Origin of the sequence: Streptomyces sp. NPDC056600 (genome assembly GCF_042792855.1) — a bacterium.
Taxonomy (GTDB): domain Bacteria; phylum Actinomycetota; class Actinomycetes; order Streptomycetales; family Streptomycetaceae; genus Streptomyces.
In genome coordinates this window covers 1-48,988 of the sequence record NZ_JBHTVQ010000054.1, presented here as the reverse complement: position 1 = coordinate 48,988, position 48,988 = coordinate 1, and the positions used below count along the sequence as shown (strand labels likewise).

General features: G+C 72.4%; 48 protein-coding genes, 1 tRNA gene and 1 pseudogene. 23 read left to right on the top strand and 27 right to left on the bottom strand.

Annotated features, from left to right (window positions below; translation table 11 throughout):
• Positions 1-63: 63 nt before the first annotated feature.
• From ACFRAV_RS24260 to ACFRAV_RS24250, 3 genes are all read right to left on the bottom strand, one after another.
• Positions 64-570 (bottom strand): phosphoribosyltransferase, encoded by a 507-nt coding sequence (locus tag ACFRAV_RS24260; RefSeq protein WP_351114887.1) that lies wholly within the window; start codon positions 568-570, stop codon positions 64-66.
• Positions 571-584: 14 nt separating this feature from the next.
• The gene (dcd, locus tag ACFRAV_RS24255; RefSeq protein ID WP_351114888.1) at positions 585-1,160 is read right to left on the bottom strand and encodes a dCTP deaminase; all 576 of its coding nucleotides are present in this window, start codon (positions 1,158-1,160) and stop codon (positions 585-587) included.
• Between the two features lie 73 nt (positions 1,161-1,233).
• Positions 1,234-1,413 carry a hypothetical protein gene (locus ACFRAV_RS24250; protein WP_351115058.1) on the bottom strand — a complete coding sequence of 60 codons (180 nt, stop codon included), beginning with the start codon at positions 1,411-1,413 and terminating at the stop codon, positions 1,234-1,236.
• A gap of 307 nt (positions 1,414-1,720) precedes the next feature.
• Here ACFRAV_RS24250 and ACFRAV_RS24245 point away from each other — a divergent pair.
• Positions 1,721-1,794 (top strand) — tRNA-Gly (locus tag ACFRAV_RS24245).
• Positions 1,795-2,001: 207 nt separating this feature from the next.
• Here the strand turns inward: ACFRAV_RS24245 and ACFRAV_RS24240 are convergent.
• Genes ACFRAV_RS24240 through ACFRAV_RS24220 form a run of 5 tightly spaced genes read right to left on the bottom strand, consistent with a single transcriptional unit; the run spans position 2,002 to position 6,458 of the window.
• Positions 2,002-2,679, bottom strand: coding sequence for a response regulator (locus ACFRAV_RS24240; RefSeq protein WP_382558362.1), 678 nt, complete (start codon positions 2,677-2,679; stop codon positions 2,002-2,004).
• Positions 2,676-4,058, bottom strand: a complete 1,383-nt coding sequence (locus tag ACFRAV_RS24235; protein WP_382558361.1) for a sensor histidine kinase — start codon at positions 4,056-4,058, stop codon at positions 2,676-2,678. Before ACFRAV_RS24235 ends, ACFRAV_RS24240 begins: the two co-directional genes overlap by 4 nt.
• A 17-nt stretch (positions 4,059-4,075) precedes the next feature.
• The gene (locus tag ACFRAV_RS24230) at positions 4,076-4,849 is read right to left on the bottom strand and encodes a hypothetical protein (protein WP_382558360.1); all 774 of its coding nucleotides are present in this window, start codon (positions 4,847-4,849) and stop codon (positions 4,076-4,078) included.
• A gap of 11 nt (positions 4,850-4,860) precedes the next feature.
• Complete coding sequence (locus ACFRAV_RS24225; protein WP_382558359.1) at positions 4,861-5,724, bottom strand: hypothetical protein; 864 nt, start codon at positions 5,722-5,724, stop codon at positions 4,861-4,863.
• The gene (locus ACFRAV_RS24220; protein ID WP_382558358.1) at positions 5,721-6,458 is read right to left on the bottom strand and encodes an ABC transporter ATP-binding protein; all 738 of its coding nucleotides are present in this window, start codon (positions 6,456-6,458) and stop codon (positions 5,721-5,723) included. The genes ACFRAV_RS24225 and ACFRAV_RS24220 overlap by 4 nt, the downstream gene beginning before the upstream one ends.
• A 312-nt stretch (positions 6,459-6,770) precedes the next feature.
• Between ACFRAV_RS24220 and ACFRAV_RS24215 the strand changes: the two genes are divergently transcribed.
• Both ACFRAV_RS24215 and ACFRAV_RS24210 read left to right on the top strand, forming a co-directional pair.
• Positions 6,771-6,917 carry a hypothetical protein gene (locus ACFRAV_RS24215; protein WP_382558357.1) on the top strand — a complete coding sequence of 49 codons (147 nt, stop codon included), beginning with the start codon at positions 6,771-6,773 and terminating at the stop codon, positions 6,915-6,917.
• A gap of 75 nt (positions 6,918-6,992) precedes the next feature.
• Positions 6,993-7,397, top strand: a pseudogene (locus ACFRAV_RS24210) (NAD(P)-dependent oxidoreductase); the annotation flags it as partial.
• Between the two features lie 285 nt (positions 7,398-7,682).
• On the opposite strand, the gene ACFRAV_RS24205 reads toward ACFRAV_RS24210, so the two are convergent.
• A complete protein-coding gene (locus ACFRAV_RS24205; RefSeq protein WP_382558356.1) occupies positions 7,683-8,663 on the bottom strand; it encodes a GlxA family transcriptional regulator in 981 nt (326 codons plus the stop codon).
• Between the two features lie 126 nt (positions 8,664-8,789).
• On the opposite strand from ACFRAV_RS24205, the gene ACFRAV_RS24200 reads away from it, so the two are divergent.
• The 3 genes from ACFRAV_RS24200 (at position 8,790) to ACFRAV_RS24190 (ending at position 10,619) form a co-directional block, all read left to right on the top strand.
• Entirely contained in the window at positions 8,790-9,755 is a 966-nt protein-coding gene (locus ACFRAV_RS24200; protein ID WP_382558370.1) for an NADP-dependent oxidoreductase, read from the top strand.
• A gap of 30 nt (positions 9,756-9,785) precedes the next feature.
• Positions 9,786-10,106: an NIPSNAP family protein gene (locus tag ACFRAV_RS24195; RefSeq protein WP_382558355.1), complete on the top strand. Its 321-nt coding sequence runs from the start codon at positions 9,786-9,788 to the stop codon at positions 10,104-10,106.
• Positions 10,107-10,172: 66 nt separating this feature from the next.
• The gene (locus ACFRAV_RS24190; RefSeq protein ID WP_382558354.1) at positions 10,173-10,619 is read left to right on the top strand and encodes a heme-binding protein; all 447 of its coding nucleotides are present in this window, start codon (positions 10,173-10,175) and stop codon (positions 10,617-10,619) included.
• A gap of 144 nt (positions 10,620-10,763) precedes the next feature.
• On the opposite strand, the gene ACFRAV_RS24185 is transcribed toward ACFRAV_RS24190, so the two are convergent.
• The 4 genes from ACFRAV_RS24185 to ACFRAV_RS24170 form a co-directional block, all read right to left on the bottom strand.
• Complete coding sequence (locus ACFRAV_RS24185; RefSeq protein ID WP_382558353.1) at positions 10,764-11,531, bottom strand: hypothetical protein; 768 nt, start codon at positions 11,529-11,531, stop codon at positions 10,764-10,766.
• A 409-nt stretch (positions 11,532-11,940) separates the two neighbouring features.
• Complete coding sequence (locus tag ACFRAV_RS24180) at positions 11,941-12,207, bottom strand: Txe/YoeB family addiction module toxin (protein WP_382558352.1); 267 nt, start codon at positions 12,205-12,207, stop codon at positions 11,941-11,943.
• Positions 12,204-12,482, bottom strand: a complete 279-nt coding sequence (locus ACFRAV_RS24175; RefSeq protein ID WP_382558351.1) for a type II toxin-antitoxin system Phd/YefM family antitoxin — start codon at positions 12,480-12,482, stop codon at positions 12,204-12,206. The genes ACFRAV_RS24180 and ACFRAV_RS24175 overlap by 4 nt, the downstream gene beginning before the upstream one ends.
• Before the next feature lie 626 nt (positions 12,483-13,108).
• A complete protein-coding gene (locus ACFRAV_RS24170; RefSeq protein WP_382558350.1) occupies positions 13,109-13,462 on the bottom strand; it encodes a helix-turn-helix domain-containing protein in 354 nt (117 codons plus the stop codon).
• Between the two features lie 731 nt (positions 13,463-14,193).
• Between ACFRAV_RS24170 and ACFRAV_RS24165 the strand changes: the two genes are divergently transcribed.
• Together ACFRAV_RS24165 and ACFRAV_RS24160 are read left to right on the top strand one after the other, a co-directional pair.
• Complete coding sequence (locus ACFRAV_RS24165) at positions 14,194-15,678, top strand: endo-1,4-beta-xylanase (RefSeq protein WP_382558349.1); 1,485 nt, start codon at positions 14,194-14,196, stop codon at positions 15,676-15,678.
• A gap of 302 nt (positions 15,679-15,980) precedes the next feature.
• A complete protein-coding gene (locus tag ACFRAV_RS24160) occupies positions 15,981-16,589 on the top strand; it encodes an SUKH-4 family immunity protein (protein ID WP_382558348.1) in 609 nt (202 codons plus the stop codon).
• Between the two features lie 34 nt (positions 16,590-16,623).
• Here ACFRAV_RS24160 and ACFRAV_RS24155 read toward each other — a convergent pair whose 3' ends face one another.
• Complete coding sequence (locus ACFRAV_RS24155; RefSeq protein WP_382558347.1) at positions 16,624-16,905, bottom strand: transcriptional regulator; 282 nt, start codon at positions 16,903-16,905, stop codon at positions 16,624-16,626.
• A gap of 14 nt (positions 16,906-16,919) precedes the next feature.
• On the bottom strand, positions 16,920-17,432 hold the full coding sequence (locus ACFRAV_RS24150) for a hypothetical protein (RefSeq protein ID WP_382558346.1): 513 nt from the start codon (positions 17,430-17,432) through the stop codon (positions 16,920-16,922).
• Positions 17,433-17,693: 261 nt separating this feature from the next.
• Here ACFRAV_RS24150 and ACFRAV_RS24145 point away from each other — a divergent pair, with 261 nt between their 5' ends.
• The 3 genes from ACFRAV_RS24145 to ACFRAV_RS24135 all read left to right on the top strand — a co-directional run bounded on the left by ACFRAV_RS24145 (position 17,694) and on the right by ACFRAV_RS24135 (position 21,394).
• Positions 17,694-19,112 (top strand): family 2B encapsulin nanocompartment shell protein, encoded by a 1,419-nt coding sequence (locus ACFRAV_RS24145; RefSeq protein WP_382558345.1) that lies wholly within the window; start codon positions 17,694-17,696, stop codon positions 19,110-19,112.
• 89 nt (positions 19,113-19,201) lie between these two features.
• Entirely contained in the window at positions 19,202-20,506 is a 1,305-nt protein-coding gene (locus tag ACFRAV_RS24140; RefSeq protein ID WP_382558344.1) for a family 2 encapsulin nanocompartment cargo protein terpene cyclase, read from the top strand.
• Between the two features lie 15 nt (positions 20,507-20,521).
• Positions 20,522-21,394: a geranyl diphosphate 2-C-methyltransferase gene (locus tag ACFRAV_RS24135; protein WP_382558343.1), complete on the top strand. Its 873-nt coding sequence runs from the start codon at positions 20,522-20,524 to the stop codon at positions 21,392-21,394.
• 91 nt (positions 21,395-21,485) lie between these two features.
• Here the strand turns inward: ACFRAV_RS24135 and ACFRAV_RS24130 are convergent, their stop codons facing one another.
• Positions 21,486-21,836 carry a winged helix-turn-helix transcriptional regulator gene (locus ACFRAV_RS24130; protein WP_382558342.1) on the bottom strand — a complete coding sequence of 117 codons (351 nt, stop codon included), beginning with the start codon at positions 21,834-21,836 and terminating at the stop codon, positions 21,486-21,488.
• Positions 21,837-21,912: 76 nt separating this feature from the next.
• Here ACFRAV_RS24130 and ACFRAV_RS24125 point away from each other — a divergent pair, with 76 nt between their 5' ends.
• Together ACFRAV_RS24125 and ACFRAV_RS24120 are read left to right on the top strand one after the other, a co-directional pair.
• Positions 21,913-22,617 (top strand): SDR family oxidoreductase, encoded by a 705-nt coding sequence (locus ACFRAV_RS24125; protein ID WP_382558341.1) that lies wholly within the window; start codon positions 21,913-21,915, stop codon positions 22,615-22,617.
• 293 nt (positions 22,618-22,910) lie between these two features.
• A complete protein-coding gene (locus ACFRAV_RS24120) occupies positions 22,911-23,114 on the top strand; it encodes a cold-shock protein (protein ID WP_028799214.1) in 204 nt (67 codons plus the stop codon).
• A 173-nt stretch (positions 23,115-23,287) separates the two neighbouring features.
• Here the strand turns inward: ACFRAV_RS24120 and ACFRAV_RS24115 are convergent, their stop codons facing one another.
• On the bottom strand, positions 23,288-23,665 hold the full coding sequence (locus tag ACFRAV_RS24115) for a hypothetical protein (protein ID WP_382558340.1): 378 nt from the start codon (positions 23,663-23,665) through the stop codon (positions 23,288-23,290).
• Between the two features lie 577 nt (positions 23,666-24,242).
• Here ACFRAV_RS24115 and ACFRAV_RS24110 point away from each other — a divergent pair.
• A complete protein-coding gene (locus tag ACFRAV_RS24110; RefSeq protein WP_382558339.1) occupies positions 24,243-24,605 on the top strand; it encodes a MerR family transcriptional regulator in 363 nt (120 codons plus the stop codon).
• Between the two features lie 10 nt (positions 24,606-24,615).
• Here the strand turns inward: ACFRAV_RS24110 and ACFRAV_RS24105 are convergent, their stop codons facing one another.
• Positions 24,616-25,716, bottom strand: a complete 1,101-nt coding sequence (locus ACFRAV_RS24105; RefSeq protein ID WP_382558338.1) for an SPFH domain-containing protein — start codon at positions 25,714-25,716, stop codon at positions 24,616-24,618.
• A gap of 27 nt (positions 25,717-25,743) precedes the next feature.
• Positions 25,744-26,181: an NfeD family protein gene (locus ACFRAV_RS24100; RefSeq protein WP_382558369.1), complete on the bottom strand. Its 438-nt coding sequence runs from the start codon at positions 26,179-26,181 to the stop codon at positions 25,744-25,746.
• 236 nt (positions 26,182-26,417) lie between these two features.
• Here ACFRAV_RS24100 and ACFRAV_RS24095 point away from each other — a divergent pair, with 236 nt between their 5' ends.
• On the top strand, positions 26,418-26,705 hold the full coding sequence (locus ACFRAV_RS24095; RefSeq protein WP_382558337.1) for a hypothetical protein: 288 nt from the start codon (positions 26,418-26,420) through the stop codon (positions 26,703-26,705).
• 37 nt (positions 26,706-26,742) lie between these two features.
• Here ACFRAV_RS24095 and ACFRAV_RS24090 read toward each other — a convergent pair whose 3' ends face one another.
• Both ACFRAV_RS24090 and ACFRAV_RS24085 read right to left on the bottom strand, forming a co-directional pair.
• Positions 26,743-28,206, bottom strand: coding sequence for an FG-GAP repeat protein (locus tag ACFRAV_RS24090; RefSeq protein ID WP_382558336.1), 1,464 nt, complete (start codon positions 28,204-28,206; stop codon positions 26,743-26,745).
• Positions 28,207-28,277: 71 nt separating this feature from the next.
• Positions 28,278-29,246 (bottom strand): helix-turn-helix transcriptional regulator, encoded by a 969-nt coding sequence (locus ACFRAV_RS24085; RefSeq protein ID WP_382558368.1) that lies wholly within the window; start codon positions 29,244-29,246, stop codon positions 28,278-28,280.
• A gap of 166 nt (positions 29,247-29,412) precedes the next feature.
• Between ACFRAV_RS24085 and ACFRAV_RS24080 the strand changes: the two genes are divergently transcribed.
• Positions 29,413-30,138 carry an alpha/beta fold hydrolase gene (locus ACFRAV_RS24080; protein WP_382558335.1) on the top strand — a complete coding sequence of 242 codons (726 nt, stop codon included), beginning with the start codon at positions 29,413-29,415 and terminating at the stop codon, positions 30,136-30,138.
• A 45-nt stretch (positions 30,139-30,183) separates the two neighbouring features.
• On the opposite strand, the gene ACFRAV_RS24075 is transcribed toward ACFRAV_RS24080, so the two are convergent.
• The 4 genes from ACFRAV_RS24075 to ACFRAV_RS24060 all read right to left on the bottom strand — a co-directional run bounded on the left by ACFRAV_RS24075 (position 30,184) and on the right by ACFRAV_RS24060 (position 37,293).
• Positions 30,184-31,536 (bottom strand): DUF5933 domain-containing protein, encoded by a 1,353-nt coding sequence (locus ACFRAV_RS24075; protein WP_382558367.1) that lies wholly within the window; start codon positions 31,534-31,536, stop codon positions 30,184-30,186.
• Between the two features lie 198 nt (positions 31,537-31,734).
• Positions 31,735-33,627, bottom strand: a complete 1,893-nt coding sequence (locus ACFRAV_RS24070; protein ID WP_382558334.1) for a protein kinase — start codon at positions 33,625-33,627, stop codon at positions 31,735-31,737.
• A 131-nt stretch (positions 33,628-33,758) separates the two neighbouring features.
• A complete protein-coding gene (locus ACFRAV_RS24065; protein WP_382558366.1) occupies positions 33,759-35,528 on the bottom strand; it encodes a PP2C family protein-serine/threonine phosphatase in 1,770 nt (589 codons plus the stop codon).
• A 592-nt stretch (positions 35,529-36,120) separates the two neighbouring features.
• Positions 36,121-37,293: a PP2C family protein-serine/threonine phosphatase gene (locus ACFRAV_RS24060; protein WP_382558333.1), complete on the bottom strand. Its 1,173-nt coding sequence runs from the start codon at positions 37,291-37,293 to the stop codon at positions 36,121-36,123.
• A 208-nt stretch (positions 37,294-37,501) separates the two neighbouring features.
• On the opposite strand from ACFRAV_RS24060, the gene ACFRAV_RS24055 reads away from it, so the two are divergent.
• Positions 37,502-37,948 (top strand): MarR family transcriptional regulator, encoded by a 447-nt coding sequence (locus tag ACFRAV_RS24055; RefSeq protein WP_382558365.1) that lies wholly within the window; start codon positions 37,502-37,504, stop codon positions 37,946-37,948.
• Positions 37,949-38,246: 298 nt separating this feature from the next.
• Here the strand turns inward: ACFRAV_RS24055 and ACFRAV_RS24050 are convergent, their stop codons facing one another.
• Both ACFRAV_RS24050 and ACFRAV_RS24045 read right to left on the bottom strand, forming a co-directional pair.
• Positions 38,247-38,696 (bottom strand): ABA4-like family protein, encoded by a 450-nt coding sequence (locus ACFRAV_RS24050; RefSeq protein WP_382558332.1) that lies wholly within the window; start codon positions 38,694-38,696, stop codon positions 38,247-38,249.
• On the bottom strand, positions 38,693-39,688 hold the full coding sequence (locus tag ACFRAV_RS24045; RefSeq protein WP_382558364.1) for a hypothetical protein: 996 nt from the start codon (positions 39,686-39,688) through the stop codon (positions 38,693-38,695). Before ACFRAV_RS24045 ends, ACFRAV_RS24050 begins: the two co-directional genes overlap by 4 nt.
• 230 nt (positions 39,689-39,918) lie before the next feature.
• Between ACFRAV_RS24045 and ACFRAV_RS24040 the strand changes: the two genes are divergently transcribed.
• From ACFRAV_RS24040 to ACFRAV_RS24015, 6 genes are all read left to right on the top strand, one after another.
• On the top strand, positions 39,919-40,596 hold the full coding sequence (locus ACFRAV_RS24040) for a MerR family transcriptional regulator (RefSeq protein ID WP_382558331.1): 678 nt from the start codon (positions 39,919-39,921) through the stop codon (positions 40,594-40,596).
• Positions 40,597-40,636: 40 nt separating this feature from the next.
• Entirely contained in the window at positions 40,637-41,140 is a 504-nt protein-coding gene (locus ACFRAV_RS24035; RefSeq protein ID WP_382558330.1) for a DUF1877 domain-containing protein, read from the top strand.
• Between the two features lie 144 nt (positions 41,141-41,284).
• Positions 41,285-42,706 carry an FG-GAP repeat protein gene (locus ACFRAV_RS24030; protein WP_382558329.1) on the top strand — a complete coding sequence of 474 codons (1,422 nt, stop codon included), beginning with the start codon at positions 41,285-41,287 and terminating at the stop codon, positions 42,704-42,706.
• Between the two features lie 46 nt (positions 42,707-42,752).
• Complete coding sequence (locus ACFRAV_RS24025; protein WP_382558328.1) at positions 42,753-44,234, top strand: FG-GAP-like repeat-containing protein; 1,482 nt, start codon at positions 42,753-42,755, stop codon at positions 44,232-44,234.
• Positions 44,235-44,659: 425 nt separating this feature from the next.
• Complete coding sequence (locus tag ACFRAV_RS24020) at positions 44,660-45,859, top strand: hypothetical protein (RefSeq protein WP_382558363.1); 1,200 nt, start codon at positions 44,660-44,662, stop codon at positions 45,857-45,859.
• Positions 45,860-46,239: 380 nt separating this feature from the next.
• Entirely contained in the window at positions 46,240-48,912 is a 2,673-nt protein-coding gene (locus tag ACFRAV_RS24015; protein ID WP_382558327.1) for an FG-GAP-like repeat-containing protein, read from the top strand.
• The last annotated feature ends 76 nt before the right edge of the window (positions 48,913-48,988 follow it).

Genomic DNA, 48,988 nt, shown 5'->3' with positions numbered 1-48,988 from the left:
GGCCCCTGACCGCCACACGCGGTCGGGGGCCTCTGCCGTGTCCAGGGGGCCGTGCCGGAGGGGTCAGGCGTCCAGGACCTGCCCGTCGCGGCTGACCACCGGCTTGTCGACACTCCACGGGAAGTTGATCCAGTCGTCCGTGCGCTTCCACACGTACTCGCACTTCACCAGGGAGTGCGACTTCTCGTAGATCACCGCGCTGCGCACCTCGGCGACCGTGTCCAGGCAGAAGTCGCGGACCAGCTTGAGCGTCTTGCCGGTGTCGGCGACGTCGTCGGTGATCAGGACCTTCTTGTCGGAGAAGTCGATCAGGTTGGGCACCGGGGCCAGCATGACCGGCATGTCCAGGGTGGTGCCGACGCCGGTGTAGAACTCGACGTTCACCAGATGCAGGTTCTTGCAGTCCAGCGCGTAGGCCAGGCCGCCCGCCACGAAGACGCCGCCGCGGGCGATGGACAGCACCATGTCGGGCCGGTAGCCGTCCTCCGCGATGGTGTGGGCCAGCTCCCGCACCGCCACGCCGAACTTCTCGTAGGTCAGGTTCTCGCGCACGTCCGTCGCGTCAGCCATGGTGCTCTCCTGCCTCAGACCTGGGTGCGGTGGAAGTTCAGGAAGGACCGCGACGGCGTCGGGCCGCGCTGCCCCTGGTACCGCGAGCCGTACCGCTCGCTGCCGTACGGGAACTCGGCGGGCGAGCTCAGCCGGAACATGCACAGCTGGCCGATCTTCATCCCGGGCCACAGCTTGATCGGCAGCGTCGCGAGGTTGGACAGCTCCAGCGTCACGTGGCCGGAGAAGCCTGGGTCGATGAAGCCGGCGGTGGAGTGGGTGACCAGGCCGAGACGGCCCAGCGAGCTCTTGCCCTCCAGCCGGGAGGCGATGTCGTCCGGCAGGCTCACCACCTCGTAGGTGGAGGCGAGCACGAACTCACCCGGGTGGAGGATGAACGGCTCGTCCTCCTCCGGCTCCACCAGCCGGGTCAGCTCCGGCTGCTCGACCGCCGGGTCGATGTGCGGGTACCGGTGGTTCTCGAAGACCCGGAAGAAGCGGTCCAGCCTGACGTCGATACTCGACGGCTGCACCATGGCGGGGTCGAACGGGTCGATCTTCACCCGGCCCTTGTCGATCTCGGCACGGATGTCCTGGTCTGAGAGAAGCACGCTGCAAGACTACGCGGGGGCCTCCGGCCCTGCCGGACGACCCCCGCGCTCACGCCTGCCTCCTGCGCGCCGCCTACTGCTTCTGCAGCAGACCCGCCGACACCGGGACCACGCTGCGCAGCCGCGCACAGCGGGGACACCGCATCAGCCGGCCGGGGCCGAGACGCTCGGCCTTCTGCATCGGGAACGAAGCCGCGGTGAACACATGCCCTTCGGCACAACGGACGACGGTGCTCTCCATCAAGTCGTTCAAGTCCCTTCCCCAAAGAACCGCGCCGGACCGGAAGACCCGACGAGGAAAGCCACATTACGGGATCAAAGGGACGACCCTCCACGCGGCACTCCGACCCTCTCCGGCTCCGCCGGAAGACCGGGCCGGCCCCGCCGGGGCCCTCCACGCGCGGCCCACCGTACGCCCCAACTCCGGTGCCCCGCACACCGCTCCGCACACCTGTGAGCCACACCGCAGACCCAACGCCACGAGGCCCCGCGCGACAGCACGCGGAGCCTCGGATGGGGTACAGTAAGGGCGCCGACACCGGTACAGATCCGGCGTCCAGGCGGGTGTAGTTTAATGGTAGAACATCAGCTTCCCAAGCTGAGAGCGCGAGTTCGATTCTCGTCACCCGCTCCAGAGTGAAACCCCAGGTCATCGACCTGGGGTCTGTTTGTTGTTTAGACCATTTCTAGGGCTCCATGCCCTCCGCGTGCCCGTACGGGCGGGCAACAGCGGTCTACAGGGGTGCTTCCTGGAAGCCGCAGCACAGACTGGACAGCCATGGCCTCCCACATGCGCGGCCACCGCGCAGCATGTCGACGGCCACTGCTTCCTGACTGGAACTTAGCGACGAGATCCGACCAAGCCGCTCTCGTAGGCGACGATGACGGCCTGTACGCGGTCACGCACGCCCAACTTCGCGAGGACGTTGCCGACGTGCGTCTTGACCGTCGTCACCGACAGCACGAGACGTTCCGCGATCTCCACGTTGGACAGCCCGTCCGCGACTCCGCGCAGCACGTCGGTCTCCCGCGGGGTGAGGGCTCGCAGCCTCGGATCGACGGCGTCGTCGCGCGGGTCCGCGTCGGCGCTGTGCGGGAGGTGGTGTGCGAAGAGGTCGAGCATGCGCCGTACGACACGCGGCGCGACCACGGAACTGCCCGACGCCACGGTGCGGATCGCCTCGGCGAGCTCCTCAGGCCGGGCACTCTTGATCAGGAACCCGCTCGCGCCGCCGCGCAGCGCGGCGAACGCGTACTCGTCGACGTCGAACGTGGTGACCACAAGCACGCGGGTCGCGGGATGCTCCGCCGCAATCCTGCGGGTGGCCTCGATGCCGTCCATGCCCGGCATCCGCACGTCCATGACGACGACGTCGGGGGCGAGGGTGGCGACCTGTTCGAGTGCCACCCGGCCGTCCGCGGCCTCGCCGACGACGGTCAGGTCGGGCTCGGAATCGATGGCGAGCCGGAAGCCCATGCGCAGGAGCGCCTGGTCGTCCACGAGCAGGACCGTGATCATCGGGGGCCGTCCTCCGCGACAGTGCCGGGCACCGCGTCGGGGCACGGCAGCTCCACATGCACCTGCCAGCCGCCCGCGGCGCGCGGGCCCACCATCATATGACCGCCCAACAGTGCGGCCCGCTCCCGCATGCCGACGATGCCGCGTTCCGTGCCACTGCCCGTGCCCGGGCCGGTGCCTGCTTCGTTGACGACGTCGACCTCGACCGTTGACGGGGTGCGCCGCACCGCGACCGACACGGCAGGCGCGCCGGGCGCGTGCCGCAGCACGTTCGTGAGCGCCTCGGTGACGATGCGTGTCACGGCCAGCCGCAGTGCCGTGTCGGAGGGCAGGGGCGTGTCGAGCCCGGTGGCCGACACGGGCATCCCTGCGGTGCGGAAGCGGCGCACGACCGAGTCGAGGTCCGCCCCTTGCGGGGTGGCGTCCGCGGGTTCGAGGGCGCCGAGCACGCGTTGCATGTCGGCGAGAGCTTCGCGGCCGGTGCGGGACAGTTCGCCCAGCGCCTCGCGTGAGGCGTCCGGTGCCCGGTCGAACGCGGCCGCCGCACCGTCGGAGAGTGCGATCATCACGGACACGGAGTGCGCGACGACGTCGTGCATCTCACGGGCGAGGCGTTCGCGCTCCGCCGTGCGGGCGAGCGCCGCGGACGTGTCCCGCTCCCGGGCGACCGCCCGGTAACGTTCCTCGATGTCGTGAGCATGCTGACGGCGGTCCCGGGCGGCGAAGCCGACCAGGACCCCAGCCAGCAGGGTGACCAGCAGCAGGACGATCGACACGATCCGGCGTTCCGGCGAGAACGGGGGCTTGGCCAGGTGCCAGTACGGGTCCTCGGCGTAGTACCCGGTCCACAGGAACATCTCGAGGATGCCGATCTCCTGGAGCCACCACAGGGCCGCCGACATCGTCACGGCGACGGCGGTGACGAGCAGCCAGGTGGTCCGCGCGTCCCGGGACGACGCGACCGCGGCCGCCGAGAATCCCAGGTAGAGGCCGAGGACACCTGTGACGCCCGCCGTCATGAGTGAGGCGCCGGCGACGACGGTCAGCACGACCAGGACGACGATCGGCCACCGTCGCCGCACGAGCAGCAGTCCCGCCCCGAGGACGGCGCCGGCGAGCCAGGCAGACGGGACCGCCCAGTGTTCGGCACCGCCGGGCGGGTAGTAGCCCAGTGCGACGATGCCGTCGACGGTGTCTCCGACCAGAGCGGCACCCAGGATGCCGAACACCCCGACGCCCGTGAGGACCAAGGCCACGTCCCCGAGGGGTGGATGCGCGGCCCAGAACCTGCGCACCGGTCCGATCCCCCGCACCTGCACCCCGCCCAGCAACAGGGTGTGCTCCACGGCGGACGGCGGGATCGCCGACGATGTGACCATGATCCCCGCTTCTCCCGTCACGCGATGTCCCCCCGACGAAGTCGCGCCGCTGCCGCCACCAGCAGAACCGTCGCCCAGCCGACCACCAGGAGCCCCGCAGCCCAGGTTTCCAGAGGGGGTCCCGACGACGCGGCGTCGAGCGCGGCAAGCTGGTCGTCACCGGTCAGCAGGCGCATCCCTGTACCGGGCAGGAACGCCCGCACGGTGTCGGTGAACCTGCCGGGGTTCATGGCGAGGAACTGGTCGAGCACGACGACGCCCACCACTGCGGTCACGAACGCCCCCGCGGGACGACGCAACAGGGCCCCGAGCCCCAGGCCCACCAGCGCCAGCGCCGTCTGGTGGAGCACGAACCCGACCAGCATCCGCACGGTCTCGGCGTCGGCGAGGTTCAACGGAATCCCCAGGGCGTCACATCGTGCGGCCGTCACCGCGATCGACGCCACCAGTGCGACAGCGGCAGCGGCGACGGCCGACACCGCCGTGAGCACCGCCTGAGCGGCGAGCACCGGAAGCCTGCGCGGCACGGCCACGAACGTCACGTCGGCCATGCCGGTGCGGAACTCCTCGGATCCCGCCGTCACGCCCAGGGCGAGGAAGCCCACCTGGGCGAGCACGTACCCTGCGACCGCCAACGAAGCACCGGTGGCGCCGCCGCCCGGCCGGGCGAACAGGCTCAGCCCGAAGGCCGTCGCCGCCGCCACCGCCACGCAACTCAGCACCGTCCACCGAAATGTCCGCACGCTGGTCATCTTGTCGCCCTCCGAGGTGAGCACGCGCAGGAAGGTCACAGGCGAACTCTTCACGTCACATCCTCCAGACGCAGACGCAGACGCAGGCGCAGAGCGGCGGCAGCGAGCGGGGCAAGGGCCCAGGCGGCAAGCACGAGCCCGCCGCCGACGGCACCGAGGTCCGGCGCGCCAGGCATCGCGAAGGCGCCGGACGACGTCACCAGAAGCCCACCAGCGCCTGAAGGCAGCAGCGTCGTGATCGTGTTCACCACCGTCTCCTGCGGCGTGACACCCTCGACGAACGTGCTGCCGCCAGGCTCGACGAATGTGCTGCCGCCAGGCTCGACGGCCAGTGTCAGCACCACGGGGAGGATGAGGGTCAGGCCGACGACGGTGACCAGCGCAGGAACCACCCGGCGAACCAGCGCCCCGACGGCGAGCCCGAACAGGGCCAATCCGGTGAGGAGCAGCACCATCCCGGCCAGTTCCCGCGGCGTCGACCCCTCGGTCAGGTTCACCGGCAGGTTTCGGGACGACGCCGCGGGAAGGATCGCCAGGACGGCCGCAACGACCGAGGCCACGGCCACGAGCAGCGCGAACCCGGCGACGGCGGCCGTCTGGGCGGCGAGCACGCGCCGGCGCCACGGCACGGCGACGAAGGTCGTGCGGAAACCTCCCGTGCTGAACTCGCCGGTCCCGGCCAGGACGCCCAACACCAGCGGTCCGAGCTGCGTGAGCATGAGTCCGGCGGTGAGGTCGCCCAGCGGGTCGTAACCCGGGTCACCCGACGAGGCGTCGGCCGACAGATACGTCAGTGCCGCGGACGCCGCCACCGAGGCGAGCGCGGCCCACCAGGTGGAACGCAGGCTCGTCAGCTTCGTCCACTCCGCTGCGACGACACGCGGGAGGGTCGCACCGCGACCGCGCACGCTCATCGGGCCCCTCCCTCGGCAGCGCCGGCCCGGTACTCGACCGAGCCCGCGGTCAGCTGCAGGTACGCGTCCTCGAGCGACACGGTGCCGGGTGCAAGCTCCCCCAAGGCCGCGTCGGCGAGCAGGCGGCCTCTGCCGATGACGACGACACGGTCGGCGCACAGCGCGAGCTCGTGCACGAGATGCGAGGAGAGCAGCACGGTACGGCCCTCGGCAGCGAGGTCCTTGACGAGGTGACGTACCCACAGGACGCCGTCCGGGTCGAGGCCGTTGACCGGCTCGTCCAGGATCAGCGTGCCCGGGTCGCCGAGCAGCGCACCGGCGATACCGAGCCGCTGCCCCATTCCCAGTGAGAACGTCCCGGTGCGGCGTCCGGCCACCGACTCCAGGCCGGTCAGTCCGATGACCTCCTCGACGCGGGACCGCGGGATGCCGTGCGTACGCGCCATCGCCATGAGGTGCCGGAACCCCGTGCGTCCCGGGTGGACCGAGCGGGCGTCGAGCATCGTTCCCACGGAGCGCAGCGGAGCGCTCAGGTCCGCGTAGCGCAGGCCGTCCACCGTCGCGGTGCCGGACATGGGCCGCTCCAGTCCGACGATCATCCGCATCGTGGTCGACTTACCGGCACCGTTCGGGCCGAGGAACCCGGTGACTGCTCCCCGCGGGGCCGTGAACGTCAGCCCGTCCACGGGGGTGTGTGGTCCATACCGCTTCGTGAGAGCCTGCACCTGAATCACGTGACCTCCCAGTCCTGCCGAAGTTCTGCTTCCTCCGGCCGGACACGACGGTAAGAACCCGAGCCGCGCCGCCAGCACCTGCCTGCGGACGAGATCAGCTTCCGGCGCGCCTCGTCCTTCAGGAGGAGGTGCGGGACTCCCGGCCTTGATCGTCCCCTACGTCCGCGTCAGTTCGGCCGACCAGAACACCGTCCGCCAACTCGACGCCCTCTCGAACCGCCACCCGCTCGGTCGTCCTCGTCGCGGCGCCGTGCCTCGCGGTGGCCGTCCTGCTTTTCACCTGGGGGCCGCAGCGTGCCGCCCGGGGCCGTCGTGCTGATATCGGCTGCCCTGGCCGGCACGGTGCTCGCCGCGGTGCATCATGCCGACGTGATCGCCCACCGGGTGGGCGAACCGTTCGGCTCACTGATCCTCGGCATCACCCTGGAGACGGAGATCCTCAAGCTGTACGTACGCTGAGCCGCCCGCCCACCGCCGAAGCGGGCCAGTCCCCGACGGACCGCTTCCACCTCAGAGGGTGACCGTGCGCAACTGGCCCGGCTGGGGATCCGCGTCCTGGTGGTCGGCGGCGCCGGCGCCCTGCGCAGCCCCGGCGCCCCGGACCTGCCGGTCGCCGACAACCCCGTGTACGTGCCCGCCGAGTACCGCGCCGTGGCCGCCGCCGGAGTTGCCCAGCTGCGGACCTGCGGGGCCCACTCCGGTGCCGACTGGGTCTACCTGAGCCCGCCGGCTCTGCTGGAACCCGGCACCCGCCCCGGCCGGTACCGGCGCAGCACAGACACCTTGCTCATCGGCCCAGACGGGAAGTCCCGCATCAGCGCCGAGGACTTGGCCGTAGCCGTGCTGGACGAATTCGAGAGCCCAGGAGCCGAGCGGCACTTCACGGTGGCACAACGGCACCCTGGTCGCGTGCCCTCCGCGTGCCCGTTCAGGCGGTGAACAGGGGTCTCCAGCGGCGACTCCAGACATCAGCGGCAACCCCCGCACGGCAGGCAAAGACACAGGTCACAGCCCTGCAACGTGCCAAGCGCCCATCTCTTCCCAAGCTGGGAGCGCGAGTTCGATTCTCGTCACCCGCTCCGTGCGAAGCCCTCAGGTCGAAGACCCGGGGTTCTTTGTTGTCCAGACCGGTAAGCGGGCCACGCACATGTCGAAGACGTCGGAGACGTACTTGATGCGCCCGGCGGCTGAAGGTGTTGTCACGGCCATGGCCCGGCTGGGCGGTCACCGTGCCTTCATCGGCTCCGGTGCGTTGTGGGCGCGACGGTAGGCCAGTGGCGACAGGCCCAGGTACGTGTGGAAGTGCTTGCGCAGTGCGACGGGGTCACCGAAGCCGCAAGCGGTGGCGATCCGCGCGACGGTGAGGTCGGTGGACTCCAGCAGCAGGCGCGCGTGGGCCAGCCGCCGCTGCGCCAGCCACTTCAGCGGGCTGCTGCCCACCTCGCCGCGGAACCGCCGGGTGAAGGTGCGCACACTCATGTGCGCGTGCCGGGCCATGTCCTCCAGTGTGATCGGCTCGGCGAGCCGGTCCAGCGCCCACTGCCGGGTCGCCGAAGTGGAACGGTCGGTGTCCTGCGGAACCGGGTGCTCGATGAACTGCGCCTGCCCGCCCTCGCGCCACGGCGCCACCACGCAGCGTCGCGCGGCGGCCGAGGCGACCGCCGCCCCGTGGTCCAGACGGACCAGGTGCAGGCACAGGTCGATGCCGGCCGCTCCGCCGGCGGACGTCAGGATGCGTCCGTTGTCGACGAACAGCACGTCCGGATCGACCTCGACGTCGGGGAACAGCCGCGCCAGCGCGTCACACAGCGCCCAGTGCGTGGTGGCCCGCCGGCCGTCCAGCAGACCGGCCGCCGCGAGCAGGAAGGCCGAGGTACACAGGCTGACGATGCGGGTCCGCGGCCCTATCCGGTCCAGCACCGCGGCGAGTTCCTCGGGGAGCGCGCCGGTCGCGAGCAGGTGCTCGCCGGGCTCCTGCGTGGCCAGAACGACGGTGTCCGCAGTCTCCAGCGCCGACTCGTCGTGGTCGACGACGATCCGGTAGTCCTCGTGCGTGCGTACCGGCCGGCCGCCGAGGGAGCAGGTGACGACGGAGTACAGACGAGTCCCGTCCGGTTCACAGGCCTCGTTGAACACCCGCGCCGGGATGCCCAGGTCCAGCGGCAGGACTCCGTCGAGGGCGAGAACGGCAACACGATGCGGCATGGCCGGAATGGTACGACAGGTGACCCTCCGGCCACTCACTCGCCTCCGTGAGCACACGCCACTGTTCTTTTGCCGGGACCGCGGTCCCGGCAAAAGAACAGTGAGACGGACATGAGCGAGGACAACATGAGCGAGCACACCATGCGGGCTGTCACCGTCAAGGAGTTCGGCGGGCCGGAGGCGCTGACCGTCGAGGAGGTCGTGCGCCCCGAGCCGCTGCCGACCGAGGTGCTGGTGCGAGTGCATGCCGCCGGCGTCAACCCGGTGGACTGGAAGACCCGCGAGGGTCAGGGCATGGCGGGGCTGCAGACGCTCCCGCTGGTCCTGGGCTGGGACGTCTCCGGTGTCGTCGAGGAGGTCGGCTTCGGCGTCACCACCCTCGCGCCCGGCGACGAGGTGTACGGCATGCCGTGGTTCCCGCGTGCCGCCGGCGGCTACGCCGAGTACGTGACCGCCCCGGCCCGCCAGTGGGCCCGCAAGCCGGCCACCTTGGACCACAAGCACGCGGCCGCCGTACCGCTGGCGGCGCTGACCGCCTGGCAGACCGTGGTCGACACCGCCCACGTCCAGGCCGGCCAGCGCGTCCTGATCACGGCCGCCGCCGGCGGGGTGGGCCACTTCGCGGTCCAGTTCGCCCGGCACCTGGGCGCCCACGTGATCGCCACCGCCAGCGCCGCCCGCCACCCCTGGCTCAAGGAACTCGGCGCCGACGAGACCATCGACTACACCACCACCCGCTTCGAGGACGTCGTCAAGGACGTCGACGTCGTCATCGACCTGGTGGGCGACGCCCATGACCGGACCAGCGCCCGCTCGCTCAAGGTCCTGCGCCCGGGCGGCCTGCTGGTCGCCGTCCCGTCCGGCGTCTCCCCGGAGCTGATCACGGCCGCCGAGGCGGCCGGGGTGCGGGCCACCCCGTACCTGGTCGAGCCGGACGGCACAGCCCTGACCACGATCGCAGGCCTCATCGACGCCGGTGAGATCGCCGTCGAGGTGGAGGAGACCTTCCCGCTGGAGCAGGCCGGCGCGGCCCACGCCCGCGTCGAGGCCGGCCGCACCCGCGGCAAGATCGTTCTCACCGTCGCCGACTGACCACCCTCGCCAGCAGTTCGGAGCAGCGCCGTGTACTACGAAATCCGCCGCTACCAGGCCCGGCCCGGGCGTCGCGAGGAGTGGGTGCGTTACATGGAGAACGTGGTCATCCCGTTCCAGGCCTCGCTGGGTATGGACGTGACCGCCTCCTTCGTCGATGCCCAGGACGAGGACGGATACGTGTGGATCCGCCGGTTCGAGGAAGAGGCCCAGAGCGAAGCCCTGTACGCGGCCGTCTACCAGCACGACAGCTGGAAGAACGAGATCGGGCCGGTCGTCCACGGCCTGCTGATCCCCGAGAAGACCGTCGTCACCCGCGTGGTCCCCACCCCGGCCTCACCCCTGCGGTGACCCGGCTCACGGCCGCTTCATCCGCCACCGCACCGCACCGCACCGCACCGCAACAAAGGAACCATCATGAGCACCGGGACACTCCAGAAGTCGGCCCCCGCCTCGTCAATCACCCAAGCCGCCGCCAGCACACTCAGCGCGGCGGTACACACCGCCGCCGCGCGGATCGGCTTCACGGCGGCCGTCGCCGTCACCGACCAGGGCGGACATCTGAAGGCATTCGACCGGGCCGACGACGCGCCCTTCCTCACCGCCGAGGTCGCCCTCGACAAGGCCTGGACCGCGGCCTCCTTCCGCATCCCCACCCACACGTGGAACGACCTGCTCGCCAACCCGCGGATCGCGCCGCTGGGCGGCCACCCTCGTGTGATGGCCGTCGGCGGCGGCTACCCGATCATCGAGAACGGCCGGTACATAGGAGGGCTGGGGATATCCGGTGGCACCTACGACCAGGACCAGCAGGCCGCCGAGGAGGCCCTGGCCGCCCTCGGGTTCGAACTGCCCGGTCACTGACCGGCCGCCGGAGGGTCGGCCCGTGACTGACCGGCGCTCCGCCAGGGCACAGGCCGACACGTGCGCCACGAAGACCCGCACCAGGTGGTACGGGTCCTCGTGGCGCACGTGCGACGTCACCGGGCTGAAGCCCCAGAGCTCGGTTCACCACCTCAGGGTGGCCCGGACCCGGTCGATCTCGTCGTCCAGTTCCTCCCAGGCCCCGAAGCCGCGGTCGATGGTGGCCATGTCAACGCCGCTCTCGATCTGTCGGGCCCGTTCGACCGGAGTGCCGAACAAGTGCAGAGGGAAGGCCACCGGGTCGAGTCGCGCCTCCTGAAGCGCTTGGACCAGGGCGTCGTCGCTCCAGCTGTCTTCGCCGACCCAGATGAAGGGATCGTCGAAACGCATCAGGCCGGCTCGGATCGCCCTCGTCCACTGGGTGAACAGTGCGGCGAGGCTGGTGGCCGCCCGCACCGGGCCGTTGGTGTCCGGCTCGATCTCGTAGCGCCAGATCTCGCCCTCGTGGTCGCCGGCGAGGACGAAGGTGTAGACGAGTTTGTTGAACCAGATCAGCGGCAACTGGTGCCGCCAGGGGAACGGGGCACCTGCAGACAACGACAAGTAGCCGAACATCTCGTCCACGTTCGCCTCGGTCGGCCAGGGAAACAGCCAACCGGCCTCGGGCAGCGGCGCTCGCTCCTCCCAGCCCCGGGCGTGGAGCCAGCTCAGCTGCTCGGCGACGTGGTCGACATCGAAGATCCGGTGGACCACGTCGGGCGCGGGTGGCGGCACGGGCCCACCGGGACCGTCATCGGGCTCGGGCCAGGGAAGACCCAGGGACGTCGCCGCCGTTCGGTAGTCCCGTACGGCGTCGTGCAGCACCTGCATGTCGTCGAGCATGACGGCGTGACCTCCGGGGTGTTCGGGCATGCCCGCGGTCAGGGTTCGTGTCGGCGAACGGGACACGCCCACCCGCGCTTCCAGTTCCCCGGGAACCGCAGACTGGGCGCACAGGTTGTGCTGTCCGCCGGAAGACGAGGCGGTCGCTGGTCTTCCATGGGCAGACCGTAGTCGGGACGACTGACATCGACTCCCGAGGGGCGAGTCTCCATGGTGCCGCCGCGGACCGGCGGTTGCGCCTGTCGCCTCACCCCCACGGGGAAGCAGGCCGGGTCGCGGCCTCGCGAAGCACCTCGTCCCTCCTGAGGGAGCAGAGACTCTGGCCAGGTGAGGTGGAGGGCCAGAGGTGTCCCAGGCGGTCCGCCGCGCACCATCGCGACTGGGCACTTCCGCCACACTCAGCGTCACAACGCTGATCACACTCCAGCGGCGAGGCCGGTCAGTGATCGCTGTAGTGGAATCGGGCCTTGATGATCTTCACTGCCTTGTCGTCCCACCGGTAAACGATGCGGTTGACATCGTCCACGCGCCGCGACCAGTAGCCGGACAGGTTGCCTTTCAGCGGTTCCGGCTTGCCCATCCCTTCGTCCGGGGTGCGCTGGATTTCCTCGACCAGACGAACGACGCGGCGCAGCGTCTTGCGATCCTGGCCCATCCAGTAGGTGAGGTCGTCCCACGCCTCCGAGCTCCAGGTGATGTCCCTCACCCAGAGCCCTCGGCCATCTCACGAAGCTCGTCCACCGTGGTGGTGACGGTGGCTTCCTGCCCAGCCTTGTCGCGGGCGACGGCAGCGAGCAGCCGAGTCGCGTTGGCAGGCGTGGACAAGAGATACATGGTTTCCTGCCAGGCGTCGAAGTCCTCTTCGGACATGAGGACCGCGTTGCCCTGCTTCGAGGAGATCCGCACGGGCGCGTGATCGTCGTTCACCTGCTTGAGCAGGGGGTAGAGACGCTGGCGAGCCTCGCTTGCGCTTATGGTCACGGGCCCCTCTCCTCCTCTTTCTCTCCGACCTTAGCCGTCAGTACGGAAAACGGTACCACAGACGTACGACATTGCGTACGACATGGTGCAGCACCTCCAGAACCCTGGTGCCTCCGCGTGGTTCATCGCTTCCCTCGAGGCCGGGATGCCGGTCCACACCCCCCGTACACATCTGCGTCGGCCCAAGAGGTACTGGAACGCCTGCATCGCCGGCTCAAGGTCCGTGTCCGCCTCTGCGAGCCGCCGAACGTGCAGGTTGAAGATCCCATGCACAGTCGCAACCCGGCACCGGAGGTCTGCCGCCTACCCAACCCGGAGCAGGCGCTCCACATCACCCCCACCCCTTCTCGACGGGGCGCGGGTGACACGCCATCACCACGCACTGCTGTCACCAGTCCCGCGTCGGCCCCATGAAGGAGTGATGTCTCCAAGCGACACGCACCTCGCACAACAGTCGAAGTGCTCACTGTGAGCGCACTTCATTCTCACGTCCGCCGCTGTGGGCCAGCCTGAACAGACCCGCGGCACAATCGCTGGCAATCCGAGAGTCATCGAGTTCGGCAGCCCAGCAGTTCGTCACAGCCGACGGTGATTGTGGTATCTCCCAACACGCACGGAAGCCGCAGCTACGCTGCCGCGGCACCCTGCTCACGGCTGGCCGGCATACGCAGGGTGTGGTCGCCGAAGTCGGCGACCAGGTCGAGCCTCCCGCCGAGCGCTTCGACGTAACGGGCGATGACGTCCAGGGTGGCGCTCTCGCCGTGCTCGATCTGGGACACCCTCGCGACGCTGACCCCCATCCGGGTAGCGACGTCACGCTGAGCAAGGCCGGACTGCCGCCGCGCCTCTGCCAGCTGGTGACCGCGCGCCTCGGCCAGGAGGCGCAGGGAGCCGGCTTCCACATCGGCGGGCCTGACACCAGCCGCGCCGATCCTCGCCACCCGCTCCACCACCTCGCGCACCGTGGGAAGCCGGCCCATGGGCGACCGCGGCCGCCTTCCGGCACCCGGGCCCGGCGCTCCGGCTGCGGAAACAGATCAAGACCCAGGCGGCTCGACACGGGAGACCCCTTTCACGTCTCGACGCGCCGACATGGGCCGCCCGTCACCGGCAGCGGAGACGCGTCGAAACATTTCGAAGAGGGCTCGGGCATCTCGGTGCCACAAGCCGTGTGCCCCCAGGTTCTACGGCCGAATCCCGCACCGGTGCGGCGGCTCCCCACGAGGGAAAGAGTGGGTGCACGGCAGCCTTTCCCTGTCTCCCTATGGCCTGACTGACGCGTGGGCCGGCACATCCGGCGCGCCAACCGGAACAACAGCAGATCGAAAGTTTCGGTCGCCGGAGAGAAATATTTTTCTGCCGAGTGCATTGACGGCCCCCTGCAGCACCGCAATCATCCACCACTGGAACGACTGGCCACAGACGGCCGCAGGTGCCCCTGCAGGCACCACAGACCCGCACCGCAGCACGCGCCCGACCGCCCCCACACATCATCTGGTCCGGTGAGGTACGCCAAGTTCGTGTCACAACACCGCCGGCAACCGCCGCAGGTCCCTGACGGGACATGACCCCGCGTCACCCGCTTCCGGTCCGCATCGGCCGCCCCATCAGGGCGACCAGGGGCGTTCCCCCGCGGCCCAGCCCTTCAGCCCTCGGTGTCAGTTCTTCCGTTCTGCCGTTCATCCGCGATACCCGCCTTGGAGGCAAAGTCATGGGCTCGTACGCCCTCCCCACATCCGACATCCGCCGAAGGATCCGCGGCCCGGTGCTGGCCCTGGTCGTTGGCGCCGTCGGCCTGGCCACCGCACTGGTCGGACCGTCGAACGCGAGCGCCGCCGAGAGCACGCTCGGCGCCGCCGCCAAGCAGAACGGCCGCTACTTCGGCACCGCGATCGCCTCGGGCAAGCTGGGCGACTCGACCTACACGTCGATCGCCAACCGCGAGTTCAACATGGTGACGGCCGAGAACGAGATGAAGATCGACGCGACCGAGCCGCAGCGCGGTCAGTTCAACTTCACCTCCGCCGACCGCGTCTTCAACTGGGCGACGCAGAACGGCAAGCAGGTGCGCGGTCACACCCTGGCCTGGCACTCCCAGCAGCCGAGCTGGATGCAGAACCTCAGCGGCAGCACGCTGCGCCAGGCGATGATCGACCACATCAACGGCGTGATGGGCCACTACAAGGGCAAGATCGCCCAGTGGGACGTCGTGAACGAGGCGTTCGAGGACGGAAGTTCGGGAGCGCGGCGCGACTCCAACCTGCAGCGCACCGGCAACGACTGGATCGAGGTGGCCTTCCGCACCGCGCGGGCCGCCGACCCGGCCGCCAAGCTCTGCTACAACGACTACAACGTCGAGAACTGGACCTGGGCCAAGACGCAGGCCATGTACAACATGGTCAAGGACTTCAAGTCGCGCGGCGTGCCGATCGACTGCGTGGGCTTCCAGTCGCACTTCAACAGCGGCAGCCCCTACAACAGCAACTTCCGCACCACGCTGCAGAACTTCGCCGCCCTCGGCGTCGACGTGGCGATCACCGAACTCGACATCCAGGGCGCCTCGTCCACGACCTACGCCGCCGTGGTCAACGACTGCCTGGCCGTCTCGCGCTGCCTGGGCATCACCGTCTGGGGCGTGCGCGACAGCGACTCGTGGCGGTCGAGCGACACCCCGCTGCTGTTCAACAACGACGGCAGCAAGAAGGCCGCCTACACCGCCGTCCTCAACGCCCTCAACAGCGGCACCTCCACCCCCGGCCCCACACCCACCGCCACGCCGACCTCGACGCCCACGTCGACGCCCACCTCTCCCTCGGGCGCCGGTCAGATCAAGGGCGTGGGCTCGGGCCGCTGCGTCGACGTGCCCAACTCCAGCACCACCGACGGCACCCAGGTCCAGCTGTGGGACTGCGGCAACGGCACCAACCAGCAGTGGTCGTTCACCGCGGCCGGTGAGCTCAGGGTCTACGGCAACAAGTGCCTGGACGCCGCCGGCACCGGAAACGGCGCCAAGGTCCAGATCTACTCCTGCTGGGGCGGCGACAACCAGAAGTGGCGCCTCAACTCCAACGGCTCCATCACCGGCGTCGAGTCCGGCCTGTGCCTCGACGCCGTCGGCGCCGGAACCGGCAACGGCACCCTGATCCAGCTCTACTCCTGCTCCGGCAGCAGCAACCAGAACTGGACCCGTAGCTGAGCGAAGCACGTCCCGCACAGGGTGCCCGACCCGGTGAGCCAGGGTCGGGCACCCCGGGATGCCGGCGCGGCCGCTCAGCCGCGGCGGTGCGCCAAGGACGGCGAGGACACGGTGCGCCCGTTTTTGTGGTCTGGAGGACGGAAAAACGGGCGCGCAACGAGAAACCCCAGGTCGTCGGCCTGGGGTTTACTTGTCGCCACGCCCGGTCTCGCGCTGCTCACGCACAAGTACGCGATCGACGCCGCCGACAGCCCCGCAGCCGCAACCGGACGGGTCCCGCCTCAGAGTTCGGAGTGCTCCCCGTGCTGTTCGACGTCACCCGCAGCGTCCTCGTCGACGTCTTCGGCGAGGACCGGCTGACGACCCTGCCCGCCACCGCCTTCCCGCCCACGGCCGCGGGGACCGAGGGCGCCCGCCTCCTTCAGACCGTCGGTGTCCCCACCGAAGCGGTCACGCTGTACGAGCCGCACGAGGTGTCCGGCCGGCTGTCCCTCGTCCGGGACGCCCTCCACCTGGAGGACTTCGAGGACGCTCCGCAGGGCGCGGGCGAATGGCCCCTCATCGGCTGGCTGCTCAACGCCCACCTCGCCTTCGATCCCGGCTCCGGCAAGGTGTTCGCCTTCGACTCCGACGAGGAGTCGGCGCTCGCCCTCCACACGGACGTCTCCTCCTTCGTCCAGGTCGCCGTCCGGCTTCAGCGCCTGCTGGAGGAGTTCACCTTCAGCGGCGACCAGGAGGCCGGCTTCGAACTCCTGGAGCACGAGGTGGAGCGCATCCGCCAGGAGACGAGCGAGGTCGACCCGCTTCCCTTCCAGGACGACGAGACCCCCTGGTCCGTCATCGGCGAGGAAATCGCCATGGGCCGGCACTTCCTGGACGGCAGCCCCGGCGGACGCGCGCTGTACGGGTGACGCCCGGCCCGGGTCCAGGCCGCCACGGCTCAGGTCACAGGTCCGGACCCGACGACCCCACGATCGCCCGCAGTGCCGCGAGGTGTCCCTGATAGGCCTCCCGCCCCCGCCGGGTCAGCCGGAGCCACACGCGCTGCCGGGTGTCGCGGACGGCCTTGCGCTGCTCGACGTAGCCGGCCTCCATCAGCACGCCGGCGTGCTTGCTCAACGCGGAGGCGGACAAACCCAGTTGCCGCTGCACCAGGCCGAACTCCGCCTCGCCCGTGGCGTCCAGGAGGGCGCAGACGCGCAACCGGTTGGGCGCGTGGACGGTCACGTCGAAGCCTTCCATCAGATCGCGCCCACCGGCCCTGCGGGGGCCGTCCGGTGCAGCCGCACGAAGGCCAGGTGGCAGGCGACGGACACCGCAACGCCGATCAGCGAGGCAGCGATCAGCCATCCCGGCCGCCCGGTGGCGCGGAAGGCGATCGGCGCCCCCACCATCAGCGCGGGCAGGCCGATCACGATCGCGACGACCGCCCGCTTCGGCAGCACGTCCAGCCGGAGCGCCACCCCCGTCCGCTCACGCCAGGTCTTGACGGCGGCGGCCTGGAGCGCTCCCTGTACCGCGACGACCGTCACCGCGACGCCCAGCCAGGCCGGGCGCGGAAGGATCCACTCCGTATCGGCCACGGCGCCCCCGACGCAGATCGGGAGAACACCGATGTAGAGCGTCAGCGCGGCGAAGAACCAGGTCGGCCACGGTGTGGCCGACAACGCCGCGCCGGACGCCCGGATCTGCTCCACCGCCGCCAGTGCGGCACGGGCCTGCTCCGGCGTGGACCGCCCCCCGTTGGTTTCCATACCGGCAACTGTAGCGGCGACTTTCCTGTTCGGAAAGTGTCGGACCCCCGGAGGGATCACCTCGACGAGCACCGGGGTCCGGAGCCCGGGACGGGCGTGGCCGGATACCGCCCGTGGGCCCGATAAACAGTATTCGATCTCTTGTCACCACTTCGGGGTAAGCAGGCGGATTGTCCTGGGATGCGCGGTCGGCAGGTCGTTACGGTCCTGCGGGTGGTGGGCGGATCCCGGCTGCCCCGTCGGACAAGGAAAGGCTTCCCGATGACCGTCGTCGACAGCACCCCGGACGCCCCCGCCGCACCCACGGCGCCGCAGCAGTCCCTGGGCACCGCGGCCGCGCGCAACCTCACCACCACCACGAAGTCCGCTCCGCAGATGCAGGAGATCACCTCCCGCTGGCTGCTGCGGATGCTCCCCTGGGTCGAGACACAGGGCGGGACCTACCGGGTCAACCGCCGGTTGCGTCACACCCTGGGTGACGGGCGCATCGAGTTCGTCCAGGAGGGATCCACCGTCCGGGTGATCCCCCTGGAGCTCGCCGAACTGGCCCTGCTGAAGGGCTTCGACGACCTCGACGCCCTCACCGCGCTCGCCGGGCGCTGCGTCCAGCACGACTTCACGGCCGGCGAGACCCTCGTCGAGCGCGGCGCCCCGGCCGACCGGCTGTACATGATCGCCCATGGTCGCGTCAGCCAGTGGGGCGAAGGCCCGTACGGGGAGAAGGCCGAGGTCGCCGTCCTCGCCGACGGCGGTCACTTCGCCGAGAACGCCCTGCTGGACCCTGACGCGCGGCACGGCCACACGGTCACGGCCCACACCGCGGGCACCCTCCTCACCCTCTCCCGCTCCGACTTCGCCGCGGTGCGGGATACCGTCCCCGGGTTGCGGGCCCATGTCGCGCGGTTCGTCTCCGCCGCGGGGAAGCGGCAGAACAAGCACGGCGAGGCCGAGATCGCCCTGTCGGCGGGGCACGTCGGCGAGGTCGACCTGCCGAGGACCTTCGTCGACTACGAGCTGCGGCCGCGGGAGTACGAACTCTCCGTCGCACAGACCGTTCTCGCGGTCCACACCCGCGTCTCCGACCTGTTCAACGGGCCGATGGACCAGACGAAGGAGCAGCTCCGGCTGACCATCGAGTCGCTGCGCGAGCGCCAGGAGCACGAGCTCGTCAACAACCGCGAGTTCGGACTGCTGCACAACGCGGACTTCGCCCAGCGCCTCCAGACGCACTCCGGCCCGCCGACGCCGGACGACATGGACGAACTGCTCTGCCGCCGCCGTGGCACCAAGCTGTTCCTCGCCCATCCGAGGACGATCGCCGCCATCGGCCGGGGCTTCAGCGCCCACGGGCTCTGTCCGGAACCCGTCGTCATCGACGGGGAGCCCCATCCGGCCTGGCGGGGCGTTCCGATCCTCCCCTGCGACAAGATCCCGATCAGTGACGAGCAGACCAGCTCGATCATCGCGATGCGCACGGGTGAGGAGAACCAGGGCGTCGTCGGGCTGCGGCAGACCGGGCTGCCGGACGAGCTCGAGCCGGGGCTCAACGTGCGCTTCATGGGGATCGACGGGCAGGCGGTCGTCTCCTACCTCGTCAGCACGTACTACTCGGCAGCCGTCCTCGTGCCCGACGCCCTCGGTGTGATGGAGAACGTGCACATCGGCCGCGGACGGGCCTGAGGTCGCGGGGCGGAGCCCGCCAGAGGTCCCCCGGCCCCCTTTCCCGCACGGCACGAGTCAGCCCTTCTCCTTTCGGAACGGAGTTGTCGATGACGGTTCCCGTCACGTCCGGATCACCCCTGCCCGGGGGACCGCCGAGTTCGCCCGCAGTCATTCCGTCGGCCGTTCCCGCGCCGGACGCCCCTCCGCCTGCCCTCGCACCGGCCACCGCACCGCCTACCCTCGCACCGCCCACTGCCTATGGCCCGTCGCCCGAGGCCGAGGCCGCCGCGTCCGCCGTCAGTCCCGTCCTGCGGAGGGTCCTGGAAGGACCGACGGGCCTCGGAACGTCCGCGCTCTCCCTGGCCCGCGCGTTGGGTCCACGGTTCTCGGAACCGGAGCGACACGTGACCGCGGCGCCCGCGCCGCCCTCCGAGGGCCGAGCGGTCCCCGGCCTCTACCACCATCCGGTCCCGGAGCCCGACGCCGAGCGGGTGCGGGAGGTGAGCCGCCGGATCAAGCTCTGGGCGGAGGACGAGGTCCAGCTCTATCCGCAGGAGTGGGCGGACCAGTTCGACGGCTTCTCGGTGGGGCGGTACATGGTCGGTTGCCACCCGGACGCCCCCTCCGTCGACCACCTGATGATCGCCACCCGGCTGATGGTCGCGGAGAACGCCGTCGACGACTGCTACTGCGAGGACCACGGCGGCTCACCCGTCGGCCTCGGCAGCCGTCTCCTGCTGGCCCACACCGCGCTCGACCCGCTGCACACGGTGCCGCGGTACGCGGCGGCGTGGGAGGAGTCGCTCGGCTCGGACGCTCCCCGTCGCGCCTACCGCAGCGCGATGGACCACTTCGTCCGCGCGGCCACGCCGTCCCAGGCCGACCGCTTCCGGCACGACATGGCCCGTCTGCACCTGGGCTACCTGGCCGAGGCCGCCTGGGCCGAGACGGGACACGTCCCGGAGGTGTGGGAGTACCTGGCGATGCGCCAGTTCAACAACTTCCGCCCCTGCCCCACCATCACCGACACGGTCGGCGGCTACGAACTCCCCGCCGACCTGCACGCCCGGCCCGAGACGCAACGGGTCATCGCGCTGGCCGGCAACGCGACCACCGTCGTGAACGACCTCTACTCCTACACCAAGGAACTCGACAGTCCCGGCCTGCACCTGAACCTGCCCGTGGTGATCGCCCGACGCGAGGGGCTCTCCGAGCGCGACGCGTACCTCAAGGCGGTCGAGGTCCACAACGAGCTCATGCACGCCTTCGAGGACGCCGCCGCCGGCCTCGCGGCGGCCTGCCCCGTGCCCACCGTGCACCGCTTCCTCAAGGGCGTGGCCGCCTGGGTCGACGGCAACCACGACTGGCACCGCACCAACACCTACCGCTACACCCTGCCCGACTTCTGGTAAGGAACGGATATCACCATGACCACCGACATCCCCACCGCCTCCGTGAAGATCCCCGCGCCCGCGACTCCCTACCAGCGGGAGATCGCCCACTACTGGAACAACGAGGCGCGGCCGGTGAACCTGCGCCTCGGCGACGTGGACGGGCTCTACCACCACCACTACGGCATCGGCGCCGTCGACCGGGAGGCACTGGGCGACCCGGACCGCCAGGGTTACGAGGACAGGCTGGTCGCCGAGCTCCACCGGCTCGAGTCCGCCCAGGCCGACTTCCTCCTGGACCACCTCGGACCCGTCGGGCCCGGCGACACGCTCGTCGACGCCGGCTGCGGGCGCGGCGGGTCCATGATCATGGCGCACCGCCGCTTCGGCTGCGCGGTCGAAGGGGTCACGCTGTCCGCCCAGCAGGCCGAGTTCGGCAACCGGCGGGCACAGGAGCTCGGCGTCCAGGACCGTGTCCGCTCCCGCGTGCACAACATGCTCGACACCCCCTTCGAGAAGGGCAGCGTCACCGCCTCCTGGAACAACGAGTCGACCATGTACGTGGACCTGGACGACCTGTTCTCCGAGCACGCGCGCTTCCTCAAGGTGGGCGGCCGGTACGTGACCATCACCGGATGCTGGAACCCCCGCCACGGTCAGCCCTCGAAGTGGGTCTCCCAGATCAACGCGCACTTCGAGTGCAACATCCACTCCCGGCGGGAGTACCTGCGGGCCATGGCCGACAACCGCCTCGTCCCCCAGACCGTGATCGACCTGACCCCCGACACCCTCCCGTACTGGGAACTGCGGGCCACGTCCTCCCTGGTCACCGGCATCGAGGAGGCGTTCATCGAGTCGTATCGCGACGGCTCCTTCCAGTACGTCCTCATCGCGGCCGACCGCGTCTGACCTGATGAGCCGTCGGGAACCGTCCGTCACCCCGGCAACGGCGACGAACAGTTCCCGACGGAGGCCGTGCCTCCCGCGTCGCCCCTCGATGTCAGCGCCGGGCCCGGGCCGCCTCGATGTCCGGGACGTGCTCCTCGGCCCAGAGCCGCACGGCGCGCAGGGGGACGAGCAAGGAGCGGCCCAGCGGCGTCAGGGCGTACTCGACGCGGGGCGGGTTCTCGTCGTACTCGTGACGGCTGATCAGACCATCGGCCTCGAGGGAGCGCAGGGTCTCGGTGAGGGCCTTCGCGGTGATGCCCCGGATGTGCCTCTTCAGTTCGGTGAAGCGGCGGGGTCCTCCGTCGAGGGCGTTGACGACGAACACGGTCCAGCGGGCGCCGATCCGGTGCAGCACCGTGCGGCTCGGGCAGGTCGCCGCCATCACGTCGTACGCGTCACCCATGGCCGCCCCCGGTTTCGTTGAAGATACCGGTATCCAATTTATACCGTCTGCGGTCCTACGAGAGGACGGGTGACACATGGAACGGATCCTGGTCATCGGCGGTGCGCGGGCGCTCGGCGCGGCCGTCGCGAGGCGTGCGGCGAAGGACGGGTACGACGTCGTCGTCGGCGCCCGCGACCTGGCCGCGGCCGACGCGGCGGCGCGCGGGATCGGCGCCACCGCGGTGCGGATCGATCTGCAGGACGAGTCGACGATCGCGGCCGCCGCGGAACGCCTGAAGGACGGGGTCGACCACATCGTGACGACCGGTTCGGCGCCGCACGACGTCCCCGTTCCGGAACTGGACCGCGACGGGCTGCTCGCCGCGTTCACGGCGAAGGTGGTCGGCCCGATGCTGGTGGCCAAGCACTTCGCGCCGCTGCTGCGGCCGACCGGGTCGATGGTGATGTTCTCCGGCGTGGTCGGCTGGCGCCCCGGGCCGGGGTCCCTCGTCAAGGGCGTCACGAACGGTGCGGTGGAGTACGCCGCGCGCCACCTGGCGGCGGAACTGGCACCGGTGCGGGTCAACGCCGTCTCGCCCGGTGTCGTGGACTCCGGCGCCTGGGACCGTTTCGGAGACCGAAAGGCCGCCTTGCTGCGCGGGAGCGCGGCCAGGACCTTCGCCGGCCGCCACGGCGAGACCGACGACGTGGTCGACGCGGTGATGTGGCTCCTGGGCGCGGGCTTCGTCTCCGGCGAGACGATCCACGTCGAGGGCGGCGCCCGTCACTCGCACGCCTGACGTCCGACCGCCGGGCGCGCCGCCCGGGCTCGCCGGCGGGACCGGGAAGGGGTCGGCGCGTCGGCGGACAATTGCTGTCGTGCAGAAGTGAGAATTTCGGGAGCCGCGCGCGGGAAATATTATTCCGGCGGCGGACAGGCGGAAATGTCACATCGTGGTGGGCCGCCCCTGGCGTGCTACTGTCGAATCAGTTGCAGGTGTGGTTGCCAGAAGGTTTTCCGACGGCTGATCAACACGGCGACACGGAAATGCGCACCCCCGCGCGTTCCTGACACCGTCCGAAGGAGAACGACATGGCTACCGGTACCGTGAAGTGGTTCAACGCCGAAAAGGGTTTCGGCTTCATCGAGCAGGACGGCGGCGGCGCCGACGTCTTCGCCCACTACTCCAACATCGCCACCCAGGGCTTCCGTGAGCTGCTGGAGGGCCAGAAGGTGTCGTTCGACATCGCGCAGGGCCAGAAGGGCCCGACGGCCGAGAACATCGTTCCCGCCTGACGCGTCGGCACCGACGTCATCGTCGAGCCGGGGTCCGCACCTGAGGGTGCGGACCCCGGTTCGTTTTGTTCACAGCAATGCGGGTGCGGTTTTTCGGCCCGTTCCCGGGATCTCCGCGCTGTTCGTTCCACGGGCGGCGTGCGCGAGCATTCCGCACGCCCCGTTTTCACGCCTCACTGGTCGGAATAGCTGAAGTCCCCGACGGTCCAGGCGCTGACGTCCTTGATCGCGACCCGGTACATGCCGCCCGTCTCCGGGATGCCGAGGCTGCCCTGGAGGATCCGGGCGAGGTGGAAGTGCAGATGCGTGGGCTCCTCGCCGCGGCCGGACCGGTCCGGCCGCCGGCCGCCGCCGGCGAAGACGTCGGAGAACGGGCCCAGGCGGTCCGAGGCCTTCAGCACCTCCGCGACCCGCTCCCTCCACACGGCCTCGGGAGCCAGCCTGCCGGTGATGACGGCTCCACCGACGACCACGGTCAACGACATCTGATTGCTTCGCTCGTTCTCCACCGCGGCCGAGAGGGCGACGAGCATCTCATCAGGGTTCGACACGGGCACGGATTCTATGCGAGCCGCCCCCTCCCGCGCCGCCCCGGGCCGCGAAACGCCTTCGCCCGCGGTGCGGGGCCATGATCTCCGTCGGGCGGGCAAGTACCACGCCGCCACTGGAGAAAATCTACTCCGGTGAGAGTAGACATTCTCTCCCGGCAGAGTTACGCTCCTTCTCGTAGACACGGTCCAGGAGACCCGGCAGAAACGAACTGGCGGGCAGCCGTACAGGAAGTGGCGGTTCGCGCGACGCGCAGCCGCCACCGCGATACCGCAAGCCGCAGTGCCGCAATACCGCAGTGCCGATCCACTGAGGGATCGGTCCGCAGAGGAACGGAGGAGCAGACGCCATCAGGATCGCCCGGCCCGAGGAGGACTCGGCCCGGGTGCCGTGAGTCCCCGGAATGGAAGGTGGTCCCCGGTCAAGCAGCTGCGATCCCACCGCGCCCCCTCCTCAGGACCGGGCGGCGGAAACAGAAGGCCGGCGCGGCAATAGCGCCGACAGATGGTGTTGAATTCCTTCGGGGCCCTGGTGCCGTACGGCACCAGGGCCCCTCGACGCGTTGCACAGCGAGGTGACATGACAGCGGACAATCCACTGGGGGATCGTCTGGAGGACGACGACTACCCCGCCTACACGATGGGCCGGGCGGCCGAGATGCTCCGCACCACCCCGGGCTTCCTGAGAGCCATCGGCGAGGCCCGCCTCATCACTCCCCTCCGCTCGGAGGGAGGACACCGCCGGTACTCCCGCTACCAGCTGCGGATCGCCGCCCGTGCCCGCGAACTCGTCGACAAGGGGACCCCGATCGAGGCCGCCTGCCGCATCGTGATCCTCGAGGACCAGCTCGAGGAGGCGCAGCGCATCAACGCCGAGTACCGCCGCGCGGCGAACGCGGCGGCCGACGGCTCAGTTTCCGGATCCGACTCCGGTTCCGGCTGAGGCTGAGGCCCTACCCGCCGGTCGCCGGACGTCCGCCCCCGTGCGGCGGCATCGCCGCCTCGGCCTCGGCCTTGGCGTCGTGGACCGCCGCGGCGGCCTGTCGCGCGGCCTCGCCGGTGGCCGCGGCGGCGTCGAGGGCGACTCCCGGGGCCGCCGGAACCGCCGGGGTCCCGTCGGCGTCGCCCGCGCCGTCGGCGTCACCGGTCCCGCCCGTGGGGGTGGACCGGGGAGCGCCCGCCCCCGTGTGATCGCCGACCGCGCGGCTGACGGTGCGGACCGCCTCGGTCAGCTCACCGGGGATGACCCAGAACGTGTTGTTCTCGCTGCGGGCGATCTGCGGGAGCGTCTCGAAGTACTTGTAGGCCAGTACCTGCGGGTCCGCGTTGTTGCGGTGGATGGACTGGAAGACGAGCTCGACCGACTTGGCCTCGCCGTCCGCCCGCAGGATCATCGCCTGCTGCGTGCCCTGGGCCTCCAGGATGTCCTTCTGCTTGGTGCCCTCCGCCGTGAGGATCTTGGCCTGGCGGTCGCCCTCGGCGTGCAGGATGGCCGCCCGCTTGTCCCGCTCGGCCCGCATCTGCTTCTCCATCGCCTCCTTGATGGTGTGCGGCGGGTCGATGGCCTTGATCTCGACGCGGTTGACGCGGATCCCCCACTTGCCCGTGGCGTCGTCGAGGACGGCGCGCAGCCGGGAGTTGATCTCCTCGCGGGAGGTCAGCGTCTTCTCCAGGTCCATGGAGCCGATGACGTTCCGCAGCGTGGTCACGGTCAGCTGGTCGATCGCCTGGAGGTAGTGCGCGACCTCGTACGCCGCTGCCCGCGGGTCGGTGATCTGGAAGTAGAGGACGGTGTCGATGTTCACCACGAGGTTGTCCTCGGTGATCACCGGCTGGGGCGTGGACGAGTAGACCTGCTCGCGGACGTCGAGCTTGGTGTTGACGCGGTCCGCGACCGGGACGACCAGGTTGAGTCCCGGCTGCAGGGTCCGGCGGTACCGGCCGAACCGTTCGATGTTGTAGCGGCGCGCCTGCGGAACGATCCGCACCGAGGCGGCCACCAGGAAGACGACGACGAGGGCCGCCACGAGGATGGGGACGACAAAGAGATCCACAACGCCTCCGCTGCTGTGCTCAGCCGTTCAGGGAAGGAGGTCGCGGGGGTGGACGACGGCCGTGGCGCCCTCGATCTCCATGACGTCGACCAGCGCTCCCACCGGGATCACCAGACTGTCGTCGAGGGCCCGGGCGGACCACTCCTCACCGGAGAGCTTGACCAGGCCGCGCGTGCCGGTGACCTCCCGGACGACCTCGGCCCTCTTGCCGATCAGCGCGTCACTGCCCTCGCGCGACACGGGCTGTCGTGCCATGTGCCGCATCGCGACCGGCCGGACGCCGACGAGACCCGCCACCGCCGCCAGCCCGAAGGCCAGCAGCTGGCCCGGCAGGCCGACGCCGATCCCGGCCACCACCGCGGCGACCAGCGCGGCGGCCGCCAGCAGCCCGAGGAACAGGGCGAGGGTGAAGAACTCCGCGGCGCCCAGCGCCACGGCGGCGATCAGCCAGACGTACCACGGCATCGCACTGCCCTCCTTCAGGGGCTGCCTCTCCACGCTACCTCCGCGGCCGCCGGCGGCGGGGCGGAGGCGCCGTGTCCCCGGCCCCGAACGCCGCCGCCGGGGATTTCCGCGAGGCGCCGGGAGGTCGATCGCGGAGGTCACGCCGGACCGTGGCCGCCTTCGCCTCCCCGGTCCTCCCACAGGCCCCCGGACCCAACTGGTGCTCGCCGAGGACGAGAATCATCCCGGGGGTCCGGGTGTTCACCCTGCCCGGCGGCGACGGCGGCCCCTCCGGCTTCGCCATCACCTCGCACGGCACCCGCCTGCTCGCCTTCGGCGACACCCTGCTCACCGCCCTCCAGGTGCGGCACCCCGAGTGGTCCGTGACGGCCGACGCGGACACCGTCCGTGCCGCACGCCACCGCCGCCGCCTGATCGCCGAACTCCTGCGCCCGGCCACCCTGGGCTTCGGCCTTCATTTCGCGGACGTGGTCTTCGGCCGGGCACGGCCGCACGATGAGGGAGCCGCCTGGCATCCGCCGTGAGATCCCGGACGGCTTGCGGCCGGGAAGGGAAGGCGACTCAGTTCCAGTGGCGGGGGTCGAGGCCGAGCGGGCCCGGCTTCACGGACCGGATCGCCTCCGTGTCGAAGCCGGCGTCACTGCCGGGGATCAGCCACAGGCCCGGCGTGCTCTTGACGTAGTAGCCGACGGCGAGGGCCACCACGTCGGCGTGCCGGTCGCCGTCGACGTCGAGCAGCGGGAAGGTGGCGGCGAAGTTGTCCCGGCCGGACGGGTAGCGCTCGCCGGGGACGCCCGGGGTGTCCAGGTCGACGACGGAGGCGCTGGCGGGGTCGGGGCCCTCGGGGGTGCCCGGGATCAGCGTGACGCGGCCGCTCTGCTTGTCCTCGCCCGGACTGTTGACGACCAGGTCGGGGTGACCGTCACCGGTCACGTCGCCGGTGCCGGCAGCGGCGCCGAAGTGGTCGCCGTGCTGGGAGTCCCCGGGGATGCCGGGGGTCTCCTGGTCGAGGGTGATTGTCTCGCGCCCGGCGCCAATGCCGTCCTTCGCGCCGTACACGACGGTCAGCTGCCCGGCGGTCGGGAAGCGGTCGTAGTCCACGTGCCGGTCGCCGGAGACGAGGAGGTCGGTGTGGCCGTCGCCGTCCACGTCGCCGGCGGTGGGGACGGTGGGGCCGTCGGTGACCTGGTTCTCCAGGCCCGTCGGGTACTCCGCCGGCACGGGGCCCTCGGGGCCGCCGCGGAAGAAGGTGTCGACGGGCGTGAACTCCGGTACGTCCTCGTCGGGCTCGGGCGTCTGCGTGGTGGTGAACAACAGGTCGTCGTGGTCGTCGCCGTCGAAGTCGCCGGCGGTCATGGCGCCTCCGACGGTGTTCCACTCCTGGCGGACCTCGCGCGCCGGGGCGCCGTCGCGGCCGAACGGACCGTACGCGATCCGGCCGGGACGGGGCCGCACCCCGGGGTCGTGGGACACGCGGCCGACCCCGCGGTCGATCAGATCGGGGTGGTCGTCGCCGTCGACGTCGGCGACCACGGCCAGGTTGAAGTCGTCCTCGGCGCGGACCGGCACCGGGTCCCCGAGGCCGTGGCGCCCGCCGTGCAGGATCACCGCCTCGCGTGCGCTCCCCGGCTCGGGAACGCCGCCCGGGTTCGGGTCCCGCATCGCGGCCAGGTCCGTGTAGCCGTCGCCGTCGAGGTCGGCGCGCAGCAGCGGCCCCTGGAGCCCCGCGAAGACACGGTGGCGGGCGGTGTCGAGGCCGCTCCGGGAGCCGGGGACCACCACCAGCCGGCTGCCCTCGGGCGTGCCGGCGAGCTTCGGGTCCTCGGCGACGACCGTGGAGGCGAAGTCGTCGTAGCCGTCCTTGTCGAAGTCGCCGAGGGACCGGGCGCCGTGCCCCTTCCGGTCCCGTGGGGTGGAAGGCCGCTCGTCGTCCTCCCCCTGGCACCCGGCGAGGGTGAGCACCGCGACGCCGGTCAGGGCGAGGGCCGTGCGGAGGATCCGGCGGCTTCGGGGCGAGCGGCGCATACGTGCCTCCTGGGAGATGGCCTGGCCGGAGTAACACCCTCCGGGCAGGGCCGCCGGTTCCGGCCGGGAGATCACAAGTGGGTAAGGGGGTCCGCCGCGGCGGCGGTCATCCGCGCGCCGAGCGCCGCGATCTCGGCCCGCAGCTCCTCCCCGCCCTCGACCCGGAACGCGAACGGCACCCGGGCCAGCCACTCCTGCGCGTACATCGCCGGGTTGCGCGTACTGCCGGTCAGGACGCACCCCACGCGTCCCTCGCCCAGGGGTTCCAGCCGCCCCATCGGCGGGTGCACGAACCGCGCCACCTCGGCGAGGGGAGCGTCGAACACCACCCGGGTGGGGAACGCCCAGCCCTGGCCGAGGTTCTGCTCCAGCACCGCCACCGGGTCGAGGTCCTTGGGCGGCGTGAAGGCGTGCCGGGTCTGCCGGACCGCGCGGACCCGGTCGACCCGGTAGGTGCGGACGGCGTCCGCGCGATGGGAGTGGCACAGCAGGTACCAGCGCCCGTGGCGGACGACGAGGGCCCAGGGATCCACCTCCGCCTCCCACCCGCGCCCCGACTCCCCGCGGTAGGTGAGCGACACCCGGCGCCGGGACACGACGGCGTCCACCAGCTCGCCCGAGACGGCCGGGTCGGGGCGGGCGGAGTACGGGTCCGGGGCGGCCGCGGCGTACTCCCGCAGCTGCGCCGCCTGCCTGCCGACACCGTCCGGCAGCGCCTTGACGACCTTGCCCAGGGCGACGCCCACCAGGTCGTCGACGTCGGCCGCGGCGGGCTGGGAGCCGAGCACCGCCATCACCAGGCCGAGGGCCTCGGCCTGCGTGAAGTGCACGGGAGGCAGCCGGGTGCCGCGGCCCAGGCGGTACCCGCCGCCCGGTCCGCGGGCGGACTCCACGGGGACGCCGGCCTCGCGGAGGATCTCCACGTACCGGCGCGCGGCGCGTTCCGTGACGTGCAGCCGGGCCGCGAGTTCGGCGGCCGTCGTGCCGGGGCGGGCCCGGAGCATCTCCAGGGCGCGCAGCGCCCGCGCGGTGGGGCTCATTTCGTTCGCCACGGCAGCAGGCTAGTCCGGGCCCACGCCCTCGCCGCGCCGGTCCGTCCGGCATACCGGCAGGGGAACGTCCGGATCTGCTCCTACGGTGGCGGGGACGGCCTCGGGGACGACTCCCGCGCGGGCCTGTACGACCACCTCAGGGAAGGCACCCACCATGGACATCCTGCTCATCGGCGGACTGTGGCTCGACGGCACCGTCTGGGACCGCGTCGCGGCCGAGCTGGAAGGGCTCGGCCATCGCGCCGTGCCGATCGCCCTCCCCGGCCAGGGGGACGGCGCCGTCTCCGCCACGCTGGACGACCAGGTGGAGACGGTGCTCGCCGCGGTGGACGCGGCGTCCGGCCGGCCGATGGTGGTGGGGCACTCGGCCGCCTGCACCCTGGCCTGGCTGGCCGCCGACCGGCGGCCGGAGCGGGTGGCCGAGGTCGCCCTGATCGGCGGCGCGCCGACCGGTGACGGGCAGCCCTACGCCGACTTCTTCGAGGTGCGCGACGGCGTGATGCCCTTCCCCGGCTGGGACCCGTTCGACGGCCCGGACGCCGCCGACCTCGACGAGGAGGCCCGCAAGGAGTTCGAGGCGGCCGCGGTGCCGGTGCCCGAGGGCGTGGCCAGGGGGGTGGTGCGGCTGACGGACGAGCGGCGGTTCGCCGTGCCGGTGGTGCTGGTCTGCCCGGAGTTCACCCCCGCGCAGGCGCGGGAATGGATCGACGGCGGCGAGGTCTCCGAACTGACCCGGGCCGAGCGGGTCGGCTTCGTCGACATCGACTCGGGTCACTGGCCCATGCTCACCAGGCCGGCCGAGCTCGCCCGGCTCCTCGCCGCGGAGGCCACGGAGCTCGAGAAGGCCGCGGAACGTGAGGAGGCCGTGGAGGCCGGCTGACGCACGGGGCGGCCCGGGCCGGGCCGGCGGGGTCGTCGCCGCCGCTCAGACCGCTTCCGGGTGGGGGGCCGAGGCCTGCCGGGGCCGGGGGACGGACGGCGGCCCGCCCGCCGTGGGGGCGGCGGGCGCGGTCCACCGGCCGACGGTCCTGACGTAGCCGACGACCACCGAGGCCGTGACCAGCAGCAGGAGCGGCCCGGCGATCCACGGGTACGCGGCCATCTCCTCCGGCAGCCACCGGTAGGACACCAGCAGCGCGACGAAGACCCCGGCGCCGTACGCGGTCAGCCGGACGCCCGGCCGGCACCAGCCACGGTCGTGGGTCCGCAGCGCCGCCTCGATGGTGAGCGTGAACACCACGCCCGCGAGGAGGTCCACGCCGTAGTGGTAGCCGAACCCGAGCGTGGCGCAGAGCGTGGCGACCAGCCAGAAGGTCCCGGCGTACCGCAGGACGCGCGGGCCCCGGCGGGAGTGGACGAAGATCGCGGTGGCCCAGGCGGTGTGCAGGCTGGGCATGCAGTTGCGCGGCGTGATGCCGTCGAACGGCATGGGCAGCGGGGAGTCGGCCGCCGGGAGCGTGCGCGGCCAGAGGTCGGCGACGGCCCAGGGCTCGCTGGGCGGCAGGTGCGGCGCCCACAGGCTGACCGACTCCCAGTGCGCGGCGCCGGTGCCGTAGGCGAAGACCGGGCCGACCACCGGGAAGATCATGTAGCAGGCCGGGCCGAGCAGTCCTATCACCGTGAACGTGCGCACCAGGTGGTGGCGCGGGAAGCGGCGTTCCACCGCGACCCGGCGCAGCTGGTACAGCGCGACGACGACCGCGGCCAGCGCCAGGTTGCCGTACACGAGCTCCAGGACGTTGAAGCCGACCGGGCCGGTGGCGGTCACCAGCCGTCCGGCCAGCCAGGACGGGTCGCCCAGCGCGTGGTCGGCGGCCGCCAGGTACTGGTCGAGGACCAGGGGGCGGGTCTCGGAGGTGATGAGCAGCCAGGTGTCCCCGGTCTTGCGGCCGGCCAGCAGCAGCAGTCCCAGGCCGACGCCCTTGAGCAGCAGGAGCCGCTCCCGTCCGGTGCGGCGGGTGACGGCCAGGACCGCGAGGCCGAGGATCACCCACAGGGCGCCGTTGCCGAAGGGGTGACCGCCGCTCGAGCCCGTGCCGGTCGCCCAGCGCAGGACCAGCAGCACGACGTCGACGCCGACGGCGGCGCCGATCGCGACGAAACGTTCCCGCCAGGTCAGGACCACCAGCGTCAGCGCCAGGGCGGAGTACAGCAGCCCGCCCGAGTCCGGCGGGAACACCAGCTCCCGTGCCCAGGTGGCGAGCGGCCCGGGGATGCCGAGATGGCGGGCGGTGGCCTCCAGCGCGGCGAGGAACCCGAGGGTGACGGCCGCGGCCACGCCCCACAGCCACGCCGGCAGTCGGCGCCGCCCGTCGACCTCGCCGCCGCCGGCTCCGCTGCCCAAGCCCCGAGACACCCTCACGCCCCTCGCTCCGTCCCCCCGTTACGTATCGCGCGAGCGAAGCACGGGCCATCCGCGCAGGTCAAGAGCGCCACCGGTCGTTCCGGCCGGGCCGGGCCCCGCGGCACTGCCGGCCTAGCCGTTCTCCACCGGCACCGCGTCGCGCCAGACGGTGACGTCCAGGGTGACGTAGTGGCTGGAGCTGCTGCTGGGCGAGTTGCCCACGAAGGTCACGAGGGCGATCAGGCCGCTCCGCGTGGTCGCGCACAGCTGCCTGCCGCGGGAGAGCCGGTCGACGGAGATCGTCTGCGGGAGGAAACGGGTGTCCGCCTTGCAGGCCTCCAGGGAACCCTCCGTCTCCTTGTCCAGCAGGACGAGTTCGGTGGTGTAGTGGCCCAGGTGGCAGTCGGTGAACGAGCAGCCGAAGTACAGGTCGTCCTTGTTGTTGTCCCGCGGGGCGAGGGGTTCGTCGCTGAACACGAGGTGGTAGCCCTCGGGCAGGTTCACCCCCTTGTGGACCTCCGGGTCCGGGGCGGTGGCCCCGCGCGGCGTCGCGTCCTGCGGGTCGGCCGGCGCGGTCGCCCCGCGGGTCGCGTCGGCGGCGTTGCCGGTGCGCTCCTTGCCGGCGCCGGCGGCGGGCGTGTCACCGCGCCCGAGGTAGCCGGCGAGGGCGGCGACGGTCAGGGCGAGGGCCCCGCCGAGGACGCCGAGGACGACGCCGGTCCTGCGCCGCCGGGGCGGCGGGCCGGTCACCCCGGGCGCGGAGGGCCCGGCCGGCCAGGCGGACCCGTACCCGGGCGGCGGCGTGGGCCCGGCGCCGTACCCGGATGGCGGCGTGGGCCCGGCGCCGTACGCGGGTGCCGTCAGGGTGGGGCCGTACGCCGGGGCCGCGGGTGCGGCCGGCGTCTGTCCGTGGGCGCCGGCGGTGGCGGGGGCCGTCTCGGTCGGCGCGTAGGCGGAGCCGCCGGGCGGCGTGGCCGTCGGATGGTGTCCGGCCACCGCGGTCGGCGGATGCCGGGGCACCTCGGGCGCCGTCACCGGCTGCTGCGGCACGGCGGGGCGCCCGGGCTCCCCGGACGGACCCGTCCCCGTCGGCGGAGCCGAGGCGGGGGCGGGGGCGGCGTACCGCTGGTTGATCGCGGTGGTCAGGGGGTCCGGAAGCCAGCCCTCGGGGCGGCGGAGCTGGGTGAGGTCGGAGGCGGCGCTGCACAGGGCCAGGACCTCGGCGAGCGAGGGGCGCGCGCTCTCGTCCTTGGCGAGACAGCGGCGCACGAGGTCGTCCAGTTCCGCGGGGAGCCCGGTGAGGTCGGCCTCCTCGTGCACGATCCGGTACAGCACCGCGTGCGACGGCCCCTCCCCGTGCGCGGCCCGGCCCAGCGCCGCGAAGGCCGCGACCTGGCCGAGGGCGAACACGTCGGACCCCGGCCCCACGGTGCGGCCCGCCGCCTGCTCCGGCGACATGAAGGCGGGCGTGCCCACGGTGACGCCGCTGCCGGTCAGCGCGGTGCTGTCGGCGGCGCGGGCGATGCCGAAGTCGATGACGCGGGGGCCGTCCCCGGCGAGCAGCACGTTGGAGGGCTTGAGGTCCCGGTGCACGATGCCGGCTCCGTGCACCACCTGGAGCGCCTCGGCGACCCCGGCGGTGAGCAGCAGCACGGTCGCGACCGGCAGCGGCCCGTGCTCGGCGACGGCGGCGGCCAGGGTCGGTCCGGGCACGTAGGCGGTCGCCAGCCAGGGCCGCGGGCCCTGGGTGTCGCTGTCGATCACCGGGGCGGTGTACAGGCCCTGCACCCGTTCGGCGGCGCGCACCTCCTGGGCGAACCTCCGCCGGAACTCGGGGTCCTCGGCGAACTCGGGCCGGATCACCTTGAGTGCCACGGGCCGGCCGCCCGGGGTGTGGGAGAGGTACACCTTGCCCATGCCGCCCGCGCCGAGGCGCGCGGTCAGCCGGTAGCCGCCGACCGCTGTCGGGTCGTCCGCCTCCAGCGCCTTGAACATGCCGTCGGCGGATATGCCCGCACCGTTCATCGATCCCCCCGGAACGCCTGTCGCTCAGCAGCGGGGGCAGCCTAACGCGCGGCGGAACCCCGGTCACGGCATCGGCGGAACGGACGGGGCACTTCCGGCGGGTGAGGACCCCGTGGACGGGCGGGGCCCCGTCAGGCGGGCGGCGGGACGGCCGGGTCGGCGGGCGCGGCCCCGAGGTCCGCGGGCGCGGCGGCCGGGTCCGCGGGTGCGGCGGCGGGGTCGGCGGGCGACGGGAGGTGACACAGCAGCAGGCAGACGTCGTCGTCGCGCTCGGAGTCGTGCAGGAGCGGCTTGAGCAGGGCGTCGGCCGAGGCCTCCAGGTCGTGTTCCAGCTCGGGCGTGGTGAGCGTGCCCAGGGTGCTGCCGAGCCGGGCGATGCCCGGGTCGATGCCCTGCGAGCGGCGTTCGACCAGGCCGTCGGTGTACAGCGCCAGGGTGGAGCCGGCGGGCAGCTCGGCCTGGTGATCCGCGTAGACGTAGGGCACCGGGATGCCCAGCATCACGCCCGGCTTGGCGTGCAGGACCCGCACGCTGCCGTCGGGGTCGCGCACCACGGCGGGCGGGTGGCCCGCCGAGGCCCAGGTGACCTCCCGTTCCCCGGGCCGGAAGCGGGCGATCATCGCGGTCGCGTACAGGTCCGGCTGCAGGTGGCGGAGCATGCCGTGCAGGCGCGTGAGGATCCCGGCGGGGCTCTCGTTCTCCACGGCGTAGGCGCGCAGGGCGGTGCGCAGCTGGCCCATGACGACGGCGGCGTGCAGTCCGTGCCCGGTGACGTCGCCTATGACGGTCAGCAGGCTGCCGTCGGGCTGGATGAAGGCGTCGTACCAGTCGCCGCCGATGTTGAGGCCGCTGGTGGCGGGCAGGTAGCGGGCCGCGAGCAGCATCCCGGGCGGGGAGGGCAGCTCGGTCAGCTGGGCGCGCTGCAGGGTCTCGGCGGTGTCGCGGTACTGCTCGTGACGGCCGGCGTTGTCCAGGGCGATGCCGACGCGGCGGGCCAGCTCCACCAGCATCACCGAGGCGTCCGGGTCGAAACGCGGACCCGGGCAGGTGAGGGTGAGCACGCCCAGCGGGTGGCGTGCGCCGAGGGGTATGGCGAGCAGCGGGCGGTGCGGGAACAGGGCGGACGCGGGCAGGTCGTCCACCCCGGGGAGCCCGCCGGGGTGCCCGGCGGCGTGCTGGGGGCGGCCGGTGCGGGCGGCGGTCACCGCGGCGGCGGGGTGGTCCCGGATGCCGCGGGGGTGGTCGTCGTCGTTCTCCTCGTCGAAGAGCCAGACGTCCAGGTGCTCGGCGTGCTCGGGCACCAGCAGGTCGGACAGGCGGCGCAGGATGACGTTCCGGCTGAGCGAGGAGGTGATGGCGGCGCTCGCGTCGCCGAGGAAGGTCAGCAGGTGCCGGGCCCGCTCGGCCTCGGCCCGGGTGACCCGCTCGGCGTCCAGCAGGTCGCGTTGCGCGGTCGCGGCGGCCTCCAGGTCGGAGTGCAGCGCCACGACGCCGAGGTTGGTCCGCTCCAGTTCCTCGCGGTGCAGGCCGACGAGGTGTTCCTGCTCGTCGAGGAGGCGCAGGACGACCTCGGTGTCCTCGTCCGCGCTCAGCAGGGCCTCGGACAGCGGCAGACCGGGCTGCGGGATGCCGGCGGGGGGCGGTCCGGGCAGCGGGCAGGAGACGGTGCACCCGCCGTCGGGCACCGGCGGGCGCGGCGAGCCCGAGGCGTGCAGGAACGCCTCCAGCCGGGCGGTCCCGTCCCCCTCGGCGAGGGCGTCGACGCGGAGCAGGAGTTCCCAGCCGCTGCCCTCGTCGAGGCAGCGGCGCAGCCGGGCGGTCAGCTCGGTGACGAAACGGGCGCGGTCACGCGGCGTGGCTCCCGCGTCCAAGGCGACGCCGGCGGCCGCGGCACGGGCCAGTGCCGCCTCGGCGACGGAGGTGACCGGCCAGGTGTCGGGCCTTGCCGCGACGGACTTCGCCGCGACGGACTTCGCCGCCGCCCTCTTCCGCGGCGGATTCTTCGTCCCCGCGGCCTTGCCGGCGGACGCCTGCGCGGCCGACGCCTTCCGGGCCGGAGTCTTGGGTGTGGCGGCCTTCCGCCCCGCGGGCCGCGGAGCCGGGGACCGCGGTGTCACGGACTCGCCGGCCGCGGGTTTCCCGGCGGAGGGGGCAGGGGGCTTGCGGGCGGAGGCCGGCCGGGCCGGGGTCTGCGGAGCCAGGGGCGCCCTGGGCGAGGGCAGGGCCGGTGACCCTGCCGTCGGCGGCCCCTTCTGGGGGCGGCCGGTCGTCATGCGCGTCCCAGGGCCGGTCGGCCCGGTCGGCAGGGGATGGGCTCGCGGGCCGCTCGTGCGGGGCTGTCGTGTTCCGCCACCTGCATCGTCTCCCTGCTGCGTACGCCCTTGGCCCGACCGGATGGCACACCACCGTCAATTATTGCCACAAGACAACTATCGACGCGAGTATCCGCACCGGGGACAACACCCGATCGTGACCCCCACAGGGCCCTGCACCTCACGCGCCCTCCTGCCTCCCGTGCCAGTCAAGACACACGATCAGGGCATCGTCGTCCGGCAGCCGCTTGCCGCGGTGGCCGGTCAGCTCCCGCAGGATCGCCCGCGGCACCTCCGCGGCCGGCAGCAGCCGGCTGGAGTGGATCGCCCCGTAGAGCGCCGCTTCCCCGTACGCCTCGCCCTTCGGCGAGGCGACCGCGTGCACCCCGTCACTGACGAAGATGAGCCGGTCCCCGGGAAGCACCTGGAACTCCTGGGCGATGTAGTCCGTCTCCTCGAACATACCCAGGGGAAGCTGCGCGTCGAAGCTCATGTGCTCCACGACACCGTCCCGCAGCCGCAGCACCTGGGGCGAGCCGGCGTCCACGACCCGGGCCCGGCCGGTGGCCAGGTCGAAGTCGAGCATCAGCACGGACAGGTAGCAGCGCCCTTGGTAGTGGGCGTAGACGGCGTGGTCGGCCAGGGCGGCCTGGTCGTCGATGTCGATGCCGGCCCGCCGGGCGTTGCGCAGCGCGTTGATGGCGAGGTTGGTCAGCAGCGACGCCTCGATGCCCTCGCCCATGCCGTTGGTCACGTACAGCGTCAGACGGTCGGCGGTGGCCGACCAGTCGAAGTTGTCCCCGAAGATCGCGTAGGCCGGTTCCAGCTGCGCGCCCAGCTCGTACTCGCTGCGGGCGCAGGCCCGGCCGGGCAGCAGGTGCCACTGCATCTCGGCGGCCAGGGTCAGCCGGTCCTTGCGGCGCGCCTGCATGAACAGGTCGGTGTCGCGCTCGGCGACGACCACCTCGTGCCCCAGCACCTCGGCGATCTCGGTCATCTCCTCCTCCCAACGACGGACGGCGTCGTCGTCGGGAAGGGTCACCGTCAGCACGCCGAGGCGGTCGCCGCGCACGCTGACCGGAAGGTGCAGGCGCACGCGCCCGTCGCGGGCCGCCTCGCCGTACGGCTGCTGGGAACCGAAGGCGCGTCCGGCCGGGCTGTTGTGCACCGACACGGGTTCCAGGGTGTGCGGCAGGACCGACACCGGCTGCAGGACGCTCAGTCCGTAGTCGGCCATGAACAGCTCGACGTCCAACGCGTCGTACTGAGCCATCAGCACGCCCCGGACGGCGTCGAGCAGCGCGTGCGGCTCGGCTCTTCGAAGAGCGCGTTCAGCGGCCACGAATCTGTGCATAGGGAGATGTTCACCAATCTTTCGCCGGACGGCACATCCGCCCCGCCCAGGTGGCAGGGGTCGGTGAGCCTGAACGAGCCGTGTCGGTCACTGTGCGTCACGGGCAGGGGGTGGGCGCGCCTAGTACGCTGACAGGCACCCCAGTGCCTGCGAGAGTGTGACCGTGACTGCCTTCCGCCGCTGCCCCGAGCCCGACGAGGTCGCACGCGTGACCACGACGGCCGCCGAGCTGCTGGAGGTCGTGTGGGGCCGCGCTTCGACGGCGCCCACCTCCGCTTCCCAGCTCCGCGTGCTGCACATCCTCGAACACCACGACGGCATCAAGCTGCGCACCCTGGCCGAGTCCCTGGCGTCCACGCCGCCCTCCACCAGCCGACTGTGCGACCGGCTTCAGGCAGCCGGTTTCGTGGAGCGGAGGACGAGCCCCGAGGACCGCCGGGAGGTGCGGCTGCATCTCAGCAGCCGCGGCCGGGTCTTCCTCGCCGAGCTGCGGGCCCGGCGGGAGCGGGAGCTGCGCAAGGTGCTGGCGGACATGCCGGCCGCCAAGCGGATCGCACTGCTGGAGGGGCTGGAGGCGTTCTGCGCGACGGCGGAGACGCAGATCCTCGGCGACGAGGCTTCGGACTCGGGCTCCGGCGACAGCCGGACGGCCTGAGGCGGCGCTCCGCGCGTCGGCGCCGCGGTCGTGCTCGACCCTCGGCGATGACGCCCAGCACCCGGAGACGATCTCCGTACACCGGAGCATTCCAGGTCCTTCCCCGTGCACGTCCGACACGGTTTACTCTGTTGCCTGGCGGCTATCATTGTCAAACAGCAACAATTCGTCTGACAGCCCTTACTTGACCCCTGATACCCCCTATTGGGCCGTTATGACGGGGCCGTTCGGCCCCATCGGAAAAACCCCAGGCCAGGGGCCTGGGGTTGGGTCGCTTCCGCGCTCGGTACGGAGCCGCCTACCGGACCTCCTCCGCCGCGCCCCGCCGCCGCACGGCGGCCCGCAGGCACAGGAAGAGCATCAGCCCGAAGGGCGACAGCAGGACCGTCAGGACCGTCAGGACCAGCAACGGCCCCGTCAGCAGGGGGCGCAGGCCCAGCCGCCTGCCCTCCAGGTACATCCACTGCCCGATCAGCAGGTCCCAGGCGACAACCTGCGCCCACACCGCGCCCGCGCCGTTCGCCGACGCGGTCAGCTCGCGGAAGACGTCGAGGTCCGGGCCGCTGACCACCGTCCAGAGCTCGGGGAGGACGGGGGCCACCAGGCCCAGGTACACCAGCAGCACGGGCGCCGCCGTCCACGGCGAGCGGGCGAGGCGGGCGGTCGGCCCCCAGGCCGGGGCGAGGATCATCAGCGCCCACACGGGGGCGGCCAGCCAGAAGGACAGCTCGAAGAGGGCGCCGGTCATGACGTGAACTCCTCTCGGCCCGGGCCGTCCGCGGGTGCGGGGGCATCCGGCGGGTCCGGGCGTCCGGCGAGGTCCCGACCGTCCGTCAGGACCCCCGGCGAGGCCGGGATTCCGGACTCCGCGTCGCCCGCCGCGACCGGCGCCACCCGCAGCGCGAGCACTCCCCCGACCATCACCGCGGCCATGACCGCCACGGCCGCCGCCGTCATCACCCCGTCCGGCCGGAGCAGCGGCCGGCCGGCCAGCGCCTGCCACAGCACCAGCAGCACGACCGCCGCGTACGCACCGGAGGCGAGCCGCACCAGACGCGCGCGGACCCGGTCGTCGGCCAGCCGGGCGAACCGCGGGGCGAGCGCGGCGAGCACCATGACCAGCAGCGGCAGGACCTGCAGGGCGTGCATGCCCACGAAGTGGGGGATCCGCAGGTCGCCGCCGGTGGTGGACCAGCCCGTCAGCGGCATCGCCGGACCGCCGTCCGGCACCCCGACACCGTGGGCGCCGACCACCCCGGTGACGTCGGGCCGCTGCCCCGGCCGGGGCGTGGTCATCAGGAAGCCCACGGCCGCCCCGGCCAGCGCGAGGAAGACCCCCGCCCGCATCGCCCACGCGGACGCGCGGTCGGCGACCTCGGCCCGCAGCAGCAGGACGGCCAGGACGAGGGTGGCCGCCCACAGGACCATGATGGTGACCCCCATGACGCCGAACAGGGCCGCGTCGAGGGGAGTTTCGACGTTGAAGTGACTGCGCCTGCCGCGGACGGCCTGCCCGACGATGATCACCATCTCGACGAGGCTCGCCAGGGCGATCACGGTCCCCGCCCACCACCCCACGCGGCGGCCCCGCGGCAGCTGCGCCAGCATCCAGGCCAGGGACAGGCAGTACGCCGTCAGCGACAGCGAGAACTTGAGCGGCTTGGCCCAGATCGGCGCGCCCACCAGCACGCGGTCGTCGACCGCCAGCCCCACGGCGGAGACGGCCGCGGTCACCACCATCACCGCGGAGAAGACCATCAGCGGGCGGTGCCAGGACCGCCAGGACGCCGGAGCCGGACCCGGCGGACGTAAGGACGTCATCACTACCTCCCGTTACGGATAGCGGCACTATCCACTATCCGATGTCTTCACTATCTATGCTGAGCACCGCACCGGCAAGACCTCCCGCCTGCCGGGCGGAAGGTGGCCGAAAGACACGGGCGGGACGAGCGACGAGGAGTGAACCGGGCGTGCGCATCGGCGAGTTGAGCCGGAAGACCGGAGTGCCGGTGCCGACGATCAAGTACTACGTCCGCGAAGGCCTGCTCCCGTCGGGCGAGTTGACCAGCCGTAACCAGGCGGTCTACGGCGAGACGCACGAGCGCCGCCTGCGGCTGATCCGCGCGCTGCTCGACGTGGGCGGGATGAGGGTGGCCGAGATCGCGGAGGTGCTGGCGGCCGTCGACGACCCGGAGCGGCCGTTGCACGACGTGCTCGGGACCGTGTCCGGCCACGCCGCCGGCCCGGGCCCCCGGCCGGAGGACGCCGGTGAGGTGTCGGAGGTGCCGGAGGACCCCGAGGCCGCGGCCGCGCGCGAGGTGGTGGCGGCGCTCGTCGCCCGGCGCGGCTGGGGGTCCCTGGAGTCGAGGCCGGCCGCCGATCTGGTCCGGGCCCTGGCCGCCATGGCCCGGCTGGGCCACGCGTCGTTCACCGAGGTGCTGGACGACTACGCCGACGCCGCCGAGCGGGTCGCGCGCGCCGACCTCGGTTACCTGGACCGGCAGCCGGGTGTCGAGAAGCGGGTGGAGACGGCGGTGGTCGGGACGGTCCTCGGCGAGGCGGTCCTCGGGGCGCTGCGGCGCATGGCGCACGCGGACGCCTCGGAGCGGCTGTACGGCGAGGCGGCGGTCCGGGGGCGCCGCCCGTGAGGTCGCGGCCGCGCCCCGGCCGTGGGGGACACTCGCCGTCATGGCCCTGACCCAGCAGTTGGCGCGCGTGTCCCCGCAGTACCTCGACCGGTGCCGCGAGGCGGCCGCCCGGTCACCGGACGGGGACCCCCGGTGGGACCCGCCGACGGCGGACACCCTCGACCTGGACTGGGCCATCTGGGAACTGTGCGGCCTCTACCGGCACATGCGGCCCGGCGCACCCCAGTTGCCCGTCCTGTTGCGCGCCGTGCAGGGGGACGACGACGGGGCCCTCCCCTTCCTCGACCACGACACGGTGTACGACGGCTTCGACGGCCCTCCCGCCCTCCTGCCGCCCGAGGCAGTGGGAGAGGTGGCGCGTGCCCTGGCCGCGATGGACATAGGAGCGGTCCTGGAGACGCTCCCCGCCTACCGCGAGGCCGGCGGGTTCGCCAGGTTCACCGGGGACGTCCGCACCTACCTGGTCCGCCACTTCACGCTGCTCAGGGACTTCTACCGGGTCGCCCACGAACGCGGCTGGTCCGTCGTGGTGTGGGTCGACTGAACTCCCCCGGAGGCCGCAGGGGTTCACGCGGGGGTCCACGGGGGGCGCGCTCGTGCGACCGGTGCGCGGGACCGCACAACCCTTTGCGCCCCGGGCACGTCGTACGTCACCGAGACACTCGGTACGCCCGACGGGAGCATGACCTTGCGTAGACGCACTTTCGCCGTTGCGGCGGTGGCCGCCCTGGCCGTCGCCGGACTGGCCGCACCGTCCGCCGGCGCCGCGCCCTCCGGGCTGCGGGACGACTTCAACGGCGACGGGTACCGCGACCTGGCCATCGGCACGCCGAAGGCGGACGGCGGCACGGTCACCGTCGTGTTCGGCTCCTCCTCCGGCGTCGACCCGGCCCGGTCGGTGAACGTCACCCAGGACACCCCCGGCGTGCCCGGGGCCTCGGAGTCGGTGGACCAGTTCGGTGAGAACGTCACCAGCGGCGACGTCAACCACGACGGCTACGCCGACCTGATCGTCGGCTCGCCCTGGGAGCAGGTCACCGGCAAGCCGCGGGGCGCGGTGCACGTCGTCTGGGGCGGCGCGAAGCCGTTCACCTCCGGCGGCGTGATGCTCACCGCGCCGAACGACACGGCCGACTTCTTCGGCACCGGCGCCGCCTTCGCCGACCTCGACGGGGACGGCACCGACCAGCTCGCCGTCATCGGCGGCAACACCTTCTTCTACTACGCCGACTCCGGCCCCACCCAGGACGGCGCGATCGGCCCGGAGTTCGACTTCCTGCCCGACGGCGTCGTCCTGGACGGCATCACCGCCGGGCACTTCTCCGCCAAGGGCGTCAGCGACTTCGTCCTGAACGGCCGGCTCCAGGAGGACGGCGTGGGCACCGGCTCCTACGTGGGTCTGCTGCACGGCGGTCCCGGCGACATCGGCTACCACTCCGCCGTGCTGGCGAGCGGCTACGGCCCCGGCGGCGCCTCCTGGGACCGGGCCGTCGCGGCGGGCGACATCAACGGCGACGGGTACGACGACCTGGTCACCGGCTGGACGGACACGCCGGAGGGCGGCTCCTTCACCGTGCGGTACGGCGGGTCGGCCGGTCTGTCCGCCAAGGGCACGACGTACACCCAGGCCAGCGCGGGCGTGCCGGGGACGGCGGAGGCCTTCGACTACTTCGGCGAGGCCGTCACGGTGGGCGACGCGACCGGCGACGGCTACGCGGACGTCGCGATCGGCGCCTCGATGGAGACCGTGGGCACCCACCGCAACGTCGGCAACATCGTGTTCCTCAAGGGCGGCCGGTCCGGCCTCACCACCAGCGGCGCCCAGTCCTTCCACCAGGCCACCTCGGGCGTCCCGGGCGCCGCGGAGGCCGGCGACCACTTCGGTTCCTCCGTGCGGCTGCGCGACATCAACGGCAACGGCCGGGCCGACCTGGCGGTGGGCGCGTACGGCGAGGACGTGGTGCCCGGCGGTTACGACGACGGGGCCGCGTGGGTCCTGCGCGGCACGACCACCGGCCTGACGGCCTCGTACGCGACGTCCTTCAGCGCCCCGGACTTCGACTACGGGACGGTGATCGGCCGCAAGTTCGCCGACGCCTTCGCCCGCTGACCCGCGGCGACCACCCATCCGCTACGACCTGCAGGAGGCGCGAGGCATGCGCGACAGGATCCTCACCACGGCGGTGATCTGCGCGACGGCCCTGCTGGGCCTGGCCGCGCCCACCGCCGCACAGGCCGCCAAGGCCGCCGCCCCGCGGGGCGACCTCAACGGCGACGGCTATCCGGACCTGGCGGTGGGCGTGCCCTCCGCCCAGGTCGACGGCAAGGCCTCGGCGGGCTACGTGCACGTGCTGTGGGGCGGACCGGACGGCCCCGGGCGGCACGGGTCCGTCCGCATCAGCCAGGCCTCCCCCGGCGTGCCCGGCACGCCCGAGGCGGGCGACCTGTTCGGCTCCGCGGTGGCCGTCGAGGACGTCGACGGGGACGGGACCGCCGACCTGGTGGTGGGCGCCTCCAGCGAGTCGCTGACCGGCGACACGTACGCCGAGCACGGCACCGTCACGGTGCTGCCCGGCGGCGCGGCCGGCTTCTCCGCCGGCTGGACGGTCGCCCGGGGCCCCGACGAGTACGCCCGGATCGGCTCGGTGCTCGCCGTCGGCGACGTGGACGGCGACGGGGCCGTGGACCTGGCCCTCGGCCGCAGGCTCGAGGAGAGCGGCACCGCGGTCCTGCGCCGGGGCCCGCTCACCGCCGACTCCCCGGACACCCTGAGCGGCCCGATCGCCCAGGCGATGTTCGGCAACGTGACCGCCCTCGCCGTCGGCGACTTCGACGCGGACGGCGACGACGACCTCGCAATGTCGGTCAAGGCGCTGGAGAGCAGGTCCGTCCAGGTACTCCGCTGGCAGGGCGGCGTTCCGGAAAGCGTGTGGAGCACCCCGGCCTCCGCCGCCGCGCTCGCCGTCGGCGACTTCGACGCGGACGGCGCGGACGACCTGGCGCTCGGCTACTGCTACCCCAACTACGAGGCGGACGTGCCGGACTGCGCGGACACCTCCACGGGCCGCGCCGAGGTGTTCACCGGTGGACTGGTGAAGGTCGCCTACGGCTCGGCCGCGGGCGGCTTCGGCGCCCGCACGCAGGAGATCCAGCAGGACACACCGGGCGTCCCCGGCACCGCCGAGGCCGACGACCGTCTCGGCACCGCGCTCGCCGTGGGCGACGCCGACGGCGACGGTCACGCCGACCTCGCGATCGGCGACGCGAACGAGGCGGTCGGCACGGGCAAGGACGCGGGCATGGTCACCGTCGTGCACGGCGGCCCCACCGGGCTGCTCGCCGCCGACGGCACGGCCCGCGCGGTCGGCTTCACCCAGAACGGCGCCGGCGTCCCCGGCACCGCGGAGGCGGGCGACCTGTTCGGCTCCTCGGTCCACCTCCAGGACCACGACGGCGACGGCCGGGCGGACCTCACGACCGGCGCGCCGGGGGAGAACTCCGCCACCGGCGGCGTCTGGCTCCTCCCGGGCTCGGCCCAGGGCCCCACGGCGACGGGCTCCCGGGCGATGAGCCCCGGCGGCCTCGGCCTGCCGGCCTCCCCCACCCCGCGCTACGGGCAGATCCTCGGCCGGAGCTGACCCACGTCGGGGCAGGTCCGCGACCGGGGGAGGCCCGCGTCGGGACAGGTCCGCGGCCAGGAGTGACCCGCACCGCCGGAGAGGTCACTCCTCCGGCGGTGCCGCAGCCACAGCCCCACCCCAACCGCAGCCGCACTGAACGAAGGCCCAGGTCGCCGACCTGGGCCTTCGCCGTCGTCCGCGGTCCCGCCGCGCCGCCCGCCCCCACCGCGGGTCCGCCCCGGTCGCCGGCCGCGAACCTGGCCGACTCACCCGTTCCGCCCGGGCGTCGCGGGCCCTAACGTGCTGCCGCCGTCCGGCCGTCCCGGCGGACCGACCGAAATGGGGTACGCGCAGTGAACCGTCCGATCCTCCGCCACGGCCCGGCCGCAGCCGCCGGCCGGCCGACGGCCCCACGCCCGCACCGCGCGCGGCGGGCCCGCGCCCTGCTCGCCGTCCTCGCCCTGGCGGCGACCGCCCTGGGCCTGACCGGGGCCCCGCCGGCCACCGCCGTGCCGGGCCGTGCCGCGCAGGTCGTCGTCCCGGCGGGAGTGACCGCCGGCGTGGCCGTCTTCGACCGCACGACCGGAACCTTCACCGAGCGGCTCAACGAGAACGCCCGGTTCCGCTCGGCCTCGGTGGTCAAGCTGCTGCTCGCCCTCGACCACCTGCGCACCCACGACCCGCGCACCCTGACCACGGCCGACCGCACCCGGCTCGACTCCATGCTCCGCAGCAGCGACGACTCGGCGGCCGGCTACTACTGGGACCTGGGCGGCCGGACCGCGATCGTCGACCGGACCGCCGCGCAGCTCGGCCTGACCGACACCGTGGGCCCGCCCGCCGGGTACGAGAGCTACTGGGGATACGTGTCCCTGTCGGCCGCCGACACGGTGCGGATCTACCGGTACCTGCTGGACACCGCGCCCGCGCCGGTGCGGGACTACGTGATGGGCAACCTGCGGCAGTCGACGCGCTGCGGCACCGACGGCTTCGACCAGCACTTCGGCATCGCCGGGTCCTTCTCGCAGCCCTGGGCCGTCAAGCAGGGATGGTCCGGCTTCGGCGGCTCCGGCAGCTGCTCGCCCAGGCCGTCGACGACCGTCCCCCTCACCGCCGGCGAGGGCCCCGCCACGACGTCCGCGCCCGGGACGGTCTCCGGGGCGGCGGCGTGGACGGCCTCCGGAGCGGCCCCCGGTGCGGCGCCCGCCGCGGCCGGCGTGGACCTGACGCGGGAGGCCCTGCACACCACCGGCACCGTCGGAACCGGCGACCGCGCCATCGTGGCCGTCCTCACCCTGCACACCGACGGCACCCCGTACGGGACCGCCTACTCGGCGGTGAACCGGCTCACCCGTTCCCTGAACGTGCCCGGCGCGGTCCGCCCGGCGGGGACCTGGTTCGGCACCTGGGGCTCCGGGGTGAACGTGCGCCTTCAGCCCTCGGCCACCGCCGCCCGGCTGACGACTCTGCCGGCCGGAGTGGAGGTGCTGGTGAGCTGCCAGAAGCTCGGCCAGGAGGTCAGCGTCCCGCCGTACGTGAACGCGTGGTGGGCCTACCTCCCGCAGTACGGCGGCTGGATGACCAACATCTACGTCAGCTCCCCGGACAACCAGCTCCCGGGCGTGCCCGTCTGCGCCTCCTGAACCCGCCGGGGCAACCCCCGCCGTCGGTGGACGGTCCCACAACGGCGCCTCCACCGCAGGTAGCGCCGTCGGCCGAGCCGGCCGGCGGCGAGCGGGGCCGCGCTCCGGGGTCCCGGACCGGAGAGATACCGCGCGGCCCGTGAATCGACCACCGTCTCCCGTACAACCTTTGCCACGCCTGCGCAGTCATGTACATGAGGCCAGGGGACATGCCGTGGGCGCGCGCGTCGTGACCCGTCGAGGCGCCGGGCCGGCCGCACCGTCCGTGCGGGGCCCAGGCCGCCTCCGTCCCCTGCCTCCTGTCGACGCACCGAGGCGTCGACATACGTGAGGTAGGAGCTTTGACACGTCGTACGACACATGCCTACCGCCCGCTGAGCATGAAGCGCAGAGCCTGGATCACCCTGGGCGCCGTGCTCCTCGGCGGCGGTGGCGTGGCCACTTACGCGATGGCCGACCCGCCGGCCGGCACACCGGCAGACGAGGCCCGTTCCAAACGCCCGGTACGGGTCTACGACCTCTCGCTGCCGGGCAGCGGCTCCAAGAAGGAGCTGCCGCGCACCACGACCAAGCTCTTCTCGCTGCTGGGCGTCTCCTGGGACGCCGCCGAGAAGCCGCTCGAGGGCACCGCGCAGGTGCGCACCCGTAGCGCGGAGACCGGCAAGTGGACCGGCTGGAAGGACCTGGAGTTCCACGCGTCCCCGCCGGAGAAGCCCACCGCCGAGATGCGCGGCGCCTCCGAGCCGCTCTGGGTCGGTCCGTCCGACGGCGTCGAGGTGCAGGTGGTCCGCGAGGACGGCAGCACCACGGCGATGCCCAAGGGCATGCAGGTCAACATGGTCGACCCGGGCGTCGTCACCACCGCGGAGACGAAGTCCACGGACGTCCAGGTCGAGCCGGCCGCCTTCGCCGCGGCGAGCGACGAGAGCGAGTCGCCCACCCCGGCGGCCACCGAGCCCGTTTCCGAGGCCACCGAGCCGGCCCCGGAGAACACCGAGCCCGCCCCCGAGGCCACGGAGCCCGTCGGGGAGACCACCTCGCCGGCCGCCGAGCCGACCGGCTCGCCCTCGGTGACGCCGTCCGAGACGGCCCCGACGAAGCCGGCCGCGCTCCCGTCCACCGTCACGCAGCCCCCGATCATCAGCCGGGCGCAGTGGGGCGCGGACGAGTCGAAGGTCGAGGACCCGGCCGAGTACATCGAGAAGGTCCAGGCGGTCTTCATCCACCACACGGTGGGCTCCAACAGCTACAGCTGCGCGCAGTCCGCGTCGCTGGTGCGCGGCGTGATGGAGTACCACATCAACGTCGAGGAGTTTAACGACCTCGGCTACAACTTCCTGGTCGACAAGTGCGGCCAGGTCTTTGAGGGCCGCGCCGGCGGCGTCGACCTCCCGGTCAAGGGCGCCCACACGAAGGGCTTCAACAGCTACTCCACCGGCATCGCGTTCCTCGGCGACTTCGAGGGCGTCGACGGCCACACGGTCGGGAAGCCGACCCGTGCCGCGCTGGAGTCGGCGGCCCGCATCGCCGCCTGGAAGCTCGGCCAGTACGGCGGCAACCCCACGGGCAAGGTCACACTGACCGCCCAGGAGAACACCGGCGTCTGGAACAAGGGCGACCAGGCCACCCTCAACGTGATCTCCGGTCACCGCGACGCCTTCCTCACCGCCTGCCCCGGCGCCACCCTGTACTCCAAGCTCGGCGAGATCCGCCGGATCGCGGCGAGCCCGCTGCGCAACGCGGCCGTCCCGACCGCCGACTTCAACCGTGACGGCATCACCGACCTGGTGGCCGGCGTCCCGCGTTCCTCGAGCAGCGCGGGCAGCGTCGTGGTCGTCCCCGGTTCCACGGACGGTCCCGACGGGCCGCTGCGCAAGGTGATCTCGCAAAGCACCGGGAGTGTCACCGGGGCCTCCGAGGCCGGCGACAACTGGGGCGCGTCGAGCGCCTGGGGCGACGTCGACGGGGACGGCTACGCCGACCTCGTGGTCGGCGCGCCGGGCGAGGACACCGGCGCCGGCGTCGACGCCGGAGGCGTGGTCGTGCTGCACGGTCCCGCTCTGACCACCCGCACCGCGGTCGTCACCGACCCCGTCGCCAAGGCCGGCGCCAAGCTGGGCGGCACCGTCGCGGTCGGCGACTTCGACGCCGACGGCAAGGCGGACGTGTTCGCGGCCGGCACCGGCAACGGGGGCGTCTGGAGCACCAGCCTCAGCGGCAAGGGCACCCAGAAGGGCACGCTCACCAGCGCCACCGGGGCAGTGGCCTACCTGGACTCGGCGACCGGCGACTTCAACCGCGACGGCTACGCCGACGTGGCGCTGAACTACCGCGACCAGTCCTCCGTCGGGCGGGTCACCTGGTTCAAGGGCTCCGCGGCCGGCCTGGTGAAGGTCAGCGTCCTGTCGGTCAAGGGCGGCCGCTCCATCGCGGCGGGCGACGTCAACGGCAACGGCTACGACGACATCGTCATCGGCCAGCCGTACACGGCGGAGTCCGGCGCCAAGGCCGGCGGTCAGGTCACCGTCGTCCCGGGCACGTCCACCGGCTTCACCACCACCGGGATGAAGACCGTCCACCAGGACACCTCCGGCGTCCCGGGCACCGCCGAGAGCGGCGACGCCATGGGCTGGTCGGTGTCGGCCGGCGACTACAACCTGGACGGCTACGCCGACGTCCTCACGGGCGCGCCCCGCGAGGACATCACCCGCAGCGGCAACCGCGCCGACGCGGGCATGGTGTTCCTGCTGAAGGGCAGCTCCTCCGGCCTCACCGGCACCGGAGCGCTCGGCTACAGCCAGGACACCGCGGGCATCAGCGGCTCGACCGAGACCAACGACCGGTTCGGCTCCTCCGTGGTGCTCCAGGACCTGTCGGGCTGGGGCCGCGCGGACCTGGCCATCGGCGCCGAGGGCGAGGACGCCTACAACGGCACCGTCTTCCAGATGGACTCCGGCGGCTCCGGCGTCTCCACCGAGGGCGGCGTCTACTACGGCCGCTCGCTCCTCGGCACTCCGGCCGCCGGCTACCTGGGCCAGACCCTGACCCCGTAGCGGTGACGGCGTCGCGGCGTGAGCCCTGACCAGCCGGGCCAGGCCGCGCCGGGCCGGGAAGCGACCTTCGGGGCGC

Coding starts and splice junctions, on each gene's coding strand:
- ACFRAV_RS24260 (WP_351114887.1), bottom strand. CDS start 570: ATGGCTGACGCGACGGACGTGCGCGAGAACCTGACCTACGAGAAGTTC.
- ACFRAV_RS24240 (WP_382558362.1), bottom strand. CDS start 2,679: ATGATCACGGTCCTGCTCGTGGACGACCAGGCGCTCCTGCGCATGGGC.
- ACFRAV_RS24235 (WP_382558361.1), bottom strand. CDS start 4,058: ATGGTCACATCGTCGGCGATCCCGCCGTCCGCCGTGGAGCACACCCTG.
- ACFRAV_RS24225 (WP_382558359.1), bottom strand. CDS start 5,724: ATGAGCGTGCGCGGTCGCGGTGCGACCCTCCCGCGTGTCGTCGCAGCG.
- ACFRAV_RS24205 (WP_382558356.1), bottom strand. CDS start 8,663: ATGCCGCATCGTGTTGCCGTTCTCGCCCTCGACGGAGTCCTGCCGCTG.
- ACFRAV_RS24200 (WP_382558370.1), top strand. CDS start 8,790: ATGAGCGAGCACACCATGCGGGCTGTCACCGTCAAGGAGTTCGGCGGG.
- ACFRAV_RS24190 (WP_382558354.1), top strand. CDS start 10,173: ATGAGCACCGGGACACTCCAGAAGTCGGCCCCCGCCTCGTCAATCACC.
- ACFRAV_RS24185 (WP_382558353.1), bottom strand. CDS start 11,531: ATGCCCGAACACCCCGGAGGTCACGCCGTCATGCTCGACGACATGCAG.
- ACFRAV_RS24170 (WP_382558350.1), bottom strand. CDS start 13,462: ATGGGCCGGCTTCCCACGGTGCGCGAGGTGGTGGAGCGGGTGGCGAGG.
- ACFRAV_RS24165 (WP_382558349.1), top strand. CDS start 14,194: ATGGGCTCGTACGCCCTCCCCACATCCGACATCCGCCGAAGGATCCGC.
- ACFRAV_RS24150 (WP_382558346.1), bottom strand. CDS start 17,432: ATGGAAACCAACGGGGGGCGGTCCACGCCGGAGCAGGCCCGTGCCGCA.
- ACFRAV_RS24145 (WP_382558345.1), top strand. CDS start 17,694: ATGACCGTCGTCGACAGCACCCCGGACGCCCCCGCCGCACCCACGGCG.
- ACFRAV_RS24140 (WP_382558344.1), top strand. CDS start 19,202: ATGACGGTTCCCGTCACGTCCGGATCACCCCTGCCCGGGGGACCGCCG.
- ACFRAV_RS24135 (WP_382558343.1), top strand. CDS start 20,522: ATGACCACCGACATCCCCACCGCCTCCGTGAAGATCCCCGCGCCCGCG.
- ACFRAV_RS24130 (WP_382558342.1), bottom strand. CDS start 21,836: ATGGGTGACGCGTACGACGTGATGGCGGCGACCTGCCCGAGCCGCACG.
- ACFRAV_RS24125 (WP_382558341.1), top strand. CDS start 21,913: ATGGAACGGATCCTGGTCATCGGCGGTGCGCGGGCGCTCGGCGCGGCC.
- ACFRAV_RS24120 (WP_028799214.1), top strand. CDS start 22,911: ATGGCTACCGGTACCGTGAAGTGGTTCAACGCCGAAAAGGGTTTCGGC.
- ACFRAV_RS24110 (WP_382558339.1), top strand. CDS start 24,243: ATGACAGCGGACAATCCACTGGGGGATCGTCTGGAGGACGACGACTAC.
- ACFRAV_RS24100 (WP_382558369.1), bottom strand. CDS start 26,181: ATGCCGTGGTACGTCTGGCTGATCGCCGCCGTGGCGCTGGGCGCCGCG.
- ACFRAV_RS24090 (WP_382558336.1), bottom strand. CDS start 28,206: ATGCGCCGCTCGCCCCGAAGCCGCCGGATCCTCCGCACGGCCCTCGCC.
- ACFRAV_RS24085 (WP_382558368.1), bottom strand. CDS start 29,246: ATGAGCCCCACCGCGCGGGCGCTGCGCGCCCTGGAGATGCTCCGGGCC.
- ACFRAV_RS24080 (WP_382558335.1), top strand. CDS start 29,413: ATGGACATCCTGCTCATCGGCGGACTGTGGCTCGACGGCACCGTCTGG.
- ACFRAV_RS24070 (WP_382558334.1), bottom strand. CDS start 33,627: ATGAACGGTGCGGGCATATCCGCCGACGGCATGTTCAAGGCGCTGGAG.
- ACFRAV_RS24060 (WP_382558333.1), bottom strand. CDS start 37,293: ATGCACAGATTCGTGGCCGCTGAACGCGCTCTTCGAAGAGCCGAGCCG.
- ACFRAV_RS24050 (WP_382558332.1), bottom strand. CDS start 38,696: ATGACCGGCGCCCTCTTCGAGCTGTCCTTCTGGCTGGCCGCCCCCGTG.
- ACFRAV_RS24045 (WP_382558364.1), bottom strand. CDS start 39,688: ATGGTGGTGACCGCGGCCGTCTCCGCCGTGGGGCTGGCGGTCGACGAC.
- ACFRAV_RS24035 (WP_382558330.1), top strand. CDS start 40,637: ATGGCCCTGACCCAGCAGTTGGCGCGCGTGTCCCCGCAGTACCTCGAC.
- ACFRAV_RS24025 (WP_382558328.1), top strand. CDS start 42,753: ATGCGCGACAGGATCCTCACCACGGCGGTGATCTGCGCGACGGCCCTG.
- ACFRAV_RS24015 (WP_382558327.1), top strand. CDS start 46,240: ATGAAGCGCAGAGCCTGGATCACCCTGGGCGCCGTGCTCCTCGGCGGC.